Origin of the sequence: Butyrivibrio sp. MC2021, assembly GCF_000621605.1 — a bacterium.
Taxonomy (GTDB): domain Bacteria; phylum Bacillota; class Clostridia; order Lachnospirales; family Lachnospiraceae; genus Butyrivibrio.
The window spans coordinates 1,211,100-1,268,770 of the sequence record NZ_JHXX01000001.1; the positions used below are offsets into that span (position 1 = coordinate 1,211,100).

Annotated in this window: 59 protein-coding genes and 1 other annotated feature (1 of these 60 only partly in view); of the genes, 8 read left to right on the forward strand and 51 right to left on the reverse strand. The window is 43.0% G+C overall.

Translation table 11 applies throughout. From position 1 onward, the window contains the following. Positions 1-80: 80 nt before the first annotated feature. The 10 genes from T359_RS0104935 to T359_RS0104980 form a co-directional block, all read right to left on the reverse strand. Positions 81-1,535, reverse strand: coding sequence for an oligosaccharide flippase family protein (locus T359_RS0104935; RefSeq protein WP_026516515.1), 1,455 nt, complete (start codon positions 1,533-1,535; stop codon positions 81-83). A gap of 34 nt (positions 1,536-1,569) precedes the next feature. After that, a complete protein-coding gene (locus T359_RS0104940) occupies positions 1,570-2,424 on the reverse strand; it encodes a LicD family protein (protein WP_026516516.1) in 855 nt (284 codons plus the stop codon). 158 nt (positions 2,425-2,582) lie between these two features. Next, complete coding sequence (locus T359_RS0104945; RefSeq protein WP_026516517.1) at positions 2,583-3,692, reverse strand: glycosyltransferase family 4 protein; 1,110 nt, start codon at positions 3,690-3,692, stop codon at positions 2,583-2,585. A 46-nt stretch (positions 3,693-3,738) separates the two neighbouring features. Continuing rightward, positions 3,739-4,521, reverse strand: coding sequence for a hypothetical protein (locus T359_RS0104950; protein ID WP_155839994.1), 783 nt, complete (start codon positions 4,519-4,521; stop codon positions 3,739-3,741). Between the two features lie 394 nt (positions 4,522-4,915). After that, positions 4,916-5,716, reverse strand: coding sequence for a glycosyltransferase family 2 protein (locus tag T359_RS19370; RefSeq protein WP_051544944.1), 801 nt, complete (start codon positions 5,714-5,716; stop codon positions 4,916-4,918). 35 nt (positions 5,717-5,751) lie between these two features. After that, entirely contained in the window at positions 5,752-6,699 is a 948-nt protein-coding gene (locus tag T359_RS0104960) for a glycosyltransferase family 8 protein (RefSeq protein ID WP_051544947.1), read from the reverse strand. 46 nt (positions 6,700-6,745) lie between these two features. After that, entirely contained in the window at positions 6,746-7,585 is an 840-nt protein-coding gene (locus T359_RS0104965) for a glycosyltransferase (protein WP_026516520.1), read from the reverse strand. Beyond that, on the reverse strand, positions 7,586-8,545 hold the full coding sequence (locus T359_RS19375; protein ID WP_051544949.1) for a radical SAM protein: 960 nt from the start codon (positions 8,543-8,545) through the stop codon (positions 7,586-7,588). Positions 8,546-8,586: 41 nt separating this feature from the next. Beyond that, on the reverse strand, positions 8,587-9,534 hold the full coding sequence (locus T359_RS0104975; RefSeq protein ID WP_026516521.1) for a UDP-glucuronic acid decarboxylase family protein: 948 nt from the start codon (positions 9,532-9,534) through the stop codon (positions 8,587-8,589). A 150-nt stretch (positions 9,535-9,684) separates the two neighbouring features. Beyond that, positions 9,685-10,404, reverse strand: coding sequence for a sugar transferase (locus tag T359_RS0104980; RefSeq protein ID WP_330370138.1), 720 nt, complete (start codon positions 10,402-10,404; stop codon positions 9,685-9,687). 680 nt (positions 10,405-11,084) lie between these two features. Here T359_RS0104980 and fucO point away from each other — a divergent pair. Beyond that, positions 11,085-12,233 carry a lactaldehyde reductase gene (fucO, locus tag T359_RS0104985; RefSeq protein WP_026516523.1) on the forward strand — a complete coding sequence of 383 codons (1,149 nt, stop codon included), beginning with the start codon at positions 11,085-11,087 and terminating at the stop codon, positions 12,231-12,233. Positions 12,234-12,366: 133 nt separating this feature from the next. Here fucO and T359_RS19380 read toward each other — a convergent pair whose 3' ends face one another. Next, positions 12,367-13,791, reverse strand: coding sequence for an RNA-guided endonuclease InsQ/TnpB family protein (locus tag T359_RS19380; protein ID WP_242839044.1), 1,425 nt, complete (start codon positions 13,789-13,791; stop codon positions 12,367-12,369). A gap of 86 nt (positions 13,792-13,877) precedes the next feature. Between T359_RS19380 and tnpA the strand changes: the two genes are divergently transcribed. Beyond that, positions 13,878-14,336 carry an IS200/IS605 family transposase gene (gene tnpA, locus T359_RS19385; protein WP_051544953.1) on the forward strand — a complete coding sequence of 153 codons (459 nt, stop codon included), beginning with the start codon at positions 13,878-13,880 and terminating at the stop codon, positions 14,334-14,336. 53 nt (positions 14,337-14,389) lie between these two features. Here the strand turns inward: tnpA and ybaK are convergent, their stop codons facing one another. The 4 genes from ybaK to T359_RS19390 form a co-directional block, all read right to left on the reverse strand. Continuing rightward, positions 14,390-14,863, reverse strand: a complete 474-nt coding sequence (gene ybaK, locus T359_RS0105000; RefSeq protein WP_197027053.1) for a Cys-tRNA(Pro) deacylase — start codon at positions 14,861-14,863, stop codon at positions 14,390-14,392. A gap of 18 nt (positions 14,864-14,881) precedes the next feature. Next, complete coding sequence (locus T359_RS0105005; protein WP_026516525.1) at positions 14,882-15,430, reverse strand: hypothetical protein; 549 nt, start codon at positions 15,428-15,430, stop codon at positions 14,882-14,884. 129 nt (positions 15,431-15,559) lie between these two features. Next, a complete protein-coding gene (gene rbr, locus T359_RS0105010) occupies positions 15,560-16,117 on the reverse strand; it encodes a rubrerythrin (protein WP_026516526.1) in 558 nt (185 codons plus the stop codon). Positions 16,118-16,201: 84 nt separating this feature from the next. After that, positions 16,202-16,882, reverse strand: a complete 681-nt coding sequence (locus tag T359_RS19390) for a hypothetical protein (RefSeq protein ID WP_242839045.1) — start codon at positions 16,880-16,882, stop codon at positions 16,202-16,204. Positions 16,883-16,970: 88 nt separating this feature from the next. Between T359_RS19390 and T359_RS0105020 the strand changes: the two genes are divergently transcribed. Beyond that, entirely contained in the window at positions 16,971-17,615 is a 645-nt protein-coding gene (locus T359_RS0105020) for a hypothetical protein (protein ID WP_026516527.1), read from the forward strand. A 71-nt stretch (positions 17,616-17,686) separates the two neighbouring features. On the opposite strand, the gene T359_RS0105025 is transcribed toward T359_RS0105020, so the two are convergent. Together T359_RS0105025 and uxuA are read right to left on the reverse strand one after the other, a co-directional pair. Beyond that, a complete protein-coding gene (locus T359_RS0105025; protein WP_026516528.1) occupies positions 17,687-19,303 on the reverse strand; it encodes a mannitol dehydrogenase family protein in 1,617 nt (538 codons plus the stop codon). 24 nt (positions 19,304-19,327) lie between these two features. Further along, on the reverse strand, positions 19,328-20,404 hold the full coding sequence (gene uxuA, locus T359_RS0105030; protein ID WP_026516529.1) for a mannonate dehydratase: 1,077 nt from the start codon (positions 20,402-20,404) through the stop codon (positions 19,328-19,330). A gap of 177 nt (positions 20,405-20,581) precedes the next feature. Here uxuA and T359_RS0105035 point away from each other — a divergent pair, with 177 nt between their 5' ends. Genes T359_RS0105035 through amrA form a run of 3 tightly spaced genes read left to right on the forward strand, consistent with a single transcriptional unit; the run spans position 20,582 to position 23,699 of the window. After that, a complete protein-coding gene (locus T359_RS0105035; protein WP_242839046.1) occupies positions 20,582-21,433 on the forward strand; it encodes an AraC family transcriptional regulator in 852 nt (283 codons plus the stop codon). A gap of 3 nt (positions 21,434-21,436) precedes the next feature. Beyond that, entirely contained in the window at positions 21,437-22,276 is an 840-nt protein-coding gene (gene amrS, locus T359_RS0105040; protein ID WP_026516531.1) for an AmmeMemoRadiSam system radical SAM enzyme, read from the forward strand. Positions 22,277-22,292: 16 nt separating this feature from the next. After that, complete coding sequence (gene amrA / locus T359_RS0105045; protein ID WP_026516532.1) at positions 22,293-23,699, forward strand: AmmeMemoRadiSam system protein A; 1,407 nt, start codon at positions 22,293-22,295, stop codon at positions 23,697-23,699. Positions 23,700-23,753: 54 nt separating this feature from the next. On the opposite strand, the gene T359_RS0105050 is transcribed toward amrA, so the two are convergent. From T359_RS0105050 to T359_RS19405, 21 genes are all read right to left on the reverse strand, one after another. Beyond that, positions 23,754-24,551: a YhfC family intramembrane metalloprotease gene (locus T359_RS0105050; protein ID WP_026516533.1), complete on the reverse strand. Its 798-nt coding sequence runs from the start codon at positions 24,549-24,551 to the stop codon at positions 23,754-23,756. Positions 24,552-24,583: 32 nt separating this feature from the next. Beyond that, entirely contained in the window at positions 24,584-24,781 is a 198-nt protein-coding gene (locus T359_RS0105055) for a PTS ascorbate transporter subunit IIC (protein WP_026516534.1), read from the reverse strand. Next, entirely contained in the window at positions 24,781-25,818 is a 1,038-nt protein-coding gene (locus tag T359_RS0105060; RefSeq protein WP_026516535.1) for an SPFH domain-containing protein, read from the reverse strand. Before T359_RS0105060 ends, T359_RS0105055 begins: the two co-directional genes overlap by 1 nt. 142 nt (positions 25,819-25,960) lie before the next feature. Continuing rightward, the gene (rsmH, locus tag T359_RS0105065) at positions 25,961-27,004 is read right to left on the reverse strand and encodes a 16S rRNA (cytosine(1402)-N(4))-methyltransferase RsmH (RefSeq protein ID WP_035783559.1); all 1,044 of its coding nucleotides are present in this window, start codon (positions 27,002-27,004) and stop codon (positions 25,961-25,963) included. 323 nt (positions 27,005-27,327) lie between these two features. Beyond that, positions 27,328-28,080 carry an amino acid ABC transporter ATP-binding protein gene (locus T359_RS0105070; RefSeq protein WP_026516537.1) on the reverse strand — a complete coding sequence of 251 codons (753 nt, stop codon included), beginning with the start codon at positions 28,078-28,080 and terminating at the stop codon, positions 27,328-27,330. 16 nt (positions 28,081-28,096) lie between these two features. After that, the gene (locus T359_RS0105075; protein ID WP_026516538.1) at positions 28,097-28,753 is read right to left on the reverse strand and encodes an amino acid ABC transporter permease; all 657 of its coding nucleotides are present in this window, start codon (positions 28,751-28,753) and stop codon (positions 28,097-28,099) included. A gap of 16 nt (positions 28,754-28,769) precedes the next feature. After that, positions 28,770-29,561, reverse strand: a complete 792-nt coding sequence (locus T359_RS0105080) for a transporter substrate-binding domain-containing protein (protein ID WP_026516539.1) — start codon at positions 29,559-29,561, stop codon at positions 28,770-28,772. A gap of 155 nt (positions 29,562-29,716) precedes the next feature. After that, the gene (locus T359_RS0105085; protein ID WP_026516540.1) at positions 29,717-30,517 is read right to left on the reverse strand and encodes an ABC transporter permease; all 801 of its coding nucleotides are present in this window, start codon (positions 30,515-30,517) and stop codon (positions 29,717-29,719) included. A 10-nt stretch (positions 30,518-30,527) separates the two neighbouring features. Further along, positions 30,528-31,319, reverse strand: a complete 792-nt coding sequence (locus tag T359_RS0105090) for an ABC transporter permease (RefSeq protein WP_026516541.1) — start codon at positions 31,317-31,319, stop codon at positions 30,528-30,530. Next, positions 31,316-32,281, reverse strand: coding sequence for an ABC transporter ATP-binding protein (locus tag T359_RS0105095; RefSeq protein WP_026516542.1), 966 nt, complete (start codon positions 32,279-32,281; stop codon positions 31,316-31,318). Before T359_RS0105095 ends, T359_RS0105090 begins: the two co-directional genes overlap by 4 nt. A gap of 21 nt (positions 32,282-32,302) precedes the next feature. After that, the gene (locus T359_RS21325) at positions 32,303-33,988 is read right to left on the reverse strand and encodes a GH25 family lysozyme (protein WP_051544955.1); all 1,686 of its coding nucleotides are present in this window, start codon (positions 33,986-33,988) and stop codon (positions 32,303-32,305) included. 27 nt (positions 33,989-34,015) lie between these two features. After that, the gene (locus tag T359_RS0105110) at positions 34,016-34,873 is read right to left on the reverse strand and encodes a GNAT family N-acetyltransferase (protein WP_026516543.1); all 858 of its coding nucleotides are present in this window, start codon (positions 34,871-34,873) and stop codon (positions 34,016-34,018) included. Positions 34,874-34,921: 48 nt separating this feature from the next. After that, positions 34,922-35,923, reverse strand: a complete 1,002-nt coding sequence (locus T359_RS0105115; protein WP_035783562.1) for a serine hydrolase domain-containing protein — start codon at positions 35,921-35,923, stop codon at positions 34,922-34,924. Positions 35,924-36,060: 137 nt separating this feature from the next. Next, positions 36,061-36,588 carry an AAA family ATPase gene (locus T359_RS0105120; RefSeq protein WP_026516545.1) on the reverse strand — a complete coding sequence of 176 codons (528 nt, stop codon included), beginning with the start codon at positions 36,586-36,588 and terminating at the stop codon, positions 36,061-36,063. Between the two features lie 174 nt (positions 36,589-36,762). Beyond that, entirely contained in the window at positions 36,763-37,020 is a 258-nt protein-coding gene (locus T359_RS0105130) for a type II toxin-antitoxin system RelB/DinJ family antitoxin (protein WP_026516546.1), read from the reverse strand. A gap of 206 nt (positions 37,021-37,226) precedes the next feature. Beyond that, positions 37,227-37,853 carry a methylated-DNA--[protein]-cysteine S-methyltransferase gene (locus T359_RS0105135; protein ID WP_026516547.1) on the reverse strand — a complete coding sequence of 209 codons (627 nt, stop codon included), beginning with the start codon at positions 37,851-37,853 and terminating at the stop codon, positions 37,227-37,229. A 26-nt stretch (positions 37,854-37,879) separates the two neighbouring features. Then, complete coding sequence (locus tag T359_RS0105140; protein ID WP_026516548.1) at positions 37,880-38,326, reverse strand: hypothetical protein; 447 nt, start codon at positions 38,324-38,326, stop codon at positions 37,880-37,882. 20 nt (positions 38,327-38,346) lie between these two features. After that, the gene (locus T359_RS22985; RefSeq protein ID WP_242839048.1) at positions 38,347-38,451 is read right to left on the reverse strand and encodes a DUF86 domain-containing protein; all 105 of its coding nucleotides are present in this window, start codon (positions 38,449-38,451) and stop codon (positions 38,347-38,349) included. Next, a complete protein-coding gene (locus T359_RS0105150) occupies positions 38,444-38,917 on the reverse strand; it encodes a nucleotidyltransferase domain-containing protein (protein ID WP_026516549.1) in 474 nt (157 codons plus the stop codon). Before T359_RS0105150 ends, T359_RS22985 begins: the two co-directional genes overlap by 8 nt. Before the next feature lie 94 nt (positions 38,918-39,011). Next, positions 39,012-40,529 (reverse strand): GH39 family glycosyl hydrolase, encoded by a 1,518-nt coding sequence (locus tag T359_RS0105155; RefSeq protein ID WP_026516550.1) that lies wholly within the window; start codon positions 40,527-40,529, stop codon positions 39,012-39,014. 94 nt (positions 40,530-40,623) lie between these two features. Further along, positions 40,624-41,295, reverse strand: coding sequence for a helix-turn-helix domain-containing protein (locus T359_RS19405; protein ID WP_081795377.1), 672 nt, complete (start codon positions 41,293-41,295; stop codon positions 40,624-40,626). A 210-nt stretch (positions 41,296-41,505) separates the two neighbouring features. On the opposite strand from T359_RS19405, the gene T359_RS19410 reads away from it, so the two are divergent. Further along, the gene (locus T359_RS19410) at positions 41,506-43,263 is read left to right on the forward strand and encodes a flavocytochrome c (protein WP_051544958.1); all 1,758 of its coding nucleotides are present in this window, start codon (positions 41,506-41,508) and stop codon (positions 43,261-43,263) included. A 69-nt stretch (positions 43,264-43,332) separates the two neighbouring features. Here the strand turns inward: T359_RS19410 and T359_RS0105170 are convergent, their stop codons facing one another. The 13 genes from T359_RS0105170 to T359_RS0105230 form a co-directional block, all read right to left on the reverse strand. Next, positions 43,333-43,779, reverse strand: coding sequence for a class I tRNA ligase family protein (locus T359_RS0105170; protein WP_026516551.1), 447 nt, complete (start codon positions 43,777-43,779; stop codon positions 43,333-43,335). 78 nt (positions 43,780-43,857) lie between these two features. Then, positions 43,858-44,118 (reverse strand) — a binding site (T-box leader). A gap of 40 nt (positions 44,119-44,158) precedes the next feature. Next, entirely contained in the window at positions 44,159-45,322 is a 1,164-nt protein-coding gene (locus tag T359_RS0105175) for a macrolide family glycosyltransferase (RefSeq protein ID WP_026516552.1), read from the reverse strand. Positions 45,323-45,413: 91 nt separating this feature from the next. Next, the gene (locus T359_RS0105180; RefSeq protein ID WP_242839049.1) at positions 45,414-45,992 is read right to left on the reverse strand and encodes a GNAT family N-acetyltransferase; all 579 of its coding nucleotides are present in this window, start codon (positions 45,990-45,992) and stop codon (positions 45,414-45,416) included. Between the two features lie 324 nt (positions 45,993-46,316). Next, positions 46,317-47,825, reverse strand: coding sequence for a hypothetical protein (locus tag T359_RS0105185; RefSeq protein ID WP_026516554.1), 1,509 nt, complete (start codon positions 47,823-47,825; stop codon positions 46,317-46,319). 352 nt (positions 47,826-48,177) lie between these two features. Continuing rightward, positions 48,178-48,873, reverse strand: coding sequence for a hypothetical protein (locus T359_RS0105190; RefSeq protein WP_026516555.1), 696 nt, complete (start codon positions 48,871-48,873; stop codon positions 48,178-48,180). Further along, positions 48,874-49,110 (reverse strand): helix-turn-helix transcriptional regulator, encoded by a 237-nt coding sequence (locus T359_RS19415; RefSeq protein WP_035783564.1) that lies wholly within the window; start codon positions 49,108-49,110, stop codon positions 48,874-48,876. It lies immediately after the preceding gene. Then, entirely contained in the window at positions 49,103-49,582 is a 480-nt protein-coding gene (locus T359_RS0105200) for a hypothetical protein (RefSeq protein WP_026516556.1), read from the reverse strand. Before T359_RS0105200 ends, T359_RS19415 begins: the two co-directional genes overlap by 8 nt. A gap of 125 nt (positions 49,583-49,707) precedes the next feature. Continuing rightward, positions 49,708-50,673 (reverse strand): carbohydrate kinase family protein, encoded by a 966-nt coding sequence (locus tag T359_RS0105205; RefSeq protein WP_026516557.1) that lies wholly within the window; start codon positions 50,671-50,673, stop codon positions 49,708-49,710. A 3-nt stretch (positions 50,674-50,676) separates the two neighbouring features. Then, the gene (locus T359_RS0105210) at positions 50,677-52,158 is read right to left on the reverse strand and encodes a glycoside hydrolase family 32 protein (protein WP_026516558.1); all 1,482 of its coding nucleotides are present in this window, start codon (positions 52,156-52,158) and stop codon (positions 50,677-50,679) included. Between the two features lie 8 nt (positions 52,159-52,166). Then, entirely contained in the window at positions 52,167-53,525 is a 1,359-nt protein-coding gene (locus T359_RS0105215; protein WP_026516559.1) for a glycoside hydrolase family 32 protein, read from the reverse strand. A gap of 52 nt (positions 53,526-53,577) precedes the next feature. Beyond that, positions 53,578-55,230: an ABC transporter substrate-binding protein gene (locus tag T359_RS0105220; RefSeq protein WP_026516560.1), complete on the reverse strand. Its 1,653-nt coding sequence runs from the start codon at positions 55,228-55,230 to the stop codon at positions 53,578-53,580. Positions 55,231-55,299: 69 nt separating this feature from the next. Then, positions 55,300-56,214, reverse strand: a complete 915-nt coding sequence (locus tag T359_RS0105225; RefSeq protein ID WP_035783566.1) for a carbohydrate ABC transporter permease — start codon at positions 56,212-56,214, stop codon at positions 55,300-55,302. 11 nt (positions 56,215-56,225) lie between these two features. After that, on the reverse strand, positions 56,226-57,146 hold the full coding sequence (locus T359_RS0105230; RefSeq protein ID WP_026516562.1) for an ABC transporter permease: 921 nt from the start codon (positions 57,144-57,146) through the stop codon (positions 56,226-56,228). 212 nt (positions 57,147-57,358) lie between these two features. Between T359_RS0105230 and T359_RS0105235 the strand changes: the two genes are divergently transcribed. After that, positions 57,359-57,671 carry the 5' portion of a LacI family DNA-binding transcriptional regulator gene (locus T359_RS0105235; protein ID WP_026516563.1) on the forward strand. Its footprint extends 737 nt past the window's final position, so only the first 313 of its 1,050 coding nucleotides appear in the window; its start codon is at positions 57,359-57,361; its stop codon lies beyond the right edge, outside the window.

Sequence of the window (57,671 nt, forward strand, 5' to 3'; positions counted from 1 at the left end):
TTATTGAAGAATTGCATGCAATGTTTTTATGTGTGTCGTGCGAAAGTGCTGCTGTTTACTGGCTTTGAGGCAGATTGGGGTCAGACCCCACTTTTTAATTTAATTATTTTAGATAAAGTTTGTATTATCCTTTTTTTCATTGTTATTAGCACTATTGCTAATATCCCTATCAAGCTTAACCTAATAATCACATTCTTATAACTAGCTAATATTACAAATCCCAATATTATAAATGTTATTGTTATAGCAAGGATCCTTTTGATATCATAAGGGTAATTACCATTACAATAATCTTTACACGTTTTCAGCATTATTATGTAATGTGAAATAGCATAAACAATATAACAAGCAAGAGTAGTATATCCAGCAGCCAAATATCCATATTTTTGCACAAATATATAATTCAGAAAAATATTTAGTATTGCCCCTACTGTACTGGCAACCGCTATTGCCGTAGTTTTTTCATAATAGAATGCAAATTTAGCAAATAAGTCATATGAATACATAAAATATACACTCATAGCAATTGGAGGAATAACCAAGACAGCCTCATGATATGAACTTGGTGCAAATACAGCTATTATCTCCGGTGCAAAAATCATAAGAACTATATTTACCGAAGCGACAAAAATTAGCGTTGAATATGCTATGGGCCCAATTTCTTTTCCCTTGTTTTCTTTAATCTTCTTATACATCCAGGGATTAATTGTCTGCATAAGCGCATTATTAAACATTGTCATAATCAATGATACAGAGTAGGCGAGGTTGTAAATACCAGCTTGGCTATCTCCTTCCATTTTCTGTATCATTATTCTATCCGCACTATTTAAAACTGTCTGAGACAAATAATGCGGAATCAAAGGCAGGTTATATGATATCGCATATAACCAATATTTTTTTGAGAAAAAAGAGGTTCCTTCCTTTAGCTTAGCAATAATAATCCAGCCAAATGACAAAAAATCAGCAATCGCCCATCCTATGATTCTTGCCGTTGCCTTATCTTTTGATGCCAAGACTAGTCCAATTTCAATAATAGATCTAAGTAAAGCTGAAACAAGTGTTACACTTACTAAAACTTTATATGCATATTTAGCTCTCTGTTCATTTGCCCAAAAACAAAAAATTGCATTTGCCCAGATAATAACAAACATCATTACTATGTGAATGGTGGTTAATGAAAAAATACTATTCCAAAAAGCCCTAAAAGCTTGATATATAAAGAACCAAGCCAGCAAAAGAACAGTTGTTAAACCTATCAGAGCATTTGAAAAACTATTTTTTTCTTCTTCAAACTTTACAATTCCTTGTACATGAATTCCTCCTGATAATGATAAAGCTACAATAATAGACAGAATGCCATACCAGGAATTAAACACTCCAAACTGCCCATATTCACTTGTTGTCATTATACGAGTGAATATAGGTGTTGTAATCATCGAAATTCCTTTTTGAAAAAACGAACATAGCAAAAAGAAAAACGATGCTTTTATCTGCACAGGCATCAATTTATACTTAGCTAATACGTCTCTTATCATTATTTCATATCTCTTATGGGAATTCGAATATCAATTATGGTTCGCCAAAACAAACGTCTCCGGGATGGGTCTGATAATGCTTGTACGATTTTTTCAAATCCACAAAATATGCATGACGCGTCCCCCGTTCTTCCTCAGGTGGTAGTTCCATGTATTTGTCAAATTGATAAGATAAATATTTATCATATTCTTTGGGACAAATCATTTTTGAATCTTCAAAAGGTAACTCAATTGTCTCCTTGAACCAATCTGTTGGAAAAGATAGAGCCTTGCCATCATACAGGTCCCATGTATAGCCAGTATACTGTGATTCATAGAATGGCCTCTGCTCCATTGCTTCATACATTCTTTTAGTAAATGCATCTATATTCTTTATCTTTATAATTATTCTCAAAATCCTTTTTATACCGCGTTTCAGCGGACTTTTACTTAGTAAAAGCCCCGCCCTTCTTAGCTTATTCAAACTTATGTTATATTTGAGTTTTCTAAAATACTTTTTTCTTTCTTTAGTATCACATGGCACACCAGCAATTGGCATTACATCAACATAAACGCCTTCAAACAATTCCGGAATATTACGATACCCCTGTTCAACAACAGTTGTTCTTATATCTACTATCTTTATGAACACGTTTGGATACATTACTTCAAAATCAGAATCATAAACCACATAATAATATGGCAATTCTTTTTTACACATCTCCTTAAAACGATAAAAATCCTCAATAGGAACCGCAATGTCCATATCATCGTCCCAAGGAATAAACCCTTCATGCCTTACAGCCCCCAAGCATGTTCCACCTATAGCAAAGTAATTAATCTCATTTTTAATGCATATGTCCCTAACAACTTTATATATTTCTAGTATAGCCTCTTGAATTTCAGTCATATAACACCTCGCGTTGTAATATATTACTCATAGTCTCAGGGCTTATCTTTTATTTGTTTATAGACCACATATGCATAGTTGTAAGCAAAAAAATCCATCTTCATTTTCGTTTGCTAGCTGAATACATTACCATAATGACAATATTCAAACTAAAAAATCTAGATAAGCTTTGTATACAACTCATATATTTTTTCTGTATTACTTGTTTGAGTAAATCTCTCATTCGCTATCTTATGTAGCCTATTTCCTTTCTCCATTGCCTCATTTTTATCCATAATAAAAAATTTCATCAACGAAGCGAGCTTTGAATAATCTCCATACCTATAATAAAAAGCCTCATTTCCGAGTATCTCTTTGTTTGCCCCAGAGTCTGTAGCTATAACTCCCATCTTCGCATACATATATTCTACTGTTACTCTGCCAAAAGCCTCGCACTTAGATGACATTATCCCTACATCCATTGTTTCCAACTCCGTGGGTATGTCAGATACATATCCTCGGAATACTACAATGTCGTTTAAGTCATGATCTACAACATACTTTTTTAATTGTTCACTATACTTTTTTTCCCCATCTCCAAATAAGTATACCTTAAATAGTGTGCCATATTTTTCTACTAATTCAGCAGTTGCTTTTATTACATCAAACTGGCCTTTTCCCTCTGTCATCGTCCCAACACAACAGAAATTAACTAATGAATGATTTTTCTTAATAACACTAAATTCTTGAATTCCATCATATATCATTTCTATTCTGAGTCTTGGAAAATCATAATTATAATGTTCTCTAACCGCATTAGAAATCGCTATTAAACAGTCCGCTCTACTATACATTTTTGATACGTAACTTTTTGAATTCAAATATTTTAAATTATAATCATTTTCTCCAAACTCTCTCAAATGCCATACACAAGGTTTTTTTAACTTTGTTGCAATTGTAACTCCTATATCAACCAAACTTGAATTATTATGTATAATATCTGGATTAAATGTCTTTATTTTTTTTTGTATCATAAATACACTTAATGGATTCCACATGGTTCTTAAAACCCTTTTGATTCCATTCCACCTTCTAGCTCTCCATGGCATAAACCAAAAATTATAAACTTCTATTCCTAGGCTTTGAGCTTCTTTCAAAATTTCTCCATCGTTTGGACATATGATCATAACCTCGCAACCAAATTGCCGCTTTAAATCCGTTGCCAAATACAACAACGCCAAATTGGCACCATATAGAGCAGAATAATGTGTTAAAAAAACAATTTTCATTTAATCCTCAATATTCACCCAAATAAAATTAGACACTAGATTTTTACTATACATTGTATTTTTCGTGCTTTATATCATCATACGATATCCCCATAAATAATCTTAGAAAGCACGAAACATATATTACTAAAAAAAACATGCTATATCCTGCAGCCTCATTCATAAGACATAATCCCCACCATATTATGCAAGATACTGCAGCCTTCCAATTTTTACCAAATGTCCCCTTAGTAATCCCAATTATTAGTAACACAATTGGGATAAATCCTACTATTCCAAAGTGAATAACATAATTTAACAATCCATACCATGATAAAATATCTCTACTATATCCATTCCCCCATGGCCACCCTCTTTCAAGCCACGATATTGCTGCCTTGAGATTACTCTGTCTACCGTGAGCATAATGTACAATTTTATCATTCATTACTCCGTACATCATAATGGTTATTACAACCAAAGAAAGTAATCCAAACAAAACTCCTCTTTGGGATTTATTTAATAGTTTTACAGCTATCATACATGCCAAAATAAGAAATCCCATAGCAGAAAAGGTTGATATTACAGCCAGTATAAGAAAAAAAACTCTCTTTTCATGGCCTTTTTCCATATACATATACCAAAAAATAGCGAAATTTAGATATATCTGGTACACCCCAACTTCTCTAAAAAAGCCATTGCATGCCATTACTTTATATCCCAGCATTCGTCTAGTAAAATCCCATCTATAATAAAATCCGCAATAACAACCATATATGGATTTTTTAGCCACCGATCCATTAAACCCTGCGACTTTAACTATCTTGGGCTCTACTCCAGATACTCCCATGTCGAAAAGCACGTAACAGAACAGATAAAAAATAGCCATAAAGAAAACTATAGTGCACAAATATGAAAGGAAATCTATCTTTTGGTCATAACACCATACAATAAAAGTGCTTACAGCAAAAAACCTAATGAGCAAGGCTATCAAATATAGATACTCTGTATTTTTTAGGTTATATAAAGATACTAATAAAAGTATAGATGATAAAAAACCATTACATTCAAATATCATTAGTATTTTTTCTTTAGACAAAAAAAACATCGACATTAGCATCAATATATCTGCTATTATTTCAATCTCATGATCTAGTTGAATGAATACATAAGTATATATAGAATCAGAGGTATATAGAATTAACAATAGAACTAAATATACATATATTTTTTTTAATGAAAATCTAATTCTCACCAATATTTCTCCGTTGCCTTGTTCTTAAATACAATCGATAAAATAATTGATTCTTCTTTAACAATAGTTCAACCATTCTTATCTTTCGACGCAAATATTTCCTATGGTAGATATGATTTTTCTTCTGTATTACCTTCCATTCCTCAGCTATTTTTTTGCTATTATTTTGAGAAACGCCACTCATGTCAAAACAAGCAATGATTTGCTTTATTCGTTTAAATCTTACTCCATCCAAATACATCCTTAAAAATTGATCATATTCTGCAGCATATTTATACCTAGTATCAAACATGTATTTGACTAATATATCCTTTTTACAAAAAAGTGCTTGATGAATAAACGGAGCCTTGTAATAAATTACATCTATAGGGTAAGACTTTTTTATGTACTTAACATCAATCAAACAATTAACAGTATCGCCATATATACATTGACCCCCCTCATCATAGTAATTATCAAACACTTCCTGCAATGTTGTATTTGAATAAAAGCAATCATTAGCATTCATAAAAATGACCCACTCGCCTATAGCCATTTTTATACCCTTATTCATTGCGTCATAAATTCCGTTATCTTCTTCAGACAACACCCGAAACGATATACCTTTTTTCTCGAATAATTTTTTGTATCTTTCTGTAATTAGTAAAGTATCGTCAGTTGACGCCCCATCTATTATTATGTATTCAAAACACGCGTATGTCTGATAAAAAATGGATTCTATCGTCTTTTCTATCGTTTTTTCTGCATTCTTTGAAACAGTAATAATCGAAATAAGATCACTATTATTCATACGTTGAGTTCCCAATACCGACATTTCAATTATAATTACATTTGTATTCGTATACGTTTTTGCATTAATGGCCTAATATATGCATGAAGCACTCTTATCACAAACAACTTTGCCAGATTGTTAGTTCCTGTAGCTTTATTGTTTTCTTTTTCTTTTTTGCCACCAAAGAACATATATCGCCTTAGCCACTCATCATAAAATGGATGATTAAGCGCCCCACCATTCCAGGGTCGATCCGATTTAAAGCTCGTAGAAAAATGTACTATTACAGGATCTGAAGTGGCATCCTCAACGACATTTTTACAAAAGTAACTATCTGGCTTTCTATAAAACATCATTTCTTCATATGTAAAATCGTACAGATAGGTCATAACATTATATTTCAATGGAAGTTCATATACTTTACCATGAAATATTGCGTTAATAATTCCTTGATCGCCTTGGAAAATTTTATTTTGATTACTTATCAAGTGATATATCTGTTCTTCTATTTTTTCGTTTTTCCATTTAAAAACGTCAATCAATAGTACTCCAGAATTAATAAATGTATCGCCCTTAGCTATGCCAAATACTCTTTTATTTAACACACTAAAAGCATCCTTTATCCCACCAATAGTAAAGGGTGCTATATCCGTTTCAAATAATTCTTTCAGCGAATTCTTTATTAACGTATCACAATCTAAATAAAGAACTTTATTTACATAATCCGGCAACATTCTACCTATAAAAAGCCTTGCATAAGCAGCTATGGATCCTCTATCAAGGTTTAAATTATAGTGAAGTCCCTTAAGAATATTTTGAGCATCAATAAAAAGAACCATATTCCTACCCGAACACAGTTCCACTATCTTTTGTTTATTTTGCTGCGTAATACCACAATCAAGTATGAAAATAATTGCATCAGAATTATAGTCATTAAATGACATAATCGAAACACACATTACATCTACAAATTTATCATCTGAAGCATACGCAATATACAAACCAACCCCCAGTATTATTTCTTATGATTCCAGCAACGCTAAATACTTATTTAGCATAGTACCAATGTATTCCATCTAATATACCTGATTTAAATGATTTTAAATATTTTCTTTTTTCGTCAAACAGAAAAATGATTTTAAACAATTTTCTCCCCAGCTCAAATACTCCATATTTTTTTGAATGCATTAGGCCATTATATATCCCGGCTCTAGCCTGATGATAATATCTAAAAGGCTCAGCAACTCCATAATACAGCTTTCTAGTCCCCAAACTGATGCTCTTCCTTTTTCCAGGGCAATGATATATTGCTGCCCCCAAACATTGTACGATGGAATATCCATGTTCAATCAAACGATAATCATAATCTACATCTAACCCATCTAAAAAAAATCCTTCATTAAAACCACCAATAGCTATATATGCATTAACATTGATCAAGTTTCCTGATAGCATAAGCCATCTTTTCTTTTTGGTTCCATGAATGGGAAGTAATTTTCTATTATCGTAAATATGTTGTGGTCCTATTATCCCTATCTTTTTTGTTTTATTTTTTTCTATCACATTCTTATATTCTCTAAGAATATTGTTAGCGATTTTGCTATCTTGATCGAATATAAGGCACCAATCCATTTTCAATGAGCAAATAATCTGCATCCCCATATTTATTGCCTTCGCCAACCCCGCATTTCTATAATTTGGTATATAAACAAAATCAATACTCTGCGAGTTAAATGAATCAATCAGCTTTTTGTTTGAAAAATCCGAATTATCTATAATAACAAGCTTATCCGCCCCCCGAGCATTGAGAAAAATGCTTTTCACCATATCTTCTGACGGATTATATAAAACTGATATCATTCCAATTTTTATGTCAGCAAAAACCATTTAGAGCACCTTATTTCTAACAATCCATAACACTATCTTGCAGATATTTCTGCGCATTTGTGAACCCATATTACAAATTGACCAACAGTTAGCGCTACATTTTTCACACATTCTAACAATGCTTTTTCCCTGATCAGAATTCATAATTTCAGTCCATGACATATTGTTTAAATTTCCCATAATCATATCCTTCGGAAAATCGTTGCAGGGCATAACATCACCATATGCACTTACAAAAAAGCTTGATCTGCCAGCATCGCATGTTAAGGGTTTTTTGACATTTAAAACATACTTAATAGCCCCATCTGTAAAGTATGCTCTTGCCCATTTTCGCGGATTATTTGTTTCTAAGTATCCTCGTTTGAGTTTCTCCAACTCATTAACTATATTATCCTGATTATTAATTACATTATCGGCCTTATTAAAAAATGATGAGTTTTGAACTACTGAAAACCCAAATTCTAACCCATGATTTTCTGCCCATTCAAACATCGGAATGAGTTCCGTATAATTTCTGTCCTGAATACAAAAACCTATCCCTAAATCATGTTTTCCCCGTATTTTTATCAACTTGTCTATTGTATCCATAGCATGATCATAAATATCAGGTACCCCTCTTATTTCATTATGCGTTTTCTCACTTCCATCTATGCTTATCCTTACACCAACACCTGGAAATTCTGCACATACTTCGCATATTCTTTCTGTGTAATATCCATTTGTATTTATAAGTATTCGGTCAGTTTTGCCTTGCAGCTTTTTTAATACTTCTTCAATATCATTTCGTAAAAATGGCTCACCACCTGTCAATGTTGTACTCTTCATTTTGGGAAGCTTATCGATTAACGCAGGTGAAAATTCATCCTCTGGCTTTGTAGGATTCAAATGGCAATTGCACATTTGACACTTAGCATTGCACCGCTTTGTTAGAATTAAAGAAATATAAGGCTTTTTACCCATACTCAATTAGTTTTCCCTCTTGTTTTATTAGTAATTGGGTATTAGTAGATATTTAACAATACTCTGAAATACTCAATAGTTTTTAAAAGGCCAACATCCAATTCCGTTTTCGGCTCCCAATCCAATTCTTTCTTAGCTAAATCAATCACCGGTTTTCTCTGCATCGGATCATCCTGCGGAAGTGGTTTGAATACTATCTTGGAGTCAGAACCGGCAAGCTTTATTACCAATTCCGCAAGCTCTAACATAGTGAATTCGCCCGGATTACCAATGTTTACAGGGCCGGTAAAGCCGTCACGGCTTTCCATCATCTTTACCATTCCATCAATGAGGTCATCCACATAGCAGAAGCTTCTGGTCTGCTTTCCATCACCATAAATAGTGATGTCTTCTCCTTTGAGCGCCTGAACAATAAAATTGGAAACCACTCTTCCGTCATAGGCGCTCATTCTGGGGCCATAGGTGTTAAATATCCTGATGACCTTGATGTCAACACCATGCTGTCTGTGATAGTCAAAAAACAGCGTTTCAGCCATTCTTTTTCCTTCGTCATAACAAGACCTTGGTCCTATGGGATTAACACAACCTCTATAGGTTTCAGGCTGTGGGTGGACCTCAGGATCACCATAAACTTCACTGGTACTGGCCTGAAGAATCCTTGCATGACACCTTTTTGCCAAGCCCAATGTATGCAACGCTCCCATAACAGAAGTTTTTCCGGTTGCTATAGGATCATGCTGATAGTGGATAGGGCTTGCAGGACAAGCCAGATTGTAGATCTGATCTACCTCTACATAGAGAGGCTGCGTAATATCATGTCTGATGAACTCAAAATAATTGTTATCCATCAAATGCCTGATGTTATCTTTACTTCCAGTAAAAAGATTATCTGCACATATAACATCATTTCCCTGGTCAAGGAGTTTTTCGCAAAGATGCGAACCCAAAAATCCGGCACCGCCGGTAACAAGAATGCGCTTTCGCTGCATGACATGCCCCTTTCAATACAAAAGCTTCCCAACCAATTAATGATTGGGAAGCTATATTTTCATAGCGTTATGTTATGCTTTTCTCCCCAACGTATACCGAAACTATAATATTCGGGCTACCAATACTTTCTCCCATACCTTTTTTGTTACTTAATACGCGCCATCCCCTGCTGTCAGCGCTCTAAACGTCATAATGATTAGTCCAATGTCTGTCGCGATACTCCTCTTTTCCAGATACTTCTGATCAAGCTCCATCCATTCATCAAATGGGACTTCGGTGCGTCCCATAACCTGCCAGTAGCAGGTAAGTCCGGGCTTAACCAAATGTCTTGTCATCTGGAAAGGTGTCATCTGGTCTGTCTCATATACAGGAAGTGGTCTCGGACCAACAACAGACATTTCACCTTTTAAAATATTTAAGAGCTGCGGAAGCTCATCAATACTGGTTTTTCTAAGAATTTTCCCAATATGTGTGATTCGGGGATCATCCTTCATTTTGAAAGCAGGTCCGTCAAGTTCGTTCTGTTCCAACAAGAACTTGTGCATCTCCGGTGCATTCTCACACATGGTTCGGAACTTGTACATCATAAAAGGTTTGTTGTTATATCCTGTTCGCTGTTGTTTGAAAATAACCGGGCCGCCATCTTCTTTTTTTATCAGGATGGCCACCACCAGGAACAACGGCGATAGGAGGATAAGGCCGATCAGTGACGATACTATGTCGAACACTCTTTTTATGACCTGATAAACAACCTTTTTCTTAATCTTTACGGAAGTAACATCAGTATTTTCAGAACCTACCTCCGGCATGTAAACCAGCTGACCATATTCTGTTTCATCTAATGCTATCTTTTCGTATTCTGCCTGCATTTTTCACCCTCACACGATAATTTTATCACACAATATTGTGTATTTATTATTATATCGGCAGATTTAATGCATCTTTTAGTGTTTTTTTAGAATTTTCTATACACTTTTTTGGGTGAAATTACGCAATGCCGCTCCCGCTCTATAATGATTAATTATAAACTAAATATTGTTTTTTTCATAGAATAAAGCGTAGATTTTGTATCAAATCTGCGCTTTATCTGCTGTACTTACCTTGGTCTTTTGGCTGCCTCTGCCTACGCTCGGTTCCTGAGCCCCATCATCAAATTGTGAACTGTTCCGACCAGCCCAGGTTTTGCTGTTCACAGTTTACTAACGGGGTCAGGCACCAAGCTAGTTTCAAGCAGTTTACTGTTCTGATTGCTGGAACCATGTGGTTTCCCGGCAATTCCACGGTCCTGGCCGCGGCTGGGGGCTGTCCCCAGCCGCTCACTCACTGACGCCATTTGCCATAAAAAAGGCCGTGCACAATAGTACAGTCTTTTTTATCCATTTTCTCGATTTAACTCAGTCGTTTTTGCATTGTTTTCATAGGAAAATCAAAAGCCTGATACAGGCACGGATGATATAATTATTGGCAGAAGGTAAATCGGCATAATCCAGTATTTATGTCGGTTAACAAGGCAAAAAACAAATCAAAATGTAACGGAGGAAAAGGTAAAATGGCAAACAGAATTTCACTGAACGGAACATCTTATCATGGGGCCGGTGCGATCAACGAGATCGTAAACGAGATCAATTCCAGGGGATTCAAAAAGGCTTTTGTGGCTTCTGACCCTGACCTTATCAAATTCGGCGTAACCGGCAAGGTTACTGATCTTTTGGAGAAGGCCGGAATTCCTTTTGAAGTTTATTCCGATATCAAGCCCAATCCAACAATAGAAAACGTACAGCACGGCGTGGAAGCTTTCAAGGCTTCAGGCGCAGACTGCATCCTGGCTGTAGGCGGCGGATCCTCCATGGACACCTCCAAGGCCATCGGTATCATCATCACCAATCCTGAGTTTGCGGATGTTCGCTCCCTTGAGGGCGTAGCTCCCACCAAGAACCCCTGCGTTCCTATCATCGCAGTTCCCACAACAGCCGGAACCGCTGCAGAGGTTACCATCAACTACGTTATCACTGACGTGGAAAAAGAGAGAAAGTTCGTTTGCGTAGATACTCACGACATGCCAATAGTTGCTGTTGTTGATCCTGAGATGATGTCCTCAATGCCTAAGGGCCTCACAGCAGCCACCGGAATGGACGCTCTTACCCACGCCATCGAGGGCTACACCACAAGAGCAGCCTGGGAGATGACAGATATGTTCCATCTTGAGGCAATCCGCCTTATTTCCAAGAATCTTCGCGACGCTGTTGAGAATAAAAAGGAAGGCCGCGAAGGCATGGCTCTTGGCCAGTACATCGCAGGCATGGGCTTCTCCAATGTAGGTCTTGGAATCGACCACGCCATGGCTCACACTCTTTCAGCTCACTATGACACACCTCACGGCGTTGCCTGCGCTATGTTCCTTCCGATCTCCATGGAGTTCAACCGCGAATACACCGGTGAGAGACTTCGCGAGGTTGCAAGAGCAATGGGCGTAGAAGGTGTCGACAGCATGTCCCAGAACGAGTACAGAGATGCTGCTATCGCTGCAGTTAAAAAGCTTTCTGAGGATGTAGGAATTCCGAAGACTCTTGAGAAGATCAAGGAAGAAGACCTTGACCAGCTGGCTACAGACGCTCTCAACGATGCATGCTATCCCGGCAACCCAAGAGAAGCCACCAAGGAACAGGTTATTGAAATGTTCAGAATGCTGATGGCATAAAATATTGCAATAATGTATAATCGTAAAGTAATCGGTAATCTATTGATTATCGGTTACTTTATTTTTTTTAAAGGAAGTAACAATGCAGTCCGATGAACTACCCTCACCGACTCTGCGTCGGAAAGGGTTTCTGTTACGCCGCTTCGCGGCATGAACCTGCAGTCTGCTCTGTGCAGCTTGCAGAACAGGGCATGTCCACTATGCCCCTATCCCATTGGGTCACCTTTGGGAATACTTTTCTTAAAATATTTGCAGCTCCATTTATGTCTGCATTTGTTATAGTACCATCGTAGTGCCTGTACAGGCCTCTCTTTACCCTCTTTCCGGAAAAAGAGTATGGTGTGCTATCTCCTTTACAGTATACAGGCAATTCGTCCTTTGCAAGAAAATCAGCCCTTGAAGTATAGCTTTCTTCTGTAAGGGCAAACTCTATCCCATATTCAGCAAGCTTGTATCTGAGCATATCTGCAAATATCAGCATTGGTATCTGCACAAAATTCTGGTTATTCATATGTCCCATATCTGCTTCCTGCTTCTGGAATACATTGTGGCCCATTACCACTACATCTACACGATTATCCCTCGCATAGTCTGCTATACATCTGCTTATCTTGTGGAACTGATCTTTTATCCTCCTGTTCCTTTTTTCAGTGAGTATACTCATTCTCCTTGTGCGGTATCTCTTGTTACAGGTCATTGCGCAGGCAGACAGCCTTGCCATCTCTTTGTTGTAGTACTGATTGATGGACTTGATGACACCGCCCTTTATTATAAAAGGCTTTGAACAGAAATTATTAACAACAGCAGCGATGTTGTCAGTTCCGGGATCTATTGCCATGACTCTTTTTCCCGAAATATCTGTCATTCCTGCTAGGTCCTTCAAGATTGCAGAATCATCCCTTGGTGCAATGCCCTTCATCTCTGTATCCATTACCACATCTATCACAAAATCCCTGCCACATGGCTTGATGCGCACTTCCTTAAGCGTTCCGGAAAAAGGTTCATTTGAAAGCCTGAGCATTTCCTTGGTCCCGGGGAATCTGAGATACAGATCATTTTTTATCCTGCAGATCTGGTTGGTAAGGATAACGGTTTTTCCTTTGCCTTCTTTTACGTACCGTGGAAGTTTAGGTCTTCCCGTAAAAGCTGAGGGATTCTTAGCGTATACCTTCAATGCCTCAAAGAAAGACTTGTAGTCTCTCATTAAGAGCTTAAGTATCTGTTGATTGGACTGTGACGGGAGACCATAGTATGCCTTATCCCTTGTAGCCTTAAGAAGATAGTCCATGGATCCGTAAGTCATCCATGCACCATTTGGCTGGTACTTGGTGCCTGAGAGAGTTGCTCTGACAAGCCTTAGTACTTTCATCTGATTGGAAAAAAGAGGCTTGAACTCATCCATTGCCTTAACCGCTGATGAATACTGCCTTAAAATGAAGTTGGCCCTGTTGTACAGTCTTGCGGATGCACCGCAGATATCACGACAATAGCTGTAAAGATTATGTGTGCTGTTGATCCTGTACTGCCTTGTCCTATACACAGTTGCCATTCCTTTCATAGAAGTTTATACTGTGTATTATAGCACACATTCAAGTATATATCAAAACAAATGTTCTTTTAAGGGGTGTTTTTAGGGATTTTATTATGGACGGATACAACAGAGGTTCACATTCAGTTTACCAGCTGACCTATCATATCATTTTTGTCACAAAATATAGAAAAAAAGTCATCACTGATGAGTTGGGTGATTTCATGAAGAACCACGCCGCCTACCTGTGTGGAAGGATGAACTGCAAACTTCTTTCAGCAGAGACTGATGGAGATCACATGCATCTTCTTGTTTCAATGTCACCAGATGTAGCTCCGGTAAAACTCATTAATTCCCTTAAATCCAACCTCTCAAAGGAAGTTCACATATACTACCGGGAACATATAGAAAAATACTTGTGGGGCGATTCGCCTTTCTGGAGCGCCAGCTATTTCTGCGCAACCACAGGCTCAGTTTCCATGGAAACTGTCAAAAAGTACATTGAAGAGCAGCGAACTGAGGAACACAAGAGAAAATATGTGAAGTCCGGGAAATACAAAAAGCAAAAACGCTAAGCGATTCATCCCCAACCTGACGGAAGGGGTTTTCTCGCTGAGGTATTATAAAATCAGACTATGTCAGCCACTTTACAGCCCGCCACAGCAATGAGGTCCTGAGGGGCGAGCTCTATCTGAAAGCCCACCTTGCCGGCGCTGACAAAAACATGCTCATAGGAAGGGGCGGTCTCATGGATAAAGGTAACAAACTGCTTCTTCATGCCTATGGGCGAACAGCCGCCGTGAACATAGCCTGTAAGGGGCAAAAGTTCCTTTTGCTTTATCATGCTGACAGCCTTCTCCCCCGCTGCCTTGGCGGCCTTTTTAAGATCAAGCTCCTCCTTGACAGGGATGGCAAAAACGTAGTAGCTGCCGGACTTTCCCTGAGTCACAAGGGTCTTGAAAACCTTCTCCGGGTCCTCACCAAGGATTCCCGCTATCTCCTCACCGGTCATAGTGGCATCGGGCTTATAGGAGTGAATTTCATAGTTTATTTTCTTGCCGTCAAGAACACGGCAGACGTTGGTCTTTTCTTCCTTTTTCATTATCAAAAAATCCTTTTTTTATTCTGTAATTTGATGCTGCTTAAGATTAAGCAGGATGCTTCCCGCCATCAGCACGCCAACTATTGGCATGAACCTGTTAAGCCGGCCAAGCAATACGCCGGGGAAACCTGCCAGAAAAACAATGTACAAGAATATCTCAAGAGCCAGAATCATCAGTGCTGCCTTCCAGCCCTCCTTTTCATCTATTCTCTCCGCTGTAAGAATACAGCTGCAGGCAAGAAGTGCCAGAACAAATCTCGCAATTGCCGCAGGCACAGGGCCTACTCCCGTGGTATTGAGGATTGCGCATCTGACAGCCTCCAAAAGGGCATAGCCATAAAGAATTATCTTCATCACCTTTGCGCCGGATGCTTTTATCCTCAGCACGCCAAAAACAAAGATCATGATGCAGCCAAGGCATTGAAAGGCATAAATAACAGTCCTCAGAATATTCCCACTGAAAATCAGCACAAATCCCACCGCCGAAATTGCAAAGGCTGCAATCAGCATAACAATCTGCGCTATAAACAAAGGCCCAAACTTTCTTTCGTTACTGTTATTCTCCATGGCATCCTCCTATGTCCCTATACGAAATATTGTATCCATTTATTATTATAAACAATATCTTGTATATAAGCAAAATAAAACAGGACAGCAGGACCATCAAAGATGTTCCTACTGTCCCGCCGGATAATATCAATAATTCTGGGCTTTCTTCATGAAGTAGCTCTGAGGATGATTGCATACAGGGCATACTTCAGGAGCCTTGGGTCCAACAACAACGTGGCCACAGTTTGAGCACTCCCAGATGGTATCGCCGTCAGCTGAGAAAACAAGCCCATTTTCAATGTTGGCAATGAGCTTTCTGTAACGCTCCTCGTGCTCCTTCTCAATGGCAGCAACCTGCTCAAAAAGATCTGCGATATCGTCAAAGCCCTCTTCACGAGCCTTTTTCGCAAAAGAAGGATACATCTCCTTCCACTCATAGGCCTCGCCATCAGCGGCCTCGTTCAGGTTCTCCACTGTTGTGCCGATGCCTGAAAGGATCTTGTACCAGAGCTTGGCATGCTCTTTCTCATTGGCTGCGGTTGCCTCAAAAATCTGTCCGATCTGTACATATCCGTCCTTCTTGGCCTTGGATGCGAAATATGTATATTTATTCCTTGCTTCAGATTCTCCTGCAAAAGCCGCAAGCAGGTTCTTTTCTGTTTCAGTTCCTTTTAATTCCTTGGTGCGTGTATCAAGATTAGCCATGTGAAACCTCCTTATATTGAATAAATATAAATGCCATCATTGTCATTGTAGCAAGTATGCTCTATGGTGTAAACCCGCTTCCCGTTAATTGATCTTGGCACATTCGTAGTCCCCAAGAGGAAGCTTTAAAAGCTCCATTATCCTAAGTTCATCCATTGCATCATAGACAGCGTTGTGAACTTCGCAGTAAAAGCTCTCTCCCGAAAGGATCCTTAGGATGGGCTCTACGCCGTAATTGGTCTTGAGTCTTCCGGTCTTACAGCAGGGAAGGGAATCCGGGATTGCCTTGTTGAACTGCTTGTAGGCGGCTATCCTCATGATGTCATACCACTGAAAATCCCCAAGCTCCGGCAGGTGAGACAGGTCAAATCTTCCGTTGTAGGCAAAGATCTGTGTTACCCCCTTAGATGAAAGGTGCTTTCTTATAGCCGCCATAGCTTCCTTCCTGCCGCATCTGATGCCCCTTATGTCACCGTAGTTCAGCACATTGGTGAACATGCCTCCGACTCTGCATTCAGGGTCAAAAATGTAATAGAGCCTGTCGGTACATTTATAGCTCTCAGCATCCGCCAGGGCCACTCCTATGGACATCACTTCGTCCCGCCAGTTGGTCTCTGTATCTATCACAGCGATGAGCTCTGTTGAATCATCCGTTTGCGGCGATGCTATAGGGGCCGCTTCAACCACGGGCCTTTTCGCAGGTCTTGTATTCCTTTCTGCCCCATTTTTTATCATATTCAAAAAATCAAGTGAACTGTTACTCATGTATATCTCCTGTTGCGCTAATAGTACTCATATTTTATAATCATAAAGGATTTAGCAACTATTGAAAAGAATTGTTGAGGGATACAAAATGGACGAAAATAATCTTAATTTGCAAAACAATGAAGTCACCCCTGAGGAAAAACCTGAGGTAAAGCCTGAGGAAGTAACCAACTTCTCTGTCACAGAGAACAATAGCTGGGATGCCCAGGGCCAGTTTTCAGGACAGCCTGTTCCTACACCTGCACCTGCTCCTGCACCAATGCCCGCTCCTATGCCGGGCGTCAATCCCGGACCTTCCATGAACGGCGCTCCCAACATGCAGATACCTCCGGCACCTCCTGTGCCCGGCCAGTTCGGCCCCCAGCCCGGACCTAATCCGAATATGCAGGGCGGCCCTGCTCCCATTCCGGGAAGCTTCCCGCCTCCGGCTGCTCCACAGCCACCATACCAGGCTCCTCGCCAGCCCTTCACACCGGCAGCGCCTGTAGATCCTAACCAGGAGATGACCACTAAGGAGTGGTTCCTTACACTGTTTTTGAGCTATATCCCCATTGCAGGACTTGTCCTCATGATAATATGGGCCGTAGAGCAGAATCCCCTTCCCAAGTATCGTCATCGTAAAAACTGGGCAACTGCGAACCTGATCTGGGTTGTCATCCGCTACGTATTGGCAATGATATTATCCTATGCTTTAGCCTTTATGATAACCGAACTGATCGAACTCTTAATGTAATAAAAATAAAAAAATAAGGATTGGTTTCCCGAAGATACGGGAGACCAATCCTTTTTATTTGCTAAAAAACATCATTTGCAATATTTATCTACAGTCTTTCTGACTGCGCCTGGCTCTGCAATGAGCTCCATGAAAAGAGATACTATTCTGTCAGAGAGGCCAACCTGCTCTAAGTCAGTGCCGAAGATGGTGGCATCCTTAAGAAGAGGAAGAACAGCTGCCTTAACCTTGGCTTCATCCTTCTCCCCAAGCTTAATATCCTTAACAAAGGCCATGGCCTTCTCAAGAAGTGGATCGGGACTTGGCTCGAAGGCATTGCCTGCATCGTCCACTGCCATGAGGTAACGAAGCCATCCTGCGTGAACCATAGGTATGAACTTCAGGTCGTTAACATCAAGCTCTGAGGATGCAGCGTAGGCCTTGATGGTCTCGCCGAATCTGATAGGAAGCTTCTGTGATGTATCGCAAGCGATTCTCTGAGGTGTGTCAGGCATAAATACGTTGGGAATTCTCACATTCACAACTGTGTCGATAAACTCCTTGGGGCTGATAACTCCGGGATCTGTAACCACGGGAAGTCCCTCGGTGTATCCGATCTCTTTTACCAGTTTTACCAGTGAAGCATCCTTCATCTCATCTGAGATCTTGGTAAATCCAAGGACGCAGCCGTATACAGCAAGAGCTGTGTGAAGAGGATTAAGGCAGGTGCATACCTTCATGCGCTCAACCTTATCCACGGTCTCTTTCTCAGTGAAGATAACACCGACCTTCTCAAGGGCGGGTCTTCCGCCCGGGAACTTGTCCTCGATAACCAGGTACTCGCTCTCCTCTGCGTTAACAAAGGGTGCAACCCAGGTCTTCATGGAGGTTACCACGGGCTCAAGCTCCTCAACGCCGTCCTTTTTGAGGATCTCGTTCACGGAATCATCGGGTCTTGGTGTGATCTTGTCTATCATTGACCAGGGGAAGCTGACCTTGGTCTCATCATCTATATATGCTGCAAAGCCGGCCTCTGCCTTGCCCTTCTCTGTCCATGCCTTGGCAAAAGCGGATACGGCTGCGTAGAGCTTGTCTCCGTTGTGAGAGCAGTTGTCGGTGCTGACCATGGCGATCTTTTTCTCCCCTGCAAGGTATCTTGCGTAGAGAAGCGCTGCCACCTTGCCTATGTAGCTCTTTGGCTTGTCAGGGCCGTTCTCAAAGTCTTCCTGTACAGCGGGAAGAGTCTCCCCTGCTCCGTTTACAAGGCTGTAACCCTTCTCTGTGATGGTGAAGGTTGCCAGCTGAAGACTGTCTGCGGAAAAGATCTCCTTAAGTCTTGCAAACTCTTTTTCATCGGCAGAATCAAGGATGCAGGACTCTGCAATGCTCTCGATGACTGACTTCTCAACATTGCCGTCAGCCTTAAGAGTAACAAGGATTGAAAGGTTGTCGTGGGGGCGATACATCTTCTCAATGATCTCGTAATCAAAGCCCTCAACCACGGTAAGTCCTGTGTCATCATAGCCCTCCTCCAGCATTCTCTGGGAAAGATTGGCCTGGAAGGCTCTGAAGATGTTGCCTGCTCCAAAGTGAACCCACTTGGGCTCAGCAACGGTTTTCTCTATCATTTTTTCCCTGTCATAGGTTGGGATAAAATAGCCCTTCTCCTGCCAGGTACTGTCCTTTAAACTAGCTGCGTTAATTTTCATTTTTATTCCTTCTTTCTTTTTTTATCAGACTCCGCGCTGATGGGATTTATCGATGGCTTCCCAAAGTCCGTTGAGATATGTTGCTCCGAGAGCTCTGTCATAGAGACCGTAGCCGGGCATTGCAACCTCTCCCCAGATCATTCTGCCGTGGTCGGGACGGATAGGTCCCTCAAAGCCTGTCTCATAGAGAGCCTTCATGATCTCGTACATATCGAAGGTTCCGTCGGAAGAAAGATGTGCGGACTCCTCAAAATTGGTAGGAGAAATGAATCTGAGGTTACGAACATGAGCAAAGTGGATTCTTCCCTCAAGGGCTCTGATCATGTGAGGCAGGTCGTTCTCAAGGCTTGTGCCGTAGGAGCCTGAGCAGAAGGTTACGCCGTTGTGTACGTCGTCCACTGCCTTCATGAGCTTTAAGATATTCTTTTCATTGTTGATGATCCTGGGAAGGCCGAATACTGACCAGGCGGGATCGTCGGGATGGATAGCCATCTTGATGTCATATTTGTTGCAGACAGGCATGATTGCCTTAAGGAAGTAAACGATATTCTCAAAGAGCTTGTCCTCGTCGATGCCCTGGTACAGCTCAAAGAGCTCCTTTACATGAGCCATTCTCTCAGGCTCCCAGCCGGGCATAACTGAGCCGTTGGTATCGCCTGCCAAGGACTCAAACATCTTGGCAGGATCGATGGCGTCCACCGCTTCCTGGGTGTAAGCAAGAACTGTGGAGCCGTCGGCTCTTTTTCTTGCCAGCTCTGTTCTTGTCCAGTCAAAAACAGGCATGAAATTGTAGCAGACCATGTGGATGTCCTCTTTACCGAGGTTCTCCAGGGTCTTGATGTAGTTATCTATATGCCGGTCTCTGTCAGCTGTTGCTGCCTTGATGGCGTCGGACACGTTAACTGACTCGATTCCGGAGATGTGCATTCCCTCAGCGGCAACGTCTGCCTTGAGCGCCTTGATCTCGTCCTGCTCCCAGAGCTCTCCGGCCTGCTTGTTATAGAGAGTTGTGATAACTCCGGTAACTCCGGGGATCTGTCTGATCTGCCAGAGCTTAACTGTATCGAATTCTTTGCCATACCAGCGAAGTGTCATTTCCATGGTAAATTTCCTCTTTTCATAAAAAAATGATTATTCATTACACTAAAATACTTTACCTTGAACCACAGATTCATAGAATAGAATATCTTGTTGCACACATTGCAAAAGTTGTTCCATCTCTCTATAATTTAAATTATGAAAAACAAATTGCGATCATCCTTTAATACAAGACAATACATGGTTTCCTCGGATTTCGAGGTCTACTACTACTCCGACAAGGACTTCATCACCTTAAGTCCCCATGCCCACAACTACTACGAGTTCTACCTTTTTATCGAAGGGGACATAACCATGGAGATCATAAGGCCCGACGGGACTCCTGTTCATGTAAAAATGGAGCAGGGTGACCTGATGCTGGTCCCTCCCGGGATAAAGCACCACGGAATCATGGGCCATTCCAAGAAAACCTACAGAAGATTCGTTTTCTGGATCAGCAAAAACTGCTGTAACTCCCTGATGCAGGAGTCCGTGGACTACATGTACCTTATCCAGAAGGCCGAGGCATTCCATCAGTATATATACCATCTGCCCCCGGCGGCTTTCCATCAGGTGGAGTCCAAGTTCCTGAGGCTCCTGGAGGAGATATCCAGTGAAAAATACGGAAGCGATGCGGTGCGGCACCTGTGCCTCTGCGATCTTATCATCACCATCAACAGGGCCATCTATGATGATGAGCATATGCAGACCGAGAGCGATGAGATGTCTCTTTTCCAGAATATCCTGTCCTATGTGGAAAATAATCTGGAGGAGTCCCTGACACTAGATCAGATTGCTGGGAACTTCTTTGTAAGTAAGTACTACATTGCCCATCTTTTCAAGGATACACTGGGAATTTCACTACATCAGTACATTATAAAAAAGCGTTTGGCTGAGTGCCGCAGTGCCATTGTAAGTGGCGGCAGTATTACAGAGATATACGAGAAGTACGGTTTCGGTGATTATTCCAGCTTTTTCAAAGCATTCAAAAAAGAATACGGTATGTCGCCTAAGGAATATCAGAACTGTCACATGATCTCACCGGAGGTGTGAGCTATGGCTGAATGTAATGTATGTCACAACAAATGCAATATCCCGGAGGGCAGGATCGGTGCCTGTCTTGCCAGAACCTGCAAGAACGGTAAGGTTGTGCCCTACAACTACGGCATGATCACGTCCATCGCCCTGGACCCGATTGAGAAGAAGCCTCTGAATCTCTTTTATCCGGGATCAAAGATAGTTTCTGTTGGCAGCTACGGCTGCAACCTTCGATGTCCTTTCTGCCAGAATCATGAGATCTCCTATGATCTGGAGGATTCCCTGCCCTGCAGGTATATCGCCCCCTCGGAGCTGGCGGATACCGCGGTGGATTATGAGCCCCAGGGCAATATCGGCGTTGCTTTTACCTACAATGAGCCACTGGTGGGCTACGAGTATGTTGTGGATACTGCGAAGGAAGTACATCAAAGAGGAATGAAAACGGTGCTGGTGTCCAACGGCTGTGCTTCCAGGGCTGTCTGCGAGGAGGTTTCGGAGCATATAGATGCCATGAACATAGATCTCAAGGGCTTTACAGATGATTATTATGAAAAGGTGCTTCACGGAAACAGGCAGCTGGTGATGGATTTCATCGCCCATGCCGCCACCAGGTGCCATATGGAGGTCACAACCCTGGTGGTTCCCGGCTACAACGACAATGATGATGAGATGGAGCGGCTCTCTGACTGGGTTGCAGGCCTTAACGGCGGCAAGGGAAAAGAGACCATAGCCCTTCACATAAGCAGGTATTTCCCCAGATTCCACCTGGACACACCTGCCACCGATGTAGATAAGATCTATCATCTTGCGGATATCGCAAGGAAGAATCTCGATAACGTTTTTACAGGCAATTGCTGAAAAGGGGGTAATTTCTATGGCAATATCAGGTGCATTCATGGTTCCGCATCCGCCTATCATCCTGCCGGAGGTAGGTCACGGGGAAGAAGAAAAGATAAAGCTCACTACAGAGAGCTATGAAAAAGTTGCTGACATGGTGGCGGCGTTAAAGCCTGAAACCATCATTATCTCCAGCCCTCACAGCATCATGTATTCCGACTATTTCCATATTTCTCCCGGAAAATACTCCTCAGGAAATATGGGACGATTCCGGGCTTCGGAAGTTAAGTTCCAAGAGGAATACGACACCGATCTAGTGGATAAGATAAGCGCCCTCTGCGAAGAAGCTGATTTCCCCGCAGGCTGCGACGGTGAGCGGGATCCCGAGCTGGATCACGGCACCATGATCCCTCTTTATTTCATCAGAAAAAAGTACAATGATTTCAAGCTGGTCCGCATAGGTCTTTCCGGCCTTCCCCTTCCCATGCACTATGAGTTTGGGCAGATAATCCAGCGGGCAGTAAACAGCCTTGGGAGAAATGTTGTCTTCATCGGAAGCGGTGATCTCTCCCACAAAATGAAGGAAGACGGCCCCTACGGCTTTGCCAAGGAAGGACCGGAATATGACCGGCGCATCATGGAGGTCTGCGGCAGTGGCGAATTTGACAGGCTCCTGGACTTCGATGAGGTCTTCTGCGAAAAAGCAGCTGAGTGCGGCCACAGGTCCTTTACCATCATGGCGGGAGCACTGGACGGAATTTCCGTAAAGGCAGAAAAGCTCTCCCACGAGGCCACCTTCGGTGTGGGCTACGGAATCTGCACCTTTAAGCCCGGGATGCCTGATGATTCAAGGCATTTCCTTGACAGATGGCGCGCAGAAAAAATAGCAGCCCTTCAGAATAAACGAAACAACGAGGACCTTTATGTTCAGCTGGCCCGTTTTTCCCTGGAGTCCTACATAACCGCAGGAAAGCGCATAAAGCGCTCCGACCTTACGGATGAAAAATGGAATAGTCTTCCCGAGGAGATCTTTTCAAGGCAGGCGGGGGCCTTTGTCTCCATACATAAAGACGGCTCCCTTCGAGGCTGCATCGGAACCATCCTTCCCACCAGGGAGTGCGTGGCTGACGAGATCCTTCAGAACGCCATCAGCGCTGCGGTGAATGACCCTCGTTTTTCTCCCATTAAAGAGGATGAGCTGCCCTATCTTGAAATGAGCGTGGACGTCCTGGACACTCCTGAGCCCATCTCCGGTCCTGAGGAACTGGACGTAAAAAGATATGGCGTCATCGTCACCAGCGGCAGGAAAAGAGGCCTGCTCCTTCCAAACCTTGACGGGGTTGACACCATTGATCAGCAGATTGAGATTGCCTGCAGAAAAGCCGGAATCTACGAAGATGAGGACTACTCCCTAGAGAGATTCGAAGTAATACGCCACGAATGAAAATGAACTTATACAAAAAGCCTCACGGGAACCGTTCCCGTGAGGCTTTTCATATCATTCCACCGATTCTTTCTTCCAAACGTGGCGAACAAAGAAGGCTGTGGCCACAACTATTACAAGTAAGGCAACTTCGGTATAATACTCGGATCCGGGCTTGCCTGATCTGCCAAGTATTACTGCAACAAAGTCCATAACTGCATGAAGCAGAATTGAGATAATGTAAAGTATTGTCTTATTCTTTTTTACCGCAAACCATACCAGCACTGAAAGGCAGATATGGAAGGCGATTGCAATTGCCCTCTCAATAAGGCCCACAAAAAACAGTCCGGGGCCGGTGGTTGTAAGGGGCTCTATCTGAGCCATGAAGGCATCCACCTGGTCTGCAGGGAGCTGTCCGGTGAGCATTGAAATGCTTCCTGAGTTTATCATCAGGGAGAGCACTATATTTGAAACCATGGTCACGGAAAATATGACCAAGGCCTCAAAACCGCCGTGACCTGCGCCATACATAAGGGAGTTAACGTCCTTTTCCCTGAATTTCTTCAGCGGGATCTTAAAAGCGAGATACCTTCCGGTCTCTTCAAAGAGTCCTGCCATCAGGCCTCCGTAGATGCCCATGATCAGCAGATTGTCCTGTATCGTCTTACCTGCCGGAGTTCCCTGCACAACGGCGTGCACAATCTGTTCCAGAATCAGGGCAAATATCAGAAATGTGAGACATCCTACGAAAAACGGCGGGATGTCAGCGCCTTTTTTACGAAAAACAATCAGCAGTACAATAACAATAGCAATACACAAAGCTGCTGATAAGCCCATGGCTACGATTGAAATTGCAGGTACTGTTCCGATCATAATTTCCTCCGATTTTTATCAAAAGCAAAAACTCAATGGATGTCAAATTCAGGCGGCTCGTCCATATGCTCTGAGACGTATTTGCCGTCCTTTTTCCTCTGCTTGACACACTCTGTCAGCAGATATTCTATCTGTCCGTTCACCGATCTGAAGTCGTCCTCTGCCCAGGCAGCTATGGCATCGTACAACTTGGCGCTGAGACGAAGGGGAACCTGTTTCTTCTCAGCCATCAGTAAAGGCTTCCTGAATTAACCACAGGCTGTGCATCGTGGTTGCCGCAGAGAACTACGAGAAGGTTTGATACCATAGCTGCCTTGCGCTCCTCGTCCAGTTCCACAAGTTCTTTTTCATTAAGACGTTCCAAAGCAAGCTCTACCATTCCGACTGCGCCGTCTACTATAAGCTTTCTTGCATCAACAACCGCTGCTGCTTGCTGTCTCTGAAGCATTGCGGCTGCGATCTCAGGTGCATAAGCAAGATATGTGATCCTTGCATCAACGATCTCGATGCCGGCATCTGCAACCTTGCCCTGGATCTCCTGCATGATCTTGCCGGCCACAAGCTCTGTGGAGCCGCGAAGACTTCCGTCATCAGCCTGTCCGTCGCCGGTGGTGTCTACGTTCTCTGTAACGTCGTAAGGATAAAGCTTAACTACGTTTCTGACTGCGGTGTCGCACTGAAGGGAAAGATATTCCTTGTAGTTGTCTACCGCAAAAACAGCCTTGGCTGTATCTGTAACTCTCCACATAACAGCAACTGCGATCTCAACGGGGTTACCTAAGATATCGTTGACCTTCTGGCGTGAATTGCTGAGGGTCATAACCTTGAGGGAGATCTTCTTGTTCTTCATGGAAGTATCAAGATTCATGCTGGTGCCTGAAATAACAAGAGGGAGCTTGCTCTTGCTGTTGTCTGCGATATCGCCGCTCTGTCCCAGCTTGGTCTCTGCTGCAGGGTTAACTGCTGTGCAGAAAGGATTTACAAAGAAGAAGCCGTCGCCCTTGAGGGTTCCGATGTATTTGCCAAAAAGTGTAAGTACAAGGGCCTCACCGGGTTTCAGAATCTTGAGACCAAGATAGAACACCCAGCCAAAGCAAAGGTAAAGGATGCTGACGATAAATAACAAAACATTCCCTGGGCCCCCTGCCTCACTGTCCATGCCAACTGCACCGATAATTGTAGTGAAACATGCGCATACATACAGCAGCGTTATGATGATCAGGGCTGCCATACCATATTTATGACCTCTGATTTCTTTTTCTTTAATGTTTTCGTTCATGACTTTTTCCTCCGTAGTTTGAAAACAAAATCTAATTGATATCATTATGATATCATATTTATTTTTGTTGTCAAGAGAGCAAGAAAGTGGAAGTGGACCTGGGGGACGGGTCCACTTCCACTTTACGCCTTTATTCTTTGATCGCCCACCGCATCTTGGTGGATTTACTTCTCGGATTGATCCGCTGCTCCTCTGCGGAAGGGCGGATAACGTCGGAGGATACATCCCTGTAGACTCCTGCTTTCTTAAGCTCCTTGAAGGACTTCTTCACCAGCCTGTCCTCTCCGGAATGGAAGGTGAGGATTGCTGCTCTTCCCCCGGGTTTCAGCACCGTGGGGAGCTTTTCCAGGAAGGAATAAAGAACCTCGAATTCGCTGTTTACATCTATTCGAAGGGCCTGGAAAACTCTGGCACAGGACTTCTTTACAGCATCAGCCTTTTCCTCCTTGGGAACCTTCCAGAGGGCATCCTCTATGGCCTTTCTAAGGGCTGTGGTGGTGTCCATGGGATCTCCCTTTTTCATGAGATTAAAGACCTTGTCTGCGATCTCATTGGCATAGGGCTCATCGGAGTTTTCAACCATCATGCCGATGAACTCCTCCTTGGTGATATTGTGAAGCCGCTCTGCTGCTGACTCTCCGTGCTCCGGGTCAAGCCTGAGGTCCAGCGGCCCGTCGATCTTGTAGGAAAAACCGCGGCTCGGGTCATCTATCTGCATGGAGGACACCCCAAGATCCGCCAGGACAAAATCAAACTGTCCCGCTTCCTCTGCCACCTTATCTATATTGGCAAAGTTAATAAGCCTGAACTTGAAATTGTCCTCTGAATATCCCGCTTTTCTAATTCGCTCCACAGTCTTCCCGGACTCTATGGGGTCAATATCAAGACCGTATACACAGCCCTGCCCCTCCAGCTTTTCCAACATCTTGGTGGTATGGCCGCCATATCCCAGCGTACAATCAAGGCCCTGCTGCCCCGGCTGTATCTCCAGAAAATCCAGTATTTCCTTCACCATAATGGAAATATGCATCCCCGCCGGCGTAGATCCCTTAGATATCACATGAGCCACCGTCTCAGCATACTTCTCAGGATCCCTCTCCTTATATTTCTCCTCAAACTTCTTCGGATACTTCCCCGAATAATGTACTCTTCTCTTGTGCTGCTTCTCTTCCATCTCTATCTTCCAATCCTAACTATATTCTCATTCATAATACTACATCCCCATAATACCACACTCTAAAGTAACTCTCCTAATCCAAGTCCCCACTCTCCCCCCGCACAAAGGTCTACGATCAGATTACAAAGCACCCTTCCTTAAACATGTAAAGTATATTTAACCATAGAACAGGGTGATCTGCCCGGAAATCTCATCCACAATATCCTTGACATTCTCCTTATCGAAAAAGCAACCGACAATTATACAGGTACATTTTAACTTTTTTTCGATAAGAAAAATGCATATTTATGCTTGTTTAAGAAAAGTTTAAGAAGGTTTAATTATTTGATAAGTCCAGACAGGAACTGCTTTGTACGCTCCTGCTCCGGATTGTTTATAAGTTCGAAAGCGGGGCCCTGTTCCAGGACAACTCCGTCGTCCATAAAGATAGCCTTATCCGCCACATCTCTGGCAAAGGCCATCTCGTGGGTTACGATTATCATTGTAGTCTTTTTGTCTGCCAGCTGTTTGATGACCTTAAGAACCTCTCCTGTAAGCTCCGGGTCCAGGGCTGAAGTGGGCTCATCAAAGCACAGGATATCCGGCTTAAGAGCCAGAGCCCTTGCTATGGCAACTCTCTGTTGCTGACCTCCCGACAGCTGATGTGGATAATTATACATTCGGTCAGAAAGTCCCATCTGATCCAGGAGCCTTTTGCCATTCTCAATAATATCCGACTTGCCGCTTCCCTCTGCCGCAAGGAGCGGTGCAAGGGTGACATTCTCAAGAGCTGTGTACTGGGGAAAAAGATTGAACTGCTGGAAAACCAGGCCGAAGTGAAGGCGCATTTTCCTTTTTTCCTTCTCATTGGTGACAGGGTGCTGTCCATCAAAAAGCTTCTGGCCACGAACCGTTATGGTTCCCTCATCCGCAGTCTCAAGAAAGTTAAGACAGCGAAGGAGGGTGGTCTTGCCACTTCCGGAGGATCCTATGATGGAGATGGTCTCCCCCTCTTCCATGTCAAAGCTTATTCCCTTTAAAACCTGTGTATTTTCAAATTTCTTTTTTATATTTCTAACTTCCAATATCGGCATGATCAATAACCGTCCCTTATCTGAAATAGCTGAGCTTCTTCTCTATATATCCAAAGAGGAGAGTCAACAGTCCGCTGAATAAAAGATAAAATGCTCCTGTGTAAAACAGCGGCCAGATGATTCCACTGCTCTTGATGAAGGCCTGGCCGTTCCAGATGATCTCGTAAACAGCGATAACTCTGGCCAGTGATGTGTCTTTTACCAGGGTGATGACCTCGTTGGAGATGGGCGGAACAATGCGCTTGATGACCTGAAGCAGAATGACATTCTTAAATATCTGCTTCTTGGTCATGCCAAGAACCTGTCCTGCCTCATACTGACCCACAGGAATGGACTGGATACCACCTCTGTAGATCTCGGAAAAGTAGCAGGCATAATTGAAAACAAAGGCGATCAGCGCCGCCATAAACCTGCCGCCGGTGTTACTGCCCCAGATATTCACTCCAAGGAAAATACCGGGGCCATAATATATCACCAGAAGCTGGAGCATCAGAGGAGTTCCCCTGACAACCCAGATAATGAATCTTACAGGATATTTGATTACTCTGAGCCTGCTCATGGAGCCAAAGCATATGATAAGTCCCAGGGGCAGGGAAAAGACCAGCGTAAGTATGAATAATTTAATTGTGCCAAGGAATCCCTCAAGAAGGGATAAGGTTACGGTCCAAAACATCTGCTTATTCTGCTCCTTACTGTGCTACCAGTGCGTCCTGAACGCCATAGGTCTGTGCGATGGACTGCATGGAACCGTCTGCATAATAAGCCTTGAGCTGATCGTTGATATAAGCTGCAAGATCAGAACCCTTGCGGCATCCGATACCATATTCCTCAGTGGTAAGCTCTACTGTGTGTGTAAGAGTCTCGTAGCTTGTTCCGGGGCCAACCATAGCTCCTGCCATAAGAAGGTCAATGATGCAGGCTCCTGAAGTTCCTGCCGCAACCTCCATAACCGCGTCAGCCTGGGATGTTAGTGATGTATGCTCAAAGCCGTTGTCAGCAGCTGCCTGCTCACCGGCTGAACCGGCCTCTACAGCAAAGTTAAGTCCTGCAACAGACTCCTTGGTCTGATAGCTGTCTGCATCCGCAGCGGGAACTACTACAACCTGTGCGTTGTTAAGATATGGGTTGGTGCACTCCATGGCGCTCTTAACCTCATTGGTAAGGGTCATGCCGTTCCATACAACGTCGATGGACTTGTTCTCAAGCTCAAGGATCTTGTTGTCCCAGTCGATCTCCACGAACTTAACCTCAACGTCCAGGGACTCTGCAACCTTTCTGGCCATATCAGCATCAAAGCCGATCCACTCGCCGTTGTCGTCCTTGTAATCCATGGGAGCAAAATCTGTGATTCCCACGATAAGAGTTCTCTTATCCTTGATATAGGTGACATCGCTTCCGCTCTTGGAATCTGCTGCTCCGCAGGCTGAAAGCGAAAATACCATGGTCATTGCCATAACAAGAGCAATAAGTTTCTTTTTCATAATGAATCCTCCTCTATTTAGCATGATAATTTAGTGCTCTTTTAACACTTTACCATACTACCATACTAAAATCCCTCTGTAAACAAAAAGCTGAACTATCATTCAAAAATAGTTCAGCCTTTAGTGCTTCTGAATCTCCTGAAAAAGCTTGGCCATCAGCTGCCGGTGGATCTGTAGTGTCGAAGGGCCAGATGGAAAAAGCAGGTCATCACTGTGAAAACCACTGCTCCTGAAAGGGGCGTTACAAAGGCGGTCCACAGGGGCCAGCCGTAGAGGGGCTTATCCAGTATCCAGGAGGCGGGAACGTGCATGGTCAGGGCGAAAGGCGCTACCACGGTAAAAAGTGCCCTGAGGGGCAGGGGGTATACGTCGATGGGGTACTGACATGCGCTTCGTCCACCATAAGTGATGGCATTTACCAGCTCCACGGACTTAACACTGAATATTGAAAAAATAGCCTCTATCATAAAAAGTCCCAGTATCAGCAGGCAGCTCATGGCTATGGATTCTATCAGTATCAGCACCTTGAAGATATTCCAGGATATGCCTGAAAGGATGCTGCCCATGATAAGAGCCGCAACGCCTACCGCGATACAGGTTATTCTTCTGGGGTCCGTTCCCCCACAGAAAACCTGGGTCAGGACGCCTCTTGGTCTTACCAGGAAGGTGTCCAGGCGCCCGGTCCTTACCATGCTGGGAAAATCTCCCGTAATTCCTCTTCCGAAGAACTCCGTCAGATAAAAGGACACCGCCATAAGTCCAAAGAAAAAGTAGAGATTGCCCCCGGACCAGTGCTTCAGGTTATCAAACCTGTCCACCAGAAGGATCACCACCATCATCTCCCCGCCCTCCATAACCAGCTGGGCCAGGGTCTGCATGATGAAGGAGCTGGGATACTGCAGATGGCTCCGAAGAAGCATTCCTATTGATTTAACATAAAGTCGCAGTGTATTCATATAGTCTTCCTTAACCGCCTTGCACTATCATTCGTTTCTTGTTGGCATTCCACATGCTCATTCCCAGTGCTATCAGCACCACTGCCCAAAAGCCCTGAAGAGCATAGATTCCAATGGCATCCGAAACCGCAAAGTCTCCGGTATAGAGCCTTATGGGCGCATCCATAAGCTGGGCATAGGGAAAAAATCTGATGACCTTCTGCCAGCTATCCGGGAAAAGAGTCAGTGGCAAAAGATTTCCTGAAAGGGTCATCATAAGAAGATTAAGAAGGGCCTGCATGCCCCTTGGATCCAGGGTTTTCATGGTAAATGCCATGGTTATGTTTTCCAGGGCGCAGATGCAGAGAAGTCCCAGGAAAAGAGCAGGAATGGCTGCAAGTAGTCCCAGCGCTGAAGTCGGAGCACTGACTCCCCATCCCTTGGGAAGAAAAGCCGCCACAGCCAGCATGGGAATTGCTCTCATTAGGCTTCCCATGAGCTTCTGGGCCATAATCCTCGCGTAATAAAAGCCATACATATTTACAGGCCTGCACAGGTCGTAGGAGATGTCTCCGGACCTTATTTTATCCACCAGGTCAGGGTCCGTTGCCAGCAGCATCCTAAAAAAGGCTTGCTGAAGCCAGACATAGGTGGCCACATTTTCAATGGGCACAGACTGGGGCTTACCTTCATAAAGGGCATTGTACAGGGCCACCAGAACAATTCCAAAGAACATCTGGCACAGGATTCCTCCTATCATTGCCCCTCTGTACTGAAGCTCCATCCGAAGCCGCATCTTAAATACAGAAATATATCCTCTCATAGATCAAGCTCCTTATACATGGCGGCGATAAGACGGTCTGTGTTCTCGGGCTGCAGGGTGAGCTCGCTGATATTTCCGCTTTCCTGCAGAATTGATAAAAGCTGGGCTGTAGGGAGCTTTGCGGGCTCATAGCTAAGGATTATTCCATCCTCGCTTCGCTTATATTCAACTCCCTCGGGGAGCTTTATGTCGGGGTTCTCGGTATCGAACTTCACCTGAACATTTCTTACTGTGTCAAAGCGCTCCAGAAGATCCGGAAGCTTTCCGTCAAAAAGCTTCTGGCCGTGGCCCAGCACCATTACTCTTGAGCAGAGGGCTGCTATGTCCTCCATATCGTGGGTGGTGAGCATTACTGTGGTGCCATACTGCTTGTTTTCCCACTTCAAAAAATCTCTTAAGGCGATCTTGCTTACGGCGTCAAGGCCGATGGTGGGCTCATCCAGGAAAAGAAGCTCCGGTCTGTGAAGAAGGGATCCGCAAAGCTCAGCTCTCATCCTCTGTCCAAGGCTGAGAAGCCTTAAGGGTGTTCTCATAAGCTCCTCCAGCTGAAGGGCGCCCATGAGCTCTTTTAACCTTGCTTCGTAATCCCCCTGGGGAATCTTGTAGATTTCCTTAAGAAGGTTGTAGCTGTCGATGATGGGAACATCCCACCAGAGCTGGCTACGCTGTCCGAAGACAACGCCGATATTCTTAACATGGACTTTTCTCTGCTTCCAGGGAATAAGGCCTCCCACCTGGACTTCTCCTGAGTCAGGGGTAAGGATTCCCGACAGGATCTTGACGGTGGTGGACTTGCCGGCACCGTTGGGGCCTATGTAGCCCACCAGCTCCCCCTTATCCACAGAGAAAGAAACACCCTTAAGGGCGTTTACTGTGTCCTTTTCCCTTAAGAGTTTTCCCTTTTCACGTTTCTTTTTTACAATGAAGTCTTTCTTTAAGTTGTCTACTTCTATATAGCTCATATTTTTCTCCGTAGATTACTGCTAGGCCTTGTCGAATGCAATCTGCTTAAAGAGGTTGTAAAGGCCGCTCTTTATGGCATTGTTGTCGTGATCTGCGCCGGTGATCTCATACCAGATGTGGTCTGCGCCGTTTTTCTCAAGAAGTTCATGATAGGACTTGGGATAGGTGCCCACCACGGAATCTCTGGTTCCGCAGCAGATGATAAATACCTCAGGGGTTGTGGCGCCCTCGGCGAATCTCATCTCCTCCTCTGAAATCTGTCCCTCATGGGTCATGAATTTGTCCTTGGTGGGCACGATTCCGGGAGCTGCTGAAATTGCGCAGACGTATCCGAAGAGCTCAGGCCTCTGAAGGGTGATAAAAATGGTCTCTCTTCCGCCCATGGAAAAGCCTGCGAGGTAAGTGTTTTCCCTGCCTGTGAGAACGGAATATTCGCTCTCGATGTGAGGCATAAGGTCGTTCACCAGGTCATTTATAAAGTTGTCATAGGGAAGTACCGACTCGGCGTCAAAGCCGGGCTGCTGGTTCGGGTCAGAGGATGCGTACATATTTGGACATACCACGATGGTCTCCTCAATGGCTCCCTCTGCTGCCATATTTCCCACTATTTCCTTGATCTTATTGGATGCATCTCCGGAAAAAGAGTACTCGTTTCCGAATATTCCATGTAAAAGATAGAGCACAGGATATTTCTTATCAGTGCTGTAGTCCGCGGGAAGAAGGATGCTGTAGCCCCTCTCCAGTCCGCAGGTATTGGAAAAATACGTTCCGTGAGTAAATTCCCCGTATTTTACATCCCCTCTGGTGGCTGTCATGGTCACCGGACAGCGCTCCTCAATTTCATTATTAAGAACGAAACCTTCCGCCTCCTGTGATGAAGCTGCTGCCGCACTGTCTACGCTGTCTTCAGAAGCTGCTATACCGCTGGCAAAGGACTCCTCTGCCAATGCCTTATTCTCGTTTGCTGTATCCATGTTCTCTTCCCCTTTTTTCATACCTGATAATATATTTTCAAAATCTTTTTTCCTTATAACATCACGGTCTATAAAGCTTTCATCTCCCGCAAAGCCCTCTAAAGCCGCTCTGTCAGTGTACTGCCAAACAGTCCAGTTCTGCAAGGGTGAAAAATAGATATTTCTTATCCACAGAGGATAATCAAGCTGCTCACCTTTAAAGTATTTCCTGTAAAAGCTCTGAGTCGTGTAAACCAAGGGCTTTTTGCCGTATTCCTGTTCCATGAGGTCTGCCATTTGATTAAGGGCATTAAGAACTGTCTCTTTTGCCGGAGGATTCTTTTTCAAGTTCCCGTACCATTCTATGTCAATGGCAGGAATAAGCTCCATGTCATAGTCCCCCACAGCTGCCCTGTAGTTATCCATCTGGGTCTGCGGGCTGCTTTCAAAGCTAAGGAAATGATAAAAACCATATTTTATGTCGGTGGCCCTTGCGCCTTCATAGTTTCCCGAAAGCCTATCGTCAACGTAGCTGCTGCCCTCCGTGGCCTTTATGTAGGCAAAGGATATCCCCTGGTCCTGCATCTTTTTCCAATCTATATCTCCCTGATAATGGGAAACATCTATGCCCTGATATTCATATTTTCCTGCGATAAAAGTGGATATTCTCTGAGTAAGAGCCAGCCATGCCAAAAGCCCCAAAACAAATACAACAATTAAAATAATTATGATGAACTTAGATGTCTTTTTCATACTTCTCCCCTTGCATTTATTTAATCATCACGCGTGTGTTATGGACTGGAGCATGAACTCTGCGCCTTTATTTTCCTCAAAGAAATGTCCTTGTACGAAAAAGGTGGTATCCTCTTCGTGGAGTTCTTTCTTATCAAATCCGGTGGGATCCTTGGGAGTAAAGCAAAGGATTACCTTTTTTACATTGGCCCCGAAGGCTTTAATGACTTCGTCGATACTGCCCTCGCCAATTATGGTGTGAAGAACCAGGGTATCCTCCTCAAGTTCAGCCACTGCGTAGCTGTCACAGTCTTCGATGTAAAAGACGTTCTCTGTCATGAACTGGGACAGGTAGAACATGTAAAGGCCGGTGTTTCCGACCATATACATATCGCTGTTCTGAGGTCTTGTGGCAAGTAGCTCTACCATTTTGGCGAAGTCCTCGGAATTATTCATTGGTACAGTTTCTGCTGTGTTTTCGCCGGTTTGGGTTACCGCCTTGCTATACTGAAACTCTTTTGCCACCTTGAAGCCGAACTTGGGGTAGAAATCAAGAACGGAATCATTGGCAAAAAGGTAGATTCCGTCTACTTTGCCTTCATAGTCCTTGAGGACTTCTTCCATGAGGATTCTGGCATAGCCTTTGTTCCTGTGCTCCGGGTAGGTCATGATGGTTCCAAGCTGGATAAGCTTAACTTCTTTTCCCTTGTAATTCATATTGCAGGCGTTGACGGAAACGTTGGAAACCACCTGTCCGTCTATCACTACGGAATATGGGATATAGTTGTCCTTCCAGAAGCCGTTTTGATACCAGTTTTCGAAGTTGAGGCCGAAGGTGCTCTCCGCCAGTTTGTTAAAAGAGGCGCGCAGGGCCTCGTTGTCTCTGTAATTCTTTTCTATTTGCATGATTTCTCCTTAAATTGTGGTTTGCTAAGCCCTGTGCCTGACCGATTATTATGCGCTCTGTCTGATTTTTCGCGCGATAGCCCATACGTTGTCGCCATAGTTGCTGACAAGTACAGTGATTCTGTTTGTGTTGGGATTGTATTCCGATATGAAGCTCACTCCCGGATCGCAGCCCTGGAAGTATGGAATATCTATTTGTCCGGCTCCATCGATGATCCAGACGCCGTAGCCATAATAGCCTTCCTCCGGGTCGCCGCCGTCTCCGCTGTGCTTGCTGAGCATATTTGCGGTCATCTCCTTCGAAAGGAGCTTGCCGTCACGAAGGCCTTTCCAGAAGTTCGCGATATCTTTTACCGTGATAAAAGCACCGCCGGCGCCGGTTCCCTTGGCATCAACGCAGAATATATTGGTGCGAAGGTCCTCTGCACTGTTGCACCGGACATAGCTGTTGGCACACTTGGCCGGTAATTTGTCCATCTCATAGTAGCCGGTGCCTGTCATACCGCAGGGCTCAAAGACATTCTCTTTGAGATACTCATCGAATTCCATGCCGGTTACTCGCTCTATTATCATGGCAAGAACCACGTAGCCTGTGTTGTTATACTGGAAGCGACTTCCCTTGGGATACATCATGGGCTTGTCTATAAAAAGCGGCAACAGATCATCATTATGCCTGATCTTGTAATTGGGAAAATCCACCCACAGCTCCTCATACTCATCCATAACGGACTCATCAAAATAGTCCGGGATTCCGGAAGTGTGATTTAATAGCTGCTCCACAGTTATATTCCTGTCGATGTCCTTCCAGTCGATCTTTATCAGTTCTCCGATGGTATCCTCAAAGTGAAGCTTTCCTTTTTCTATCAGCTGCAAAATGCCCACTGCCACAAATACTTTTCCGGCTGATGCGCTGGCAAACTTGGTATCTACGGTGTTTGGAAGCTCGTTGGCATAGTCCCTGAAACCGTTTGTATGCTCAAGGATAACCTCGTCATTTTGCAAAATATATGCTGCTCCCCTGAAATCAGGGCTAATAAATTCATTGGTCATAATATTGCCCCCTCTCTGATAATACTATAACGTAAAATTGAAAACAGCTGAAGCACATACACGCCTTCAGCTGTTTTTTCACTTAAATAGCTCATTTCATCCTCGTGTCTTTTTTTCGGGGAATCATCTGAGCTTAATTATTCTTGAGAAAGCTTACTTATTACTGAGTTTATTGTACTCTCGTAGTCTTTATCAATAAGAACCTGGTCTTTTGCAAAAAGATTTATGTACTCTGCGTTTGCTTCTTTTATCCACTCCTTAGTGCAATAGGATTCGTCTATCCTTGATTCTATATCGGAGCCATGATTGAAGATGTCATCAAAGTGTGCATCGATATAAGCTTCTGTCATAACGAGGCAGATGCATTTGATTTCAGATAAGTATGATTCATCAAAGCCGGAGCGCCAGTCCGCAGGCACATAGCAGCCCTCTACAATGAGATTCTGCTTATTCTCTATGGCGGTTTTGATCATCTCACTGACTATGGGCCAAAGGTAGTCTGTGAGCTCATTATCATCTGATGGTGTAAGCTTTGTATTGCCGCTTCTTATCAGCCCCATCTTCAGATGGTCAATAGACATGTAAGGATATTTGTATTTTTCAAGCAGTCTCTGCGCCAGCAGCGTCTTTCCCGTATGGGAAGCGCCAGTAATTATAACTATCATTATTCAACTCCTCATTGGCATACCATGCACCCATGTATCAGTATACAGCAAAACCCACAGCCATGCGGGTGTGGGTTTAATATTTTACAATAACCAATCATTTCTCATAATGAGTCTTGCACTGAGCAATTCTCAACTCATTGTCCCAAGCCTCTTCGTCCCAAATTAGCTTCATCAATCTTCGATAAGGTCGTGTTCCTTACCTTTTCCTCCTTCAAGTCTTTTGATTGCTTTTTTCAGATGCTTTTGATTCTCCTCTGAATAAAAAACATCTTCGTCAGGTACTGTAATGTCGAAAGGAATGCGCTTTTCTCTAAGAAATTTCTTGGTATATATTGAATAAAATGTTGTTACATTCATTCCGATAGCTTCAAGGGCCTTATCTAATTCTTTTTTCTCTTTATCATCTATTCGCAATGTAATAGCTGCCATATAAACCTCCAATCTACAAGACATGGTTTTTGTTGATTATATTGTACTGCAAATGACAGCAAAATGCAATCATTTGCATTCTTTATAAACTCCTCTGAGCAAAATGATCTGTGGGATTCCTGCCAGGAAGCAGAGTGAACCGTTGCAGCCTGCATTATGTTTTCGTCGTCAACTCTTATTATCACTTATATTTCAAGCCTCACTTTTTATAGGGTAATTCTGTATTTCTCCAGATCAACTTTACCGTCTGTAATCTTGACGCCTTCGCTCTCCAGTATCTGGGCCTGCTTCCAGGACCCTCCGAAGGCGTATTCTCCCGCAAGCTCGCCCTTGGAATTTACCACACGATGGCAGGGTATTGTGCTGGGGTCGGGGTTCTTATGAAGGGCGTTGCCCACAGCTCTGGCCATATTCCTGTCTCCTGCCATTTCTGCTACATCTGCGTAGGTGGCAACTTTTCCCTTTGGAATCTTTTTTACCGCTTCATATATCCTTCTTGTGGGTGAATCGGTCACAAGGTCATAGCTCTCAGCAATCATGCGCTTTATGACATCATCCGGGATCGAGCCATCAAGAATAACCGTGTTCCAGTGCTCCTTATTCTGATGATACGCAGGAAGCACCGCATCATAAGCCCTTCTCCAAAAATCTCTCCACTCGGGATCAACCTTTAGATTTAAGTTTATGTAGCCATCCTTTTCATAGGTCCACAAAAAGGCTTTCTTGGACTTTTTTACCCGGATAAGCTGCCAATTCTGATCATGAAACGGCGCTTCCTGGTAGGTGTCAGGAAAAGACAGGCCGTAACTAAGTGCTTCTTCTCTGGTCTTCATAAGCTTTCTCCATACCTCCTCAATTATTAAGTATTGGCATTGTGCTTTTCCCCATATAGTTCTGCTTGTATTTTCTTTGCTTCCTCGGAAAAGGTTATGGTATCAAAATAGTCTTTTACATTGATTTCAATTATCTCTTTGGGCTCCACAGGAGTTTCCGATACCCATTCCCATTCGTTCACAAGCTCAAATGAATCTGAGGGCAGAACGTAAATATATCCTTTCCCATCAGGATCTATAGAGCCGTAGTGCAGATAGCTCTTTACGCCATCGGAATCAAAGGAAAGCCTTCCTCCGGGCGCATCCGGATACCACCTGAAGGGCAGTGCAAAGGGGATGGCTTCATCTTTGGTGGCAACAGCATAGATACCCATTTTAGCCTCTTCTTCGCAGACACCATGGGCCTGCTGGGGCTTAACTATGTCAAATAGAGCTTTACTTCCGTGGTAAAGCACATGTGGTTTTTCCTTCATACCATCCTCCCCAATTTAATCTATTCCTCACTTAACTGCTCCGGTAAATCCGGGATATCATATTTAAGGGTCTCGTAAACTATATTCAGATCAACATTTCCATAGTCATTTTTGGTATTATCCATATATCCTAATTCCGTCCTTCAATATTTCATTTGTCAATTCCAGGTTATCCTTAAGCTGCTCAACATTAAGGACATCCACCTTCTTATGAAGCGCATTTCTCAGTTTTTCAACCATACCATAAAACTTAAGTCCTTTGACATCTGACGATATCAAAAGGTCCACGTCGCTTGCTTCTCCAGCTTTGCCTTTGGCATAAGAGCCAAAGAGAATACAATAATGAACCGCATATTCATCCAAAACGCTTCTACATTTATCAATAATAAAATCTATTTCAAGAACACCATGTTCTTCATCGATAGGATTGATACTATTCAGCTTGTCTAAGATATAGTTATACTTTAAGGTTCCCTCTTTTTCCTCATCATTTTCATAGGATTTATAAGATCTTAAAGATATTCCTACTAAATCTGCAACTTGCTGCTGAGTAAGCTTTTTCTCAATTCTAATTTCTTTTATCGCACCCATAATTGCACCTCTCATAAAATAATAGTGCAATATTTGCACCCAAATGTCAATACAGGTGCAAATATTGCACTTTTATATTTTCTATAGGGCAATATCAGTGAAACTCAACAACCTTCACGTAATCATAGCCTCTGTCCGGAGTGAAGTTCCTCTTGGTGAGGGTAAAGTATACAACGCCATTTTTCCTTACGGGTACAGAGATGTGTGTTGTACCACATTCATTATTAGAAGCAGAGCCGTCGGCCTTCACAACACCGCTCTCCACAAGAGGCCATGCTGCGCTCTTGATAAGCTCAGTCTCATCCTTGGTAGGATAAGCAGGCTCTCCAAGGTCATGCCAGAGTTTCAGAGGATTGCAGTTAGTTTCATCCACTGTTTTGGTTACAAGTGTGTACTCACCATCAAGGTCAAAGGAGAGTTCTTTTACCCTGTCTTCCTCGTCTATATTCCAGAGAATTCCGGCGTAGCCCTTGTCTCCCTTAACGATCACGGCGTTGTCATCTCTGTAGACGCACTGCTGTCCGAAGAGCTTCAGCTGCTTGAAGAAGTAGAAGGTCCAGAAGGTGGGCTTTGGAATATTGCCTGCTGCCACCATACCGAATCCGCCGTGGAAAAGGCTGTTCTGAACTCCCTGCTCTTCGAAGACATCTCCGAAGGTCCAGTAGGAATAAGCCTCGTTCACATCCCCAAGGCCAGAGAGCTGCCTTGCAAGGTAAGCTGCGTTGATATTGGTATCATGTATAACGCCTCTTGGTGTGTAGGAAGTGCTGAACTCTGTAAGGTGGATAGGAAGGCCATTGAACTCCTCATAGGAATCCACAATATCCCTTGTGGACTGGAGATTCTCAAAGCGCATCTTTGAATCCTCAAGCTTGGAGTAGTCGTAGTGGCCAATCCTCTCTGGGAATTCCACTGTGTAGTGGTGTCTTGTGATCCTGTCGGGACGAATTCCCTCTTTTTTGCAAAAATCAAGAAATCCCTTGATCCACTCAGCATCCCTGACGCCGCAGATGGCGGGACCTCCCACCTTAAAGCGGTCATCATAGGCCTTGATTGCCAGGAAGGTCTCCTTGAATAATTTGAAGTACTCCTCCATGTCAGCCTTGTACCAGAATCCCGGAAGATTGGGCTCGTTCCATACCTCGATGGGCCAGGAAACTACTTCTTCGCCGTAGCGGCCTTTAAGGTGCTCCAAAAGAGCGATGACCATATCCGTCCACTTCTTGTACTCCTTGGGCGGAGTGGTGTTCCCTTTCCAGTAAAAGATAGTCTGGGTTCCACTTGCCAGCTGCTCAGGCATAAAGCCCAGCTCGAGATAAGGACGGATCCCCAGCTCCAGGAACCTGTCAAAGATCCTGTCTATGTATGTGTAGTTGTACTCAACCTTTGTCTCGCCGTCTTCCTCATACTCGTGGTAAATTGCCGCATCATCTGAAAAGAGCCCATGGCCTCTGATGTAGGAAAAGCCGATCATGTCCTGCACGAACTTCAGCTCTTTCAAATATTCCTCTGTAAGCGCAAGCCCCAGTCTTCCTGTGCCTACGCAGTAATCAACGTTATTGTTGAACAGCACGTCTGCTGCCCCGTCTACAACTATTTTTTCTGTTTTCATCTTTGTCCGCTCCAATATTATGACTCCTAAATCAGATTATAGCTTAGTACCAGTATTATTTCTTTTCAGTTATTGCGGAAATGCACTTTTTCCCTCATCCAAAGAGCTTCTTTGCTGTTTCTTCAAGTTCCAGCCGTTCTTTTGTATCATCATGAGACCTGTCTCTGTCATCTATCCCGTGGACCAGATCCAGCCGGAACAGTCCGTCTTTTTTGCAGTAAAAGAATAGCTTTTTTACCCCTGCTATTTTAAATCTGGCTTCAGGATCACCCTCGGGATAGAGCTTCACCATCTGGAGCCTGTCGGAAGACAGGGCTGCAATAAATGAAATGTAGTGGGTCTTGGTCATCTCATGTTCTATACGGACATAGTATTCGTCCTCCACCCTCTCGACAAAGATCTTGTGAGCCTCGTCCGTGTCCTCCGCCTCCTCCGGATTCAGCGTCACTCCGTGGCAGGAAACAACTGATTGTCCCATGCTGTGGATCACATTTCCGCAGACAGGGCATACATAAAACATGCTCCTTAACATATTTGCGGACACATTTACATTGCTGACTGTGGTGCCGGAAATAAGCTCCGTCACTGACACATGAAAAGCTTTAGCGATGGGCTCCAGCAGGGTAATATCAGGATAGCCTCTGCCGGTTTCCCATTTTGATATAGCCTTGTCACTTACTCCCAGCATGTCAGCCAGCTGACTCTGGGTGATCTTATTCTTTTCTCTCAGGTCCTTAATAACAGATCCTGTTACATACTGATTCATAACTTTTACCTCCTCTTGTTCAGGTACCGCCATTTGTGTTTCCGTAATTTAGTGTACTCCCGGGACGGTATCACTGCTACCTACGGAAAGTAGAGTCAAAAAATGCCGCTAAACACTTATATTCATTACGTTTTTTGGTTTAAAAGTGTTCAGATATGTATTATAGTTAATATATATAGGTAATTTCGTTCATAAGAAAGGAAAAGTCTAATGAATACTCTTACCAAAAAAATCTGTTCCTGCTGTCTCTGTGCAGCATTGATCCTGTTCTGTATCTGGGGCAGTACGTATGTCGAACAACACAAAGGCTATCAGTGCGACGGCTCAGCTCAGGGCTTTGCAGGTGAGATCAAGGTCTCAGTTTTCATCGAAGATGACATGATCTCTGATATCACCTATCAGCACGAAGGCGAAACACCTTCCATCGGCGGAAGCGCCATGAAATCCCTGCGAACCAAGATCCTCAAGACCCAGAGCACGCAAATCGATGCTATTTCAGGAGCCACCTACACCTCAAGAGGATTTCTTGAGGCTGTGTCTACAGCTCTGGCATCCACAGGCTTTGTAGCTGACGGAAGTCACAAGAGCAATTTAGCCACAGAGGACTACGAAGCAACTACCGATGTGGTTGTTGTAGGCGGTGGCGGTGCAGGAATGACTGCAGCCATCACAGTGGCTGAGAACGGCAAGAACGTCATTCTCCTTGAAAAAAGTGATATCCTCGGCGGAAATACCAGCAGAGCAAGTTCAGGTATGAATGCTGCGGAAACCCATTACGAGGCCGAGCAGGGAATCGAGGATTCTGTAGATCTTTTCATTGAAGATACCATGAAGAGCGGAAAAGAGATAAATGATCCGGACCTGGTAAGAACTCTGGCAGAAAACACTTCCGATGCCATAGACTGGCTGGATAAGGAAAATGCTCCTCTCTCCGGCCCCCTCGGAACCATGGGCGGACTGAGTGCCAAGAGAACCCACAGACCGACAGATGCTGAGGGCAACGTAACTTCAGTAGGAAATTACCTTGTTTCTGCCCTGGGTGTAAGACTTGATGAACTGGGAATAGAAATAAGAACCGGAACTACTGTAAATAAGATCCTTATGGAGGACGGAAAGGCCTGCGGTGTCTCAGGTGTCGGTGAATACGGTGAAAAGGTCACTGTTCATGCCAACGCAGTTATCATTGCCACCGGCGGATTCGGCGGCAATATGGATCGTATAGCCCAGCTTCGACCGGACCTGGCCAAATACATTTCCACCAACGTTGCCACAGCCAGCGGCGATGCCTTGGATTTCCTTGCAGAGGTGGGAGCTGACTTCGTTGATCTTGAGCAGATCCAGCTTCATCCTACAGTCATCCCCACAGACGGAGCCCTGGTTGGTGAGGCGCTTCGAGGTGACGGAGCAATTCTTGTTAACAGGGAAGGTCTTCGTTTCACAAATGAGACCGGTACAAGAGATGCCGTTTCTGCGGCAGAAGTTGCCCAGACCGGCGGAAATGTATGGCTCATTGCCAATCAGGAAATGTATGAAGGCTCTGCCGTTATCAAAAAGCTTGATAAGAGCGGCTATCTTGTAAAGGGCGACACCCTTGAAGATCTGGCAGCCGCCATGGAATTTGATGCCAACGCAACAGCGGCTTTGCTGGAAACGGTGCAGACCTGGTCCTCATATGTGGCTTCAGGAACCGACGCAGATTTTGCAAGGGATATCGGAACTCCTCTTACAGACCTTTCTTCCGGTCCATATTATGCGGTTAATGTTGGCCCCGGAATCCATCACTGCATGGGCGGTGTAAAGATCAATTCCGATGCCCAGGTTATTTCAAAAGACGGAACTCCCATCCCCGGCCTCTTTGCTGCCGGCGAAGTCACAGGAGGAATCCATGGAGCCAACAGACTTGGCGGAAACGCTGTTGCGGATATCGTAGTATTCGGCAGAATAGCCGGAGAAAATGCTTCGAAATAAATCCTGTTTTCTCATGAAAAATGCCCCCGGGAATTTGATTTTCCCGGGGGTTTTTCGTTGTTTTTCTCTTTAAAGTTTTGCTCTTTCCTCATCTATAACAGATTTGTCCAGACGTTCAAAAAGAATGCTGATCTCCGGAAGTCTGTAACCTGAAGGTATCTCCTTATACTCCCAGGTTGTGCTTATTCCAAGCCAGTTGCATACTTTTTCTGATGAAAAAGGTAAAAACGGAGCCAATACCACCGCAAGATTGGCGATGATCTGAACGCACTGAAACAGCGTATTTTTGCAAGCTTCCACATTCTCAGTTCTTGTTTTCCAAGGTGCCTGTTCGTCAAAGTATTTATTAGCTTTTCTGACCACTTCAAAGATTTCCTCAATGGCATAGTTCTGGCTGGTGGAGATCTTCCTGCCCTCCAGAGTCAGATATTCGCTGGAGACAATCTGGTCCGGAAGGTGATAGCCGCTACCGTTGGCGTAGGGCCAGGCTCCTCCGATTAGAATGTTTTTGTTCATCTCATTTCCTCCTTTTTGGGTTTGGCGCGGAGGGAGATTTTTTTGTACTAAAAAAGCTCTCTCCACTGAATTTTGCGATTCAGGGACGAGAGCTGATATGCTTCGTGATACCACCCTAATTCACCCATATCTCACGATATGAGCCTCATCAACTACGGACGGGAAATGATCCATCGATAGTCTATCACTGTAACGGGTGCACCCGTCGTAGCCTAAGTCCGAAGACCTCGGTACGCAGCTCCAAGACCATGTTCAGTTGTTGCCCACCCACCGGCTCTCACCAAATGCCGACTCTCTGTAAAGCTTCTAACAACCTACTCTTCTTTTCACAGCTTTGCTATAGATTAAATCATGAATTAAAAAAAGTCAACTACATCAATTATTGCTTGTTTCCGATGCGCTCAATAAAAGCGACAGCTTCTTCGATTCCGCCTGCATTCTTAAAGCTCTCTGAAACCTTCCCGGCTCCTTCTTTAAAGCCCGGCTCCTCAAGGACCCTTGTCAAGCATTTCAGGATATCCTGCTGTTTTATTGAGGGCAGTTTTAAGCCTGCTCCCAGCTCAGCGGTTCTTTTTGCCACCGCCCCCTGCTCAGGAGTCTGGGGAAAAAGAATAAGCGGAACGCCGAAATAAAGTCCTTCCGATGCGGAGTTCATGCCGCAGTGGGTTATAAAGGCGTCTGCTATGGACAGCACAGCCATCTGATCTACACTCTCATAGATCTGGATATTTGAAGGCAGATTGTCAAAATGATCCGGATTTGTGCCCATGGAAATGATCACCTGATAATCGGTTTTTCCCAGAACCTCAATGCAGTTGCGGTAAAACTCGCGATTGTTATTGACGGTGCCCATGGATATGTAAACTGTCTTCTCGGCGGTCTTTTCATATTTCTGGGTAATAGGCCTTATGGAAGGGCCTATGAAATGATACCTGTCAGAAAAAGTCTCTGCGCAGGGCTGGTAATACTTTGAAGTATAAACAATGGTATTGGTGTCATTGTCATTGGTCACGATATCCAGAATGCCCTTTACCGGATATCCCTTGTCCCGAAGACGCTTTATCTGTCTGTTGACCTCCGGCATTGCTAAAAGCATCCTCAGTGTCTCTCCGATGCCGTGGCTGTTATATTTTCCGGAATACCGGTTAAAAGCGAAGGTGGTGGTGGAACAGATATATGGCAGTCCGAATTTCATGGAAGCAAGCTTTCCCCAGAATGCAACGGAATCCGATACGATCAAATCCGGCTGCAGTTCTTTTATCTTCTCGCTGACCATCCCATCCAGTCCGATGGTTGCAGATACCATGAGCTTCACGGCAAAGGACTGGTCCTTTCCGAACTTTTCTGCAAAGTCTGCATCCTGTTCCTCGAAATTGTAGTCATCGCAGGGAAAAAAGGTAGCGCCGACGCCCTCTATTTTTTCCCTGAACATCTCATAAGAAAAGTAATATACTGTGTGCCCCGCCCCGGTCAGAGCCCTGACAATTCCCAGTGTAGGATTGGTATGTCCATGGGCCGGAATGCAAAACCATATGATTTTCATACATTTTCCCTCCTACACTAAATTATAATATAACTTTAATGCTAATTCGTTAATCTTTTGCCAATTTCAAAAATTTCTTGTCATTCAGGATTTAACCGTTTATACCTTGCAAGCCCGCATAATCTTCTCTGAGCATACCGTAAATATTATAATCACAATAAACAGAAACCATTTTCCCTTGGCGAACGGTCCCCTCTTTTATAAAGCCACATTTTTCCATAACCTTATTTGATGCAATGTTTCTTACATCTGCATTCCCATTCAAACGATCTAATTCCGTGTTTTCAAATATAAACCGTATCACTTCCTTTAAAGCTTCTGTAGTAATTCCCATATTCCAGTACTCAGGACTAATTCTGTACCCTATATCACCCATTCTGGCATTTTGGATATTAAATACCGCAATCATGCCTACCACTTTATTGGATTCTTTCAATACAATTCCCCAATTAAAATCAGGCGAAGGTTTTCTTTTTACCCAGGGGCGGGCATCAATAAACATAAGCTCAGGATTTTTCTCATTCTTACTTGCTTTTCTACCCCAATATGTATAGATTTCATCTCGTCCAAGCCACTCTCTTAAATCAGGAACATCATTTTCGTCAAGCACACGAATGATCAATCTGTCCGTTTCAAGAACTGGTTTATCTATTTCATAATCTTTTAGCATAATATCCTCCGCAAATCCTTATTTGCATATATAAGCCTTACGCTATAATCAATTATTTATAGTATATGTATATCCTCTATCCTCTTCAATATTCAAGCCTTTGTACATTCCAAAATGAGCTATGAACCCCGTCCCCCGGTCACTCATATGATGGCGCTTTTGACACCAGCTCCAGGCACAAGACTGCTACAATAACCGTAAAGCTGGAATATGATATAAAGTAATTTTCATAAGAAAACACACACTGGAGAAGTATTTCTTTTCCAGCGTGTGTCACACAGTTTTCTAATAGAACATCTATCTTGCGATATATCTTTTGTTGTCTTAGTTCAGAGCAACTCCATTAACGTAAAGTGTATATCCATTAGTATCGACACTGGAAATATCTCCATCAAATGATGAGATATAGGTATCTGCTGTAAGTGTCCAGGTGCTGCTCTTATCTATAGAAACAGCTACTGTTCCTACTTCTGTGGAAACTGTTTCGCCCTTGGCATTAGTGATGTTTCCGCCTATTGTGCCTGTGAAGCTGGATCCGTCAGTAAGATTAAGTGTAAGCTGTGAATCACTTCCAACAAGGATTGTTCCCTCAAGGGTCTGGTTAGTTGCATTAAGTGTAGCTGTGTTTGTGTCACCATTCCAGCCATCAGCACAAACTGAAAGCAGAATATTCTCTGAATCCATATTAATAATCTTTACATTATCCAGGTTAATAACAGCAGTTGTATTTGTTACGTGGAAAACATGGCCATTCTTGCTGGTAAGTGTTCCACCGTTCATTGTAAATACCGATGTACCACTGTCTGCATCTCCTGACATGGACTGGTAGATCATGATTGTGTCATAGAAGGTTGCATTTCCGTTGGTATCAGTATTATTGGCGGTCATATCGCAGTCATTAAGGGTAATTGAATTGATACCCTCAATGCAAACTCCCTCTGAAAGGTTGGAAACAAGAGTTGCATTAGAAACTGTGATGTCTGCAGTTGAATAGATAGCAGGAGAGCCAAGACCGTTTGTTGTATATGTTCCACCATCTACAGTAACTGTGCCGCCACCCCTGTCAGTTCTGATGGCTGCTGAAGATCTTCCGCTAGTCTCAACTGTAAGGTTTGATGCCTTTGTCACACCGCCACCGGTTGTCATGATGCCACCTGAGCCATCACCTGTTGTTGTGATAGTACTGTCTGAAATTATGACTGTTGTACCATCACCCTCATCGCCATTCTTTCCACCATTTCCACCATATGAGAATACGCCGTTGGCTCCGTCAGCATCAGAAGTAATGTTTGCTCCTGTAATAGTGGTTGTAGATCCGTCTTTTACAAGAACAGCTGCATTAAGGCCATAGAAGTTACAATTGTCTCCACCATCTGAATCACCGGTCTTGGTAACAGTTGCATTGGTGATGGTTACATCGTCACTTGTGCTGATCAGAAGTGCGCTCTTATCTGCTGTTGTGCTGGCATAGGTCTTTCCATCCTGAGTATCTGAGCCAGTTACTTCTACCGCTCCCTGATAATCGATATCAGCACTGCTGCTTCCGCCTCCGAAGCCGCCACCACCTTCGGGAGGATTTCCAGGTGCTTCTCCATCCGGTTTATTTCCAGGTGCTCCATCAGGCTTATCTCCAGGAACACCATCAGGCGCCTCACCGTCCGGCTTTTCAGGTGCATCAGAAGGGTTGCTGCTTTCTTCAACTGTACTTTCCTGTGTAACTACAGTGTCAGTTCCTTCGGTTGATGTGGCTGTCTGTCCGCATGCTGTGACAGCTACGCACATGATTGTTACTATTGCTAAAGATAAGATCTTTTTTAACTCGTTTCTTTTCATAATTAGTCTCCTTAGTAATTCCTGAACATTTATCAGTGAAAAATTGTTTGTTGTTGGAATGGATTATGAATAAGAAACCTAAATTATAGTTAAAAGATTTTCTTAATTTTTCAATGTTTATAAATTGTTTAGAAACTGCCTCATTACATCCTCTATCTTCCGATATATATTCCGAGATAAAAGGCTATGCCTTCAGAGAGCAGGATTTCTCCCTGCTTCCAGGCTCCGCCAAATGCATAGTTGCCGGCAAGTTCGCCTTTTGAGTTTACTATAAGTATCCGGAAAAGATAATCCGTATTTTAATGCTTCTTCTCTTGTTTTCATGAAATAATTCTAACACATTCAAATAGAATTACTCATAATTCACTGTTATTTTTCCCAACGTTATTTTATCCAGAACCTTATCATTAGTCTTTACTGTATGTTCCGGTAGAATCTTTTCTTGATAATACACGCCGTCCCAGTTTAGAAGCTTTTCCGGGTCTTCGGAATATCCTGTTAAATCACAGGTATTTGCAAGAAATTTGGCATATTTTACTGCAAGAGCATGTTTTATCCGCATATTAGTGAGGATGCTTTCATCCAACCCTGTTCTTGCAAGCTGATTACCGGTCATGCTGCTTAAGATCATCTTTGCTTCGACCATTGCTTGTTTTTCTTCCGCGCTACTTAATACAACTCCTTCAGAAAGAGCTCTTTTATAATAAATCTCATCTGATATACAAGTGTTAACTGCCACCTTCTTGGCGTAATCACAGACAAACTGAGAATCCATGCCGGCTGAAAAGTGGGTATTCCACCAGTGCTTTGGATTCTCAGGATCATACAAAAGAGCCTGGTTCTGCACAAACTCTTCTACTTTATATATGTAATATCCAAATTCTCTTAAGGTAATCCCGGTATCATCAACTGTGATCAAAGGCTCATCAAGATGATCTTCATAAACGAATCTGCTCAGTATTTTTCCGCAAATGGCAGCAATTATCAGAAAGCAGTTAAATATGATGATTCCGACAATGGCTTTTTTAACAGATCTTTTCATAAGCATTTATTTATCCTGTGTGAACAACTCTTGGAATTCCTTTCTTCCGGGAACCCACGCCTTTTCATAAATGTGAGTGAAATGATTTTTTACCGTCTGCTCAGAAATTCCGAGCATATAAGCAATTCTATGATTTGAAAACCCCGACACTTTAAGGTATCCGAGTTCAAGCTCTCTTTTCGTAAATCCGAATTTACGAGCTATATTAAGATACTGCTCCTTTGTAATTCCGGGATCATTCATCTTCCATGTCCATCTCTTCATTCATCTTACGCTCGGCATTTAACTTAAGCGGCAGAAGAAAAAACTCGATTATTACTGCATAAAAACCTGAAAGGAAGCAGACAGCAAGGCTTGGTCCAAACGTTTCCGGCTCAGATAAATGTCCCATAAGAATTATTGCTTGAGTTATGATGGCAAAAAGAGCTCCAAATACAGTAAGCTTCTGGGCAGCGCCTACGGCTTCTATAATATTTTTTAGTTCAAGAAGTCTGTAATCTTTTATCCCTACTGAGAATGAATTCAAAAAATCTTTCCACTCACCCATGATAATGAGCCCGGGAATCAGAATAAGTAAAACAAGAATCAGCGAAGGCACATCAAGAAACCATGCGACAGCAGAAAAACCAAAGCTGGTTCCGAGGGTACTGATAAGAAATACAACGATGAAAAGTACAAGCTCTCCAAATAAAACGGTACGGATATTCTTTTTCATAAGCATACTCCTATTAAGCTTTATTTATTCGTTATAGGTGTTCCTATTATGACGTTATCATATGCACGAAAAGAAATATATAGTACCTTTTGCAAAATGAGCCAGGAACCCCGTCCTGGTCCACTTTACTTGTTTGTTAGAAAAGCTGTTATTTCTTCTTGGGTTGGCATTACAGAAAGTGCACCTTTTCTGGTGGTTATAATAGATGCCGCAGCGTTTGCAAACGACAGGCATTCAAATAATCCGTCCTTTGTCAGATTATCAAGTCCGTTTTTGTGGATGTAATCTATGGCACAGGCACAGAAGGTATCGCCTGCTCCTGTAGTCTCTATAGTAGCAGGATTTCTGTACCCTTCTTTTTTGATCACCATATCTTTGTAAAGAGCCATACTTCCTTCAGGTCCAAGTGTGGCAAACACGATTGGAATACCAAAGTCTCTCTTTATTTTCCTTGCTCCTGCCTCTATATCCTTAAGGCCTGTAAAAAGCTCAATCTCATTATCTGAAATTTTCAGGATATCACAGTTTTCAAAGCCATATTTCATAGCATCTATTGCATCGTCTACGTTCTTCCATAAAGGTTCTCTGTAATTTGGATCAAAAGATATGACTGCTCCGCTCTCTTTAGCTATTGTAACAGCTCTGACAGTTGCCTCTTTTGCAGGTTCGTCTGTCATTGACAGTGTTCCAAGATGAAATACCTCTGCATTCCTGATAAGATCAGCATTCTTCTCAACATCCTCTGCTGTCAGCATCATGTCTGCTCCGGGCTTTCTGTAAAAAGAAAAATCTCTGTCTCCATTTGGAAGCTTGTTTACAAATGCAAGGGTAGTATTTATCTCCTCGTCAAAGACAAGTCCGGTAGAGTCTATACCCTGCTTTTCAATTCTCTCTTTTAACATTCTCCCAAAAAAGTCGTTTCCAACCTTGCCGATAAAAGCTGTGCTGTTGCCTAAATTCTGAAGCATTGACAGCACATTACAGGGTGCTCCGCCCGGATTAGCCTCAAATAAAGGATTTCCCTGGTTGCTGTCTCCGCTTCCTGTAAAATCAATAAGCAACTCTCCCAGCGCAACTACATCTTTTTTCATAAGTTATTTCCTCTCAAGCTCATACATAGTAACATCCATAAGAAGTTCTCCAACTGCCTTAAAACTGATACCTTCAGCTCTGACATCTGTAAGGATTACCATAGACATTACCTGCTGTCCATTATTGATGAAGAGCTCCATGCTGTATCTGTCAAGAACAAGTCTAAGTGAAATCTCACCCTTATTTCCTGCAACCTTACATCTTCTCTGATGAACAATGGCTCTTCTGCTTCCTGAATGCTTTCTGTCTATCTTAACAATATTGTCAACAGGATCATATTCAATCGTTGAATAAGCCTTGCCATTATCAGCAAAACGAATTTCAAATTTTTTATATGAAAGTTCTGCCTGTGTAGATCTGACTCTTACTGTCATATCTACGCATCTGCCCTCAATACTTGAAAGTGAAGCACTATCAGAAATAAGTACATTCTGTCTGCTGATTCTTTTGCCGTAATAATTCTCTATCTCTCTGGCAGGCCACTGAATAAGTCTGTTATCCTTAATAGTTATTTCCCTTGGAATACTCATCTGGCCAAACCATGGGAAGTCATCGCGCCTGATTCCGCATGTATCCCAGTTCTGCATCCAGCCGATCATGACTCTTCGTCCATCAGGAGTCTTGATTGTCTGTGGCGCATAAAAATCAATACCATAGTCAACAGCCTGACAGTTTTCTTCGCAGAATTCTCCATTTTCATCGATACTTCCTATCACACACAAGGTTCCGTTTCCGTTGTGGAACTCAAGCTCTTCAGGGAGCATATCCTGCGGGCTTGTGAGAAGGACCTGTTTGCCATCGTGGTTAAAGTAATCAGGGCACTCCCACATTACACCGAATCTGTGGTTGTTCTTGATAACAGTCTTATCATAGGACCAGTTAATACCGTCATCACTTACAAACTGTAATATCTGTCCATCGATATCCTCAGTTTTATTGCCAACTACTATGTAATATTTGCCATTTTCACGCCATACCTTAGGGTCTCTGAAGTCATATTTGCCTGCGCCCTCAGGAAGCATAGTGCTGTCAATTACAGGATTATTTGCATACTTCTCATAATCCTTGCCGTCACCAAAAGCAACACACTGGGTCTGAACCTCTCTGATGTTGCCATCTTCATCTTCCATTTTCTGAACTCCTGTGTACACCAGAAGTTGTCTGCCATCTTCCATTTCAATGGCACTACCTGAAAAGCAACCGTTCTTGTCATATTCCATATCAGGAGCTATAGCAGCAGGATAATATTCCCATGTGATCAGATCCTTACTAACCGCATGTCCCCAGTGCATAGGTCCCCATACTGTCTCATATGGATAATACTGGTAAAAGAGATGGTATTCACCCTTATAAAGGCTAAAACCGTTAGGATCATTCATCCATCCACATCTTGGTGTCAGATGAAAAAGAGGCCTCATTTCAGGGGCGATCATCTTTTCCTTCTTCTCTTCATATTCACGTGCCTTGTTTAACTTATCACTCATTTCTATCCTCACTTACCGTAAATCTTTACATTTTCTGCCAAAGCATCTGTAAGCTCAATTTCCCAATCCGCTCCCACAGCTGCATAAATTCTGTTTGACAGAGCTTTTATTCCATCTGCATAAATAACTACAATATCTTTTTCAACCACAACATCTATATGATATTTGGTTCCGCTTTCCAGCCTGATCGGCTGATTGTTAGGAAAAGCATTAAAAGATATATTATCATCCTGATTGTCGATGCTAAGCTTGTATTCTTCTCCGCTCTCAGGATTACTAAACACCAGGTCCATTCTGCCTGCTTCTTCCATATCAAGGTCAAAAGAGAGGTGACAAGTTTCCGGCACCTTCCCCAGATCCAGCGCATTATTTTCAGAAGTGGCATTTAACAGTTCTTTTGTGAAATATTCATTATATTGATCAGGCATGCATACCCCAAGTCTGCCGTCTGATAATTGTCTAAGTTCATATACCAGGACACTTCCTGCCCATGTATACTTCAGGCTGTCTTTTTCTCTTTTTTTGCGGTCCAGAAAGCCTATAAGATACCTCTTACCCTTGTATTCACAAGACTTGGCTGCATAGAAGCCATCCCCATCGAAAGTATCAATCTCCTCTTTTTCCCATGGTCCAAAGAAATTATCCGAAACTCTGTAATAGACCACGTTGTTCCAACTAAATACCAGATAATACTTATTTCCCATTTGGAAAACATCCGGGCATTCCATAAAATACAGATCCCGACTGGTATAGAAATCTCCCTTAAAAGTCCAGTTTTCTAAATCCTGTGACTCGTAATATACTATAGCGCTCTCGTTTTCTTTTCTTGCTCCCACAAGCATCAGATAGCCATCATCGCTTCTGTAAACCTGCGGATCACGAAAATCGTTTGTACTATACCCTTTTGGTGCATGAATTATATTGTCATAGTCTTTGGTAAAGCTTTTGTTATCTTTACTTGTAGCATGTAACACACATTCTTTATCTAGTCCATATGTGTCGTAGTAATCATTATGTCCTGTATAGAAACAGTGATAGTTTCCCTGTTCATCCCTGATAAAAGAACCGGTTCCTACTGCAAGATCCTGTATTTCTGAATCCTCTGCAAAAGGAAGAACTTCTCCTTTATCCTCAAAGCTTAAAAAGTCCTTGGTATAAAAACGGTGAATGGGATGATAGCCCACACCGTTATGATCTGTTTCATATAAATAATTCAGATATACTCCATTTTCTTCTGAAAGAGCCATTACATCTCCAACATAACTGTCCTCAGCCCTTGGAAAAAGAGTATCTGCATTTTGGCTATCAGCACATCCTGTGAGCATACATGCAAGAAGTGCTGCAATTATGGCAACTTTTCTTTTCATTTTTTAAAAAAGAGAGGAGAAAATCTCCTCCCTGCCTTTCCGTTTATATGAATTAATCATAGAACTGATCAAAATACTTCTGGTAGATAGAGAGATACTCATCAAGACCATATGCATTAACCTGCTTGAGATACTCATCCCACTCAGCATCTGTAAGACCGTTCATAACGAAGTTACTTCTGCTGGAGTTGATATAGCTGATAAGATCTGTCTGGATAGTTGTAAGAGCCTCTGTATCATCAGCTGTCATAAATACGTTAGGATATACATACTTGCAGTTCATATCGTCTGTGTAGTACTCCTTGATCCAGTCAAGACGGTACTGAGCGTCATCAGGGCATGTAACATATACGCCATAGTACTCATCAAGGATTGCAAGAGGACCACCAACACACTCAGCCTCACGAACTTCTACAGGAGAAGCATCGCCAAGAGGTGCATGCTTGAGCATCTTGTCGCCGTTTGCATTTGTTGAAAGCTCGAAGATATCAAACTCATCATCCTCGCCATATGTTCCCCAGTTGTTCTGTGGTGACTGGAATGGATCATACATCTTATCAAGCCAAGCACATACGAATGCAGGGTTCTCACACTTAGAAGTTACAACGCATCTGCCACGGTCAAAACCTGATGTGAAAGAGCTGTTCATAGGAGTTACATTCTTAACATCAGCCTTAAGAGCTGCAAGTGGAACGAAATCTTCAAGGTTATCAATGTTAGCAACGTCCCATGTAAAGCAAACACCATATCTGTGTGACTTACCCTTAGCTACATAAGTTGACCAGTCCTGTGTGAAGCACTCAGGATCGATAAGTCCCTCTTCATAGAGTTTATGAAGCCACTGCATACCTGACTTGAAACCTTCCTGTGTTGCTGTGCAGATAACCTTCTTGTCATCTGTAACTGCAATGTGCTGTCCGATATCATTGTCACCGTAACCTTCGCCAAAGCCGTTAATAAGAAGGCTTGGATCCTGATCGTTCATGATGCATGACATAGGAATGATGTCACCCTCAATACCAAACTCAGCCTGAAGCTCTGAAGCATGCTCCTTGAATGCCTTAAGTACTTCTTCGAATTCATCAACTGTTGTAGGTGTCTGAAGTCCGAGGAAATCAAGCCATTTCTTGTTGATGTAAGTGAAGTTATTACCTACTGTCTGGATAGCTGTCTTGTTAGAACCAAGCTGCTCAATCCATGGAAGTGCCCAGATGTGTCCCTCGGAGTCCTCACACATTGTGCGGTACTCAGGATACTTATCAAATACTGCCTTAAGGTTAGGCATGTTGTTGTCAATGTACTCTTCTACAGGAAGGATAACTCCCTGATCAGCATATCTGATAAGGTCTGAGTTACTAAAGCCTGCATTAAATACAAAATCTGTAAGTGTGTTCTTGTTAGCCATGTTGAGCTTGATCTTGTCGCCCCACTGATCATTTGAAATAGCTGTCCAGTCAACATGTACGTTTGTCTCTTCCTCAAGTCTCTTGAAGATTGTTCTGTTGTTAGGTTCTGACTCAGTTCCTGACGGATAGCTGATTGTACCTGTGATAGTAACCTTGTTTTCCAGCGGAAAGCTGATATCATCCGCTGTAACTGTTGCTGCCCCACTGCCTGAAGCACCTTTTCCGCAACCTGTCAGAACACTTGCTGACATTGCAAGAACAAGTGCTGCTGAAAATAACTTTGTTGTCTTCTTTTTCATTTTCCCTCTCCTTATAAAAATTCTTTATTATCTCCTGTTGCCAGGGGAAGTTCTGATTGTTTAAGCCTCTCAGCCTTTAACTGAACCAACCATGATTCCTGAATCAAAATACTTCTGGAAGAATGGATACATTACTATAAGCGGTAAGCTTGAAATAATGATGGTTGCATATTTAAGAAGTTCTGCAAGCTGTGCTCTCTGAGCTGTACTCTGCATATCTGCTATCATTCCCGGATCCGGTTCATTCTGGATGAGGATAGCCCTAAGCACCAGCTGAAGAGGCTGCTTATCTGCTGAATTCAGATAGATCATTGCATCAAAGTAGCTGTTCCACATTCCTACAAACTGCCACAATATCAGCACTGCTATAAGTGGTGTGCACACAGGAAGAAGTATTCTGAAGAAGAACACCAATTCATTAGCTCCGTCCACATCAGCAGCTTCTCTAAGTTCGCTTGGAATACCTTTGTAGTAAGTTCTTGCGATGATCATGTTCCATACGCTAAATGATCCCGGAAGAATTACAGCCCACATGGTATCAAGAAGTCCAATGTTACTGATAAGAAGGTATGTAGGAATCAGTCCTCCGCCAAAGAACATTGTGATAATAAAGATTGTGTTAAAAAACTTCTTGCCTTTAAAATCATCTCTTGACATTGGATACGCACACAAAAGTGTTATAAATACAGAAATAACCGCAAATAATACGGAATATATAATTGCATTTCTAAATCCAATCCATATCTGAGAATTGGTCATAACTCTCTCATAAGCTGTAAGAGTCCATTTGCTGAAATCAAATACTATTCCCTTGTTCTGAAGTGTTATAGGATCCATGAAGGAAGCTACAATAATATAAACTACAGGGCCTATGATAGCCATTACAAAGGCTGCAAGGAGAATATAACCAACCAAGAGAAATGCTTTATCTCCAATGGAAGCTCTGGCAAATTCGCTTTTTTTAATATTTACTGTCTGTTGCATTTCGCTCCCCCTTATAGTCCCTGACCGTCGTTAAGCTTCTCAACAACCTTATTAACCACTATGAGAAGAATTACATTTACGATCGTATTAAATAATCCAACCGCTGTTGAATAACTGTAATCACCATTCAAAAGACCTTTTTTATAAACATAAGTAGCTATGATCTCAGACGAAGCAAGGTTCATATCTGACTGAAGTGCATAGGCCTTTTCAAAGCCGATACTCATAATGTTTCCTGCCTGAAGGATGAATTGGATAACTACCATATCCTTGATAGCCGGCCACTCTACTGCCTTGATCTGTTGCCAGATATTGGCTCCATCAATCTGTGCTGCCTCTTTGAGTTCCTTGCTGGCATTTGAAAGAGCTGCTGTGTACATGATCGATGCCCAGCCGGCGCCCTGCCAGATACCACTTATGATGTAGATTGGTCTGAATGCTGCAGGGATTGTCAAAAAGTTGATGTTCGTTCCCAAAAGCATATTGAATGGTCCTGTAACCGATAAAAGAATCCTGACCATACCACAGAGGACTATGACAGATATGAAGTTAGGCATATACAGAACAAGCTGTATCTTCTGTTTGATCTTGCTACTAGAAATCCTGTTAAGTAGAAGCGCCAGTATTATCGGCATTGGAAATCCCCATAACAGACCAAAAATACTCAGTTTAAGTGTATTGGCAAGATACTGAAAAAAATCCGGCGATGATAAAAACTGTTTAAAGTATTTAAGGCCAACCCATTCGCTTCCCAAAATGCCTTTGAATGGATTGTATTTCTGGAAAGCAATCAGTATTCCTCCCATCGGAATGTACCTGAACACTATTGTCAGTAACAGTGCCGGCCCCAGAAAGAACACATATAGTTGCCAATGCTGTTTAACATATACCAGAGTGTTATGCATCGAATTATCTTTTACCTTTGTGTTCATGTAACCCTCCCAAGTTTTACATTTGCATAATTCTCATTTGCATATGTAAAATATAGCACCCATATTTACAGCTGTCAATACAATTATTTTACATTTGCACAATAAATATTTACATTTGACACTTTGATTTTTACATTTTATAATGATATAGGTGTCAAAAAGTCATAAATACTGACACATTAATCTTTTATTTAGAAAGTGGAGACTACACTATGCCAGCAAAAGTCACCTTACAGGATATAGCAGATGCTCTTGGAGTATCCAGAAATACCGTATCCAAGGCTATAAATAACACCGGAGTTTTAGCTGAAGCTACCAGACAGAAGGTTTTAGAGAAGGCTATCGAAATGGGATACAAGCAATTTTCTTATGCCAATTCCATTTCAGACATTACAAATCCTTTCAGTTCCCAACCCAAGGCTTCAGGAGAGATTGCTCTCTTTTCAGGCAGTTTCCTTAATAATTCTCACTTTGCTTCTACCATGTTGGATAAATTTCAATATGAAATTTCTCTGCTTGGCTATA

Coding starts and splice junctions, on each gene's coding strand:
- T359_RS0104935 (WP_026516515.1), bottom strand. CDS start 1,535: ATGATAAGAGACGTATTAGCTAAGTATAAATTGATGCCTGTGCAGATA.
- T359_RS0104940 (WP_026516516.1), bottom strand. CDS start 2,424: ATGACTGAAATTCAAGAGGCTATACTAGAAATATATAAAGTTGTTAGG.
- T359_RS0104945 (WP_026516517.1), bottom strand. CDS start 3,692: ATGAAAATTGTTTTTTTAACACATTATTCTGCTCTATATGGTGCCAAT.
- T359_RS0104950 (WP_155839994.1), bottom strand. CDS start 4,521: ATGGGAGTATCTGGAGTAGAGCCCAAGATAGTTAAAGTCGCAGGGTTT.
- T359_RS19370 (WP_051544944.1), bottom strand. CDS start 5,716: ATGAATAATAGTGATCTTATTTCGATTATTACTGTTTCAAAGAATGCA.
- T359_RS0104965 (WP_026516520.1), bottom strand. CDS start 7,585: ATGGTTTTTGCTGACATAAAAATTGGAATGATATCAGTTTTATATAAT.
- T359_RS19375 (WP_051544949.1), bottom strand. CDS start 8,545: ATGGGTAAAAAGCCTTATATTTCTTTAATTCTAACAAAGCGGTGCAAT.
- T359_RS0104975 (WP_026516521.1), bottom strand. CDS start 9,534: ATGCAGCGAAAGCGCATTCTTGTTACCGGCGGTGCCGGATTTTTGGGT.
- T359_RS0104980 (WP_330370138.1), bottom strand. CDS start 10,404: ATGCAGGCAGAATACGAAAAGATAGCATTAGATGAAACAGAATATGGT.
- fucO (WP_026516523.1), top strand. CDS start 11,085: ATGGCAAACAGAATTTCACTGAACGGAACATCTTATCATGGGGCCGGT.
- T359_RS19380 (WP_242839044.1), bottom strand. CDS start 13,791: ATGAAAGGAATGGCAACTGTGTATAGGACAAGGCAGTACAGGATCAAC.
- tnpA (WP_051544953.1), top strand. CDS start 13,878: ATGGACGGATACAACAGAGGTTCACATTCAGTTTACCAGCTGACCTAT.
- ybaK (WP_197027053.1), bottom strand. CDS start 14,863: ATGAAAAAGGAAGAAAAGACCAACGTCTGCCGTGTTCTTGACGGCAAG.
- T359_RS0105005 (WP_026516525.1), bottom strand. CDS start 15,430: ATGGAGAATAACAGTAACGAAAGAAAGTTTGGGCCTTTGTTTATAGCG.
- rbr (WP_026516526.1), bottom strand. CDS start 16,117: ATGGCTAATCTTGATACACGCACCAAGGAATTAAAAGGAACTGAAACA.
- T359_RS19390 (WP_242839045.1), bottom strand. CDS start 16,882: ATGAGTAACAGTTCACTTGATTTTTTGAATATGATAAAAAATGGGGCA.
- T359_RS0105020 (WP_026516527.1), top strand. CDS start 16,971: ATGGACGAAAATAATCTTAATTTGCAAAACAATGAAGTCACCCCTGAG.
- T359_RS0105025 (WP_026516528.1), bottom strand. CDS start 19,303: ATGAAAATTAACGCAGCTAGTTTAAAGGACAGTACCTGGCAGGAGAAG.
- uxuA (WP_026516529.1), bottom strand. CDS start 20,404: ATGGAAATGACACTTCGCTGGTATGGCAAAGAATTCGATACAGTTAAG.
- T359_RS0105035 (WP_242839046.1), top strand. CDS start 20,582: ATGGTTTCCTCGGATTTCGAGGTCTACTACTACTCCGACAAGGACTTC.
- amrS (WP_026516531.1), top strand. CDS start 21,437: ATGGCTGAATGTAATGTATGTCACAACAAATGCAATATCCCGGAGGGC.
- amrA (WP_026516532.1), top strand. CDS start 22,293: ATGGCAATATCAGGTGCATTCATGGTTCCGCATCCGCCTATCATCCTG.
- T359_RS0105050 (WP_026516533.1), bottom strand. CDS start 24,551: ATGATCGGAACAGTACCTGCAATTTCAATCGTAGCCATGGGCTTATCA.
- T359_RS0105055 (WP_026516534.1), bottom strand. CDS start 24,781: ATGGCTGAGAAGAAACAGGTTCCCCTTCGTCTCAGCGCCAAGTTGTAC.
- rsmH (WP_035783559.1), bottom strand. CDS start 27,004: ATGGAAGAGAAGCAGCACAAGAGAAGAGTACATTATTCGGGGAAGTAT.
- T359_RS0105070 (WP_026516537.1), bottom strand. CDS start 28,080: ATGCCGATATTGGAAGTTAGAAATATAAAAAAGAAATTTGAAAATACA.
- T359_RS0105075 (WP_026516538.1), bottom strand. CDS start 28,753: ATGTTTTGGACCGTAACCTTATCCCTTCTTGAGGGATTCCTTGGCACA.
- T359_RS0105080 (WP_026516539.1), bottom strand. CDS start 29,561: ATGAAAAAGAAACTTATTGCTCTTGTTATGGCAATGACCATGGTATTT.
- T359_RS0105085 (WP_026516540.1), bottom strand. CDS start 30,517: ATGAATACACTGCGACTTTATGTTAAATCAATAGGAATGCTTCTTCGG.
- T359_RS0105090 (WP_026516541.1), bottom strand. CDS start 31,319: ATGAGAGGATATATTTCTGTATTTAAGATGCGGCTTCGGATGGAGCTT.
- T359_RS0105095 (WP_026516542.1), bottom strand. CDS start 32,281: ATGAGCTATATAGAAGTAGACAACTTAAAGAAAGACTTCATTGTAAAA.
- T359_RS21325 (WP_051544955.1), bottom strand. CDS start 33,988: ATGAAAAAGACATCTAAGTTCATCATAATTATTTTAATTGTTGTATTT.
- T359_RS0105110 (WP_026516543.1), bottom strand. CDS start 34,873: ATGCAAATAGAAAAGAATTACAGAGACAACGAGGCCCTGCGCGCCTCT.
- T359_RS0105115 (WP_035783562.1), bottom strand. CDS start 35,923: ATGACCAATGAATTTATTAGCCCTGATTTCAGGGGAGCAGCATATATT.
- T359_RS0105120 (WP_026516545.1), bottom strand. CDS start 36,588: ATGATAGTTATAATTACTGGCGCTTCCCATACGGGAAAGACGCTGCTG.
- T359_RS0105130 (WP_026516546.1), bottom strand. CDS start 37,020: ATGGCAGCTATTACATTGCGAATAGATGATAAAGAGAAAAAAGAATTA.
- T359_RS0105135 (WP_026516547.1), bottom strand. CDS start 37,853: ATGAAGACCAGAGAAGAAGCACTTAGTTACGGCCTGTCTTTTCCTGAC.
- T359_RS0105140 (WP_026516548.1), bottom strand. CDS start 38,326: ATGAAGGAAAAACCACATGTGCTTTACCACGGAAGTAAAGCTCTATTT.
- T359_RS22985 (WP_242839048.1), bottom strand. CDS start 38,451: ATGGATAATACCAAAAATGACTATGGAAATGTTGATCTGAATATAGTT.
- T359_RS0105150 (WP_026516549.1), bottom strand. CDS start 38,917: ATGGGTGCGATAAAAGAAATTAGAATTGAGAAAAAGCTTACTCAGCAG.
- T359_RS0105155 (WP_026516550.1), bottom strand. CDS start 40,529: ATGAAAACAGAAAAAATAGTTGTAGACGGGGCAGCAGACGTGCTGTTC.
- T359_RS19405 (WP_081795377.1), bottom strand. CDS start 41,295: ATGAATCAGTATGTAACAGGATCTGTTATTAAGGACCTGAGAGAAAAG.
- T359_RS19410 (WP_051544958.1), top strand. CDS start 41,506: ATGAATACTCTTACCAAAAAAATCTGTTCCTGCTGTCTCTGTGCAGCA.
- T359_RS0105170 (WP_026516551.1), bottom strand. CDS start 43,779: ATGAACAAAAACATTCTAATCGGAGGAGCCTGGCCCTACGCCAACGGT.
- T359_RS0105175 (WP_026516552.1), bottom strand. CDS start 45,322: ATGAAAATCATATGGTTTTGCATTCCGGCCCATGGACATACCAATCCT.
- T359_RS0105180 (WP_242839049.1), bottom strand. CDS start 45,992: ATGCTAAAAGATTATGAAATAGATAAACCAGTTCTTGAAACGGACAGA.
- T359_RS0105185 (WP_026516554.1), bottom strand. CDS start 47,825: ATGAAAAGAAACGAGTTAAAAAAGATCTTATCTTTAGCAATAGTAACA.
- T359_RS0105190 (WP_026516555.1), bottom strand. CDS start 48,873: ATGCTTATGAAAAGATCTGTTAAAAAAGCCATTGTCGGAATCATCATA.
- T359_RS19415 (WP_035783564.1), bottom strand. CDS start 49,110: ATGAATGATCCCGGAATTACAAAGGAGCAGTATCTTAATATAGCTCGT.
- T359_RS0105200 (WP_026516556.1), bottom strand. CDS start 49,582: ATGAAAAAGAATATCCGTACCGTTTTATTTGGAGAGCTTGTACTTTTC.
- T359_RS0105205 (WP_026516557.1), bottom strand. CDS start 50,673: ATGAAAAAAGATGTAGTTGCGCTGGGAGAGTTGCTTATTGATTTTACA.
- T359_RS0105210 (WP_026516558.1), bottom strand. CDS start 52,158: ATGAGTGATAAGTTAAACAAGGCACGTGAATATGAAGAGAAGAAGGAA.
- T359_RS0105215 (WP_026516559.1), bottom strand. CDS start 53,525: ATGAAAAGAAAAGTTGCCATAATTGCAGCACTTCTTGCATGTATGCTC.
- T359_RS0105220 (WP_026516560.1), bottom strand. CDS start 55,230: ATGAAAAAGAAGACAACAAAGTTATTTTCAGCAGCACTTGTTCTTGCA.
- T359_RS0105225 (WP_035783566.1), bottom strand. CDS start 56,214: ATGCAACAGACAGTAAATATTAAAAAAAGCGAATTTGCCAGAGCTTCC.
- T359_RS0105230 (WP_026516562.1), bottom strand. CDS start 57,146: ATGAACACAAAGGTAAAAGATAATTCGATGCATAACACTCTGGTATAT.